This is a genomic window from Thermoplasma volcanium GSS1 (assembly GCF_000011185.1).
GTDB lineage: Archaea > Thermoplasmatota > Thermoplasmata > Thermoplasmatales > Thermoplasmataceae > Thermoplasma > Thermoplasma volcanium.
In genome coordinates, this window is sequence record NC_002689.2 from 747,049 (window position 1) to 804,719 (window position 57,671).

The 57,671-nt window shown below is 39.6% G+C and carries 61 protein-coding genes and 3 pseudogenes (2 of these 64 only partly in view); 31 read left to right on the top strand and 33 right to left on the bottom strand.

The window, feature by feature from the left end:
* From TVG_RS03945 to TVG_RS08980, 4 genes and pseudogenes are all read left to right on the top strand, one after another.
* On the top strand, positions 1-611 hold the end of the coding sequence (locus tag TVG_RS03945) for a thioredoxin domain-containing protein (protein ID WP_010916989.1). Its footprint begins 1,333 nt before the window's first position; 611 of the gene's 1,944 nt are visible here — the last part of the coding sequence; the start codon falls outside the window, past its left edge; its stop codon occupies positions 609-611.
* An 88-nt stretch (positions 612-699) separates the two neighbouring features.
* Positions 700-2,076, top strand: a complete 1,377-nt coding sequence (locus TVG_RS03950; RefSeq protein WP_010916990.1) for a cytochrome ubiquinol oxidase subunit I — start codon at positions 700-702, stop codon at positions 2,074-2,076.
* Positions 2,077-2,081: 5 nt separating this feature from the next.
* On the top strand, positions 2,082-3,074 hold the full coding sequence (locus tag TVG_RS03955; RefSeq protein ID WP_010916991.1) for a hypothetical protein: 993 nt from the start codon (positions 2,082-2,084) through the stop codon (positions 3,072-3,074).
* Between the two features lie 264 nt (positions 3,075-3,338).
* A pseudogene (locus TVG_RS08980) lies at positions 3,339-3,575 on the top strand (MFS transporter); the annotation flags it as partial.
* Between the two features lie 2 nt (positions 3,576-3,577).
* Here TVG_RS08980 and TVG_RS03965 read toward each other — a convergent pair.
* The 6 genes from TVG_RS03965 to TVG_RS03990 are packed head-to-tail and all read right to left on the bottom strand — an operon-like array spanning position 3,578 to position 9,814.
* A complete protein-coding gene (locus TVG_RS03965) occupies positions 3,578-4,336 on the bottom strand; it encodes a phosphoglycerol geranylgeranyltransferase (RefSeq protein WP_010916992.1) in 759 nt (252 codons plus the stop codon).
* Entirely contained in the window at positions 4,336-5,145 is an 810-nt protein-coding gene (locus tag TVG_RS03970) for a UbiA family prenyltransferase (protein ID WP_010916993.1), read from the bottom strand. The genes TVG_RS03965 and TVG_RS03970 overlap by 1 nt, the downstream gene beginning before the upstream one ends.
* 46 nt (positions 5,146-5,191) lie before the next feature.
* On the bottom strand, positions 5,192-6,220 hold the full coding sequence (locus TVG_RS03975; RefSeq protein ID WP_010916994.1) for a tRNA (guanine(26)-N(2))-dimethyltransferase: 1,029 nt from the start codon (positions 6,218-6,220) through the stop codon (positions 5,192-5,194).
* Positions 6,217-6,762, bottom strand: coding sequence for an NTPase (locus tag TVG_RS03980; protein WP_010916995.1), 546 nt, complete (start codon positions 6,760-6,762; stop codon positions 6,217-6,219). The genes TVG_RS03975 and TVG_RS03980 overlap by 4 nt, the downstream gene beginning before the upstream one ends.
* On the bottom strand, positions 6,759-7,121 hold the full coding sequence (locus TVG_RS03985; protein WP_010916996.1) for a dihydroneopterin aldolase family protein: 363 nt from the start codon (positions 7,119-7,121) through the stop codon (positions 6,759-6,761). Before TVG_RS03985 ends, TVG_RS03980 begins: the two co-directional genes overlap by 4 nt.
* Before the next feature lie 35 nt (positions 7,122-7,156).
* Positions 7,157-9,814: an ATP-dependent helicase gene (locus TVG_RS03990; protein ID WP_010916997.1), complete on the bottom strand. Its 2,658-nt coding sequence runs from the start codon at positions 9,812-9,814 to the stop codon at positions 7,157-7,159.
* A 166-nt stretch (positions 9,815-9,980) separates the two neighbouring features.
* On the opposite strand from TVG_RS03990, the gene cpsA reads away from it, so the two are divergent.
* A complete protein-coding gene (gene cpsA / locus TVG_RS03995; RefSeq protein WP_010916998.1) occupies positions 9,981-11,171 on the top strand; it encodes a carboxypeptidase CpsA in 1,191 nt (396 codons plus the stop codon).
* 58 nt (positions 11,172-11,229) lie between these two features.
* Here cpsA and TVG_RS04000 read toward each other — a convergent pair whose 3' ends face one another.
* Both TVG_RS04000 and TVG_RS04005 read right to left on the bottom strand, forming a co-directional pair.
* A complete protein-coding gene (locus tag TVG_RS04000) occupies positions 11,230-11,883 on the bottom strand; it encodes a zinc-ribbon domain-containing protein (protein WP_010916999.1) in 654 nt (217 codons plus the stop codon).
* Positions 11,884-11,951: 68 nt separating this feature from the next.
* On the bottom strand, positions 11,952-12,254 hold the full coding sequence (locus tag TVG_RS04005) for a transcription factor S (RefSeq protein ID WP_010917000.1): 303 nt from the start codon (positions 12,252-12,254) through the stop codon (positions 11,952-11,954).
* A gap of 182 nt (positions 12,255-12,436) precedes the next feature.
* Between TVG_RS04005 and TVG_RS04010 the strand changes: the two genes are divergently transcribed.
* Together TVG_RS04010 and TVG_RS04015 are read left to right on the top strand one after the other, a co-directional pair.
* Entirely contained in the window at positions 12,437-12,841 is a 405-nt protein-coding gene (locus tag TVG_RS04010) for a CoA-binding protein (protein ID WP_010917001.1), read from the top strand.
* A gap of 46 nt (positions 12,842-12,887) precedes the next feature.
* Complete coding sequence (locus tag TVG_RS04015; RefSeq protein WP_048053983.1) at positions 12,888-13,181, top strand: hypothetical protein; 294 nt, start codon at positions 12,888-12,890, stop codon at positions 13,179-13,181.
* A 32-nt stretch (positions 13,182-13,213) separates the two neighbouring features.
* Here TVG_RS04015 and TVG_RS04020 read toward each other — a convergent pair whose 3' ends face one another.
* From TVG_RS04020 to TVG_RS04035, 4 genes are read right to left on the bottom strand one after another with little or no spacing between them, the layout of a single operon-like run.
* Entirely contained in the window at positions 13,214-13,585 is a 372-nt protein-coding gene (locus TVG_RS04020; protein ID WP_010917002.1) for a succinate dehydrogenase hydrophobic membrane anchor subunit, read from the bottom strand.
* Complete coding sequence (locus TVG_RS04025) at positions 13,585-14,007, bottom strand: succinate dehydrogenase (protein WP_010917003.1); 423 nt, start codon at positions 14,005-14,007, stop codon at positions 13,585-13,587. The genes TVG_RS04020 and TVG_RS04025 overlap by 1 nt, the downstream gene beginning before the upstream one ends.
* Before the next feature lie 6 nt (positions 14,008-14,013).
* The gene (locus TVG_RS04030) at positions 14,014-14,736 is read right to left on the bottom strand and encodes a succinate dehydrogenase iron-sulfur subunit (protein WP_010917004.1); all 723 of its coding nucleotides are present in this window, start codon (positions 14,734-14,736) and stop codon (positions 14,014-14,016) included.
* A 9-nt stretch (positions 14,737-14,745) separates the two neighbouring features.
* Complete coding sequence (locus TVG_RS04035) at positions 14,746-16,449, bottom strand: succinate dehydrogenase/fumarate reductase flavoprotein subunit (protein WP_010917005.1); 1,704 nt, start codon at positions 16,447-16,449, stop codon at positions 14,746-14,748.
* Positions 16,450-16,567: 118 nt separating this feature from the next.
* Here TVG_RS04035 and TVG_RS04040 point away from each other — a divergent pair, with 118 nt between their 5' ends.
* Complete coding sequence (locus tag TVG_RS04040) at positions 16,568-17,410, top strand: DMT family transporter (protein WP_010917006.1); 843 nt, start codon at positions 16,568-16,570, stop codon at positions 17,408-17,410.
* A gap of 1 nt (position 17,411) precedes the next feature.
* On the opposite strand, the gene moaC is transcribed toward TVG_RS04040, so the two are convergent.
* Positions 17,412-17,864, bottom strand: a complete 453-nt coding sequence (gene moaC / locus TVG_RS04045) for a cyclic pyranopterin monophosphate synthase MoaC (RefSeq protein ID WP_010917007.1) — start codon at positions 17,862-17,864, stop codon at positions 17,412-17,414.
* A gap of 103 nt (positions 17,865-17,967) precedes the next feature.
* Positions 17,968-18,380, bottom strand: a pseudogene (tnpA, locus tag TVG_RS04050) (IS200/IS605 family transposase).
* A gap of 199 nt (positions 18,381-18,579) precedes the next feature.
* On the opposite strand from tnpA, the gene TVG_RS04055 reads away from it, so the two are divergent.
* The gene (locus TVG_RS04055) at positions 18,580-19,068 is read left to right on the top strand and encodes a MogA/MoaB family molybdenum cofactor biosynthesis protein (protein ID WP_010917009.1); all 489 of its coding nucleotides are present in this window, start codon (positions 18,580-18,582) and stop codon (positions 19,066-19,068) included.
* Between the two features lie 61 nt (positions 19,069-19,129).
* On the top strand, positions 19,130-19,501 hold the full coding sequence (locus tag TVG_RS04060) for a winged helix-turn-helix domain-containing protein (protein WP_048053985.1): 372 nt from the start codon (positions 19,130-19,132) through the stop codon (positions 19,499-19,501).
* Here TVG_RS04060 and TVG_RS04065 read toward each other — a convergent pair.
* Entirely contained in the window at positions 19,473-20,495 is a 1,023-nt protein-coding gene (locus TVG_RS04065) for a pyridoxal-phosphate dependent enzyme (protein WP_010917010.1), read from the bottom strand. The two genes, TVG_RS04060 and TVG_RS04065, sit on opposite strands and share 29 nt — an antisense overlap.
* A gap of 65 nt (positions 20,496-20,560) precedes the next feature.
* Positions 20,561-21,013, bottom strand: coding sequence for an archaellin/type IV pilin N-terminal domain-containing protein (locus tag TVG_RS08120; RefSeq protein WP_010917011.1), 453 nt, complete (start codon positions 21,011-21,013; stop codon positions 20,561-20,563).
* A gap of 109 nt (positions 21,014-21,122) precedes the next feature.
* Between TVG_RS08120 and TVG_RS04075 the strand changes: the two genes are divergently transcribed.
* Both TVG_RS04075 and TVG_RS04080 read left to right on the top strand, forming a co-directional pair.
* A complete protein-coding gene (locus TVG_RS04075; RefSeq protein ID WP_010917012.1) occupies positions 21,123-22,223 on the top strand; it encodes a hypothetical protein in 1,101 nt (366 codons plus the stop codon).
* A 61-nt stretch (positions 22,224-22,284) separates the two neighbouring features.
* Complete coding sequence (locus TVG_RS04080) at positions 22,285-22,464, top strand: DUF1059 domain-containing protein (RefSeq protein ID WP_010917013.1); 180 nt, start codon at positions 22,285-22,287, stop codon at positions 22,462-22,464.
* A 12-nt stretch (positions 22,465-22,476) separates the two neighbouring features.
* On the opposite strand, the gene TVG_RS04085 is transcribed toward TVG_RS04080, so the two are convergent.
* Entirely contained in the window at positions 22,477-23,229 is a 753-nt protein-coding gene (locus TVG_RS04085; RefSeq protein WP_241760321.1) for an alanyl-tRNA editing protein, read from the bottom strand.
* 48 nt (positions 23,230-23,277) lie between these two features.
* Here TVG_RS04085 and TVG_RS04090 point away from each other — a divergent pair, with 48 nt between their 5' ends.
* Together TVG_RS04090 and TVG_RS04095 are read left to right on the top strand one after the other, a co-directional pair.
* Positions 23,278-24,564, top strand: a complete 1,287-nt coding sequence (locus TVG_RS04090; protein ID WP_010917015.1) for a bifunctional folylpolyglutamate synthase/dihydrofolate synthase — start codon at positions 23,278-23,280, stop codon at positions 24,562-24,564.
* Positions 24,565-24,770: 206 nt separating this feature from the next.
* Positions 24,771-25,985 (top strand): ORC1-type DNA replication protein, encoded by a 1,215-nt coding sequence (locus TVG_RS04095; protein WP_010917016.1) that lies wholly within the window; start codon positions 24,771-24,773, stop codon positions 25,983-25,985.
* Positions 25,986-26,002: 17 nt separating this feature from the next.
* Here TVG_RS04095 and TVG_RS04100 read toward each other — a convergent pair whose 3' ends face one another.
* The 4 genes from TVG_RS04100 to TVG_RS04115 form a co-directional block, all read right to left on the bottom strand.
* Positions 26,003-27,310: a Glu/Leu/Phe/Val family dehydrogenase gene (locus TVG_RS04100; protein ID WP_010917017.1), complete on the bottom strand. Its 1,308-nt coding sequence runs from the start codon at positions 27,308-27,310 to the stop codon at positions 26,003-26,005.
* A 210-nt stretch (positions 27,311-27,520) separates the two neighbouring features.
* Entirely contained in the window at positions 27,521-28,771 is a 1,251-nt protein-coding gene (locus TVG_RS04105; RefSeq protein WP_010917018.1) for a Glu/Leu/Phe/Val family dehydrogenase, read from the bottom strand.
* Positions 28,772-28,854: 83 nt separating this feature from the next.
* On the bottom strand, positions 28,855-31,539 hold the full coding sequence (gene leuS, locus TVG_RS04110) for a leucine--tRNA ligase (protein ID WP_241760322.1): 2,685 nt from the start codon (positions 31,537-31,539) through the stop codon (positions 28,855-28,857).
* A 5-nt stretch (positions 31,540-31,544) separates the two neighbouring features.
* Positions 31,545-32,093 carry a pyruvoyl-dependent arginine decarboxylase gene (locus TVG_RS04115; protein ID WP_010917020.1) on the bottom strand — a complete coding sequence of 183 codons (549 nt, stop codon included), beginning with the start codon at positions 32,091-32,093 and terminating at the stop codon, positions 31,545-31,547.
* 234 nt (positions 32,094-32,327) lie between these two features.
* Between TVG_RS04115 and TVG_RS08790 the strand changes: the two genes are divergently transcribed.
* Positions 32,328-33,110, top strand: a complete 783-nt coding sequence (locus TVG_RS08790; protein ID WP_052268463.1) for an APC family permease — start codon at positions 32,328-32,330, stop codon at positions 33,108-33,110.
* 97 nt (positions 33,111-33,207) lie between these two features.
* A complete protein-coding gene (locus TVG_RS08795) occupies positions 33,208-33,774 on the top strand; it encodes an amino acid permease (RefSeq protein WP_052268464.1) in 567 nt (188 codons plus the stop codon).
* A 5-nt stretch (positions 33,775-33,779) separates the two neighbouring features.
* On the opposite strand, the gene TVG_RS04125 is transcribed toward TVG_RS08795, so the two are convergent.
* Both TVG_RS04125 and TVG_RS04130 read right to left on the bottom strand, forming a co-directional pair.
* The gene (locus TVG_RS04125) at positions 33,780-35,030 is read right to left on the bottom strand and encodes an RNA-guided endonuclease InsQ/TnpB family protein (protein ID WP_010917022.1); all 1,251 of its coding nucleotides are present in this window, start codon (positions 35,028-35,030) and stop codon (positions 33,780-33,782) included.
* Positions 35,020-35,432: pseudogene (locus TVG_RS04130) on the bottom strand (recombinase family protein). Before TVG_RS04130 ends, TVG_RS04125 begins: the two are co-directional and overlap by 11 nt.
* Before the next feature lie 219 nt (positions 35,433-35,651).
* Between TVG_RS04130 and TVG_RS04135 the strand changes: the two are divergent.
* Positions 35,652-35,855 (top strand): hypothetical protein, encoded by a 204-nt coding sequence (locus TVG_RS04135; protein WP_010917024.1) that lies wholly within the window; start codon positions 35,652-35,654, stop codon positions 35,853-35,855.
* 13 nt (positions 35,856-35,868) lie between these two features.
* Here the strand turns inward: TVG_RS04135 and TVG_RS04140 are convergent, their stop codons facing one another.
* Complete coding sequence (locus TVG_RS04140) at positions 35,869-36,774, bottom strand: GNAT family N-acetyltransferase (protein ID WP_010917025.1); 906 nt, start codon at positions 36,772-36,774, stop codon at positions 35,869-35,871.
* Positions 36,775-36,887: 113 nt separating this feature from the next.
* Here TVG_RS04140 and TVG_RS04145 point away from each other — a divergent pair, with 113 nt between their 5' ends.
* The gene (locus tag TVG_RS04145; RefSeq protein ID WP_010917026.1) at positions 36,888-38,234 is read left to right on the top strand and encodes an NAD(P)-dependent malic enzyme; all 1,347 of its coding nucleotides are present in this window, start codon (positions 36,888-36,890) and stop codon (positions 38,232-38,234) included.
* A complete protein-coding gene (locus TVG_RS04150) occupies positions 38,215-38,685 on the top strand; it encodes a GNAT family N-acetyltransferase (RefSeq protein WP_010917027.1) in 471 nt (156 codons plus the stop codon). Before TVG_RS04145 ends, TVG_RS04150 begins: the two co-directional genes overlap by 20 nt.
* Positions 38,686-39,089: 404 nt before the next feature.
* Here the strand turns inward: TVG_RS04150 and TVG_RS04155 are convergent, their stop codons facing one another.
* A complete protein-coding gene (locus TVG_RS04155; protein WP_338384163.1) occupies positions 39,090-39,971 on the bottom strand; it encodes an RNA-guided endonuclease InsQ/TnpB family protein in 882 nt (293 codons plus the stop codon).
* 276 nt (positions 39,972-40,247) lie between these two features.
* On the opposite strand from TVG_RS04155, the gene TVG_RS04160 reads away from it, so the two are divergent.
* From TVG_RS04160 to hsp14, 5 genes are all read left to right on the top strand, one after another.
* Positions 40,248-40,775, top strand: coding sequence for a cysteine hydrolase family protein (locus TVG_RS04160; protein WP_010917029.1), 528 nt, complete (start codon positions 40,248-40,250; stop codon positions 40,773-40,775).
* A gap of 76 nt (positions 40,776-40,851) precedes the next feature.
* Positions 40,852-42,549, top strand: coding sequence for a methylmalonyl-CoA mutase family protein (locus TVG_RS04165; RefSeq protein WP_010917030.1), 1,698 nt, complete (start codon positions 40,852-40,854; stop codon positions 42,547-42,549).
* Positions 42,512-42,958 carry a cobalamin B12-binding domain-containing protein gene (locus TVG_RS04170; RefSeq protein ID WP_010917031.1) on the top strand — a complete coding sequence of 149 codons (447 nt, stop codon included), beginning with the start codon at positions 42,512-42,514 and terminating at the stop codon, positions 42,956-42,958. The genes TVG_RS04165 and TVG_RS04170 overlap by 38 nt, the downstream gene beginning before the upstream one ends.
* Entirely contained in the window at positions 42,959-43,906 is a 948-nt protein-coding gene (meaB, locus tag TVG_RS04175; protein WP_010917032.1) for a methylmalonyl Co-A mutase-associated GTPase MeaB, read from the top strand.
* Between the two features lie 23 nt (positions 43,907-43,929).
* Positions 43,930-44,304, top strand: a complete 375-nt coding sequence (hsp14, locus tag TVG_RS04180; RefSeq protein WP_010917033.1) for an archaeal heat shock protein Hsp14 — start codon at positions 43,930-43,932, stop codon at positions 44,302-44,304.
* 2 nt (positions 44,305-44,306) lie between these two features.
* Here the strand turns inward: hsp14 and TVG_RS04185 are convergent, their stop codons facing one another.
* Genes TVG_RS04185 through TVG_RS04195 form a run of 3 tightly spaced genes read right to left on the bottom strand, consistent with a single transcriptional unit; the run spans position 44,307 to position 46,536 of the window.
* Positions 44,307-45,839, bottom strand: a complete 1,533-nt coding sequence (locus TVG_RS04185) for an ABC1 kinase family protein (protein WP_010917034.1) — start codon at positions 45,837-45,839, stop codon at positions 44,307-44,309.
* 14 nt (positions 45,840-45,853) lie between these two features.
* Complete coding sequence (locus TVG_RS04190; protein ID WP_010917035.1) at positions 45,854-46,186, bottom strand: thioredoxin family protein; 333 nt, start codon at positions 46,184-46,186, stop codon at positions 45,854-45,856.
* Between the two features lie 26 nt (positions 46,187-46,212).
* Positions 46,213-46,536 carry a hypothetical protein gene (locus TVG_RS04195; RefSeq protein WP_010917036.1) on the bottom strand — a complete coding sequence of 108 codons (324 nt, stop codon included), beginning with the start codon at positions 46,534-46,536 and terminating at the stop codon, positions 46,213-46,215.
* A 141-nt stretch (positions 46,537-46,677) separates the two neighbouring features.
* On the opposite strand from TVG_RS04195, the gene TVG_RS04200 reads away from it, so the two are divergent.
* On the top strand, positions 46,678-47,406 hold the full coding sequence (locus TVG_RS04200) for a hypothetical protein (RefSeq protein ID WP_010917037.1): 729 nt from the start codon (positions 46,678-46,680) through the stop codon (positions 47,404-47,406).
* Here TVG_RS04200 and TVG_RS04205 read toward each other — a convergent pair.
* Positions 47,397-47,876 carry a DUF2240 family protein gene (locus TVG_RS04205; protein WP_010917038.1) on the bottom strand — a complete coding sequence of 160 codons (480 nt, stop codon included), beginning with the start codon at positions 47,874-47,876 and terminating at the stop codon, positions 47,397-47,399. The genes TVG_RS04200 and TVG_RS04205 overlap by 10 nt on opposite strands.
* Positions 47,877-47,941: 65 nt before the next feature.
* Here TVG_RS04205 and TVG_RS04210 point away from each other — a divergent pair, with 65 nt between their 5' ends.
* A complete protein-coding gene (locus TVG_RS04210; protein WP_010917039.1) occupies positions 47,942-48,907 on the top strand; it encodes an endonuclease V in 966 nt (321 codons plus the stop codon).
* Here TVG_RS04210 and TVG_RS04215 read toward each other — a convergent pair.
* Both TVG_RS04215 and gck read right to left on the bottom strand, forming a co-directional pair.
* Complete coding sequence (locus TVG_RS04215; RefSeq protein ID WP_010917040.1) at positions 48,904-49,983, bottom strand: diphosphomevalonate/mevalonate 3,5-bisphosphate decarboxylase family protein; 1,080 nt, start codon at positions 49,981-49,983, stop codon at positions 48,904-48,906. The two genes, TVG_RS04210 and TVG_RS04215, sit on opposite strands and share 4 nt — an antisense overlap.
* Before the next feature lie 77 nt (positions 49,984-50,060).
* The gene (gene gck / locus TVG_RS04220; protein WP_010917041.1) at positions 50,061-51,323 is read right to left on the bottom strand and encodes a glycerate 2-kinase; all 1,263 of its coding nucleotides are present in this window, start codon (positions 51,321-51,323) and stop codon (positions 50,061-50,063) included.
* Positions 51,324-51,418: 95 nt separating this feature from the next.
* Here gck and TVG_RS04225 point away from each other — a divergent pair, with 95 nt between their 5' ends.
* The 3 genes from TVG_RS04225 to TVG_RS04235 are packed head-to-tail and all read left to right on the top strand — an operon-like array spanning position 51,419 to position 53,849.
* Positions 51,419-52,921 carry a thiamine pyrophosphate-binding protein gene (locus TVG_RS04225; protein WP_010917042.1) on the top strand — a complete coding sequence of 501 codons (1,503 nt, stop codon included), beginning with the start codon at positions 51,419-51,421 and terminating at the stop codon, positions 52,919-52,921.
* A complete protein-coding gene (locus tag TVG_RS04230; RefSeq protein ID WP_010917043.1) occupies positions 52,921-53,421 on the top strand; it encodes a TIGR00725 family protein in 501 nt (166 codons plus the stop codon). Before TVG_RS04225 ends, TVG_RS04230 begins: the two co-directional genes overlap by 1 nt.
* A 32-nt stretch (positions 53,422-53,453) precedes the next feature.
* The gene (locus TVG_RS04235) at positions 53,454-53,849 is read left to right on the top strand and encodes a phosphate-starvation-inducible PsiE family protein (RefSeq protein ID WP_010917044.1); all 396 of its coding nucleotides are present in this window, start codon (positions 53,454-53,456) and stop codon (positions 53,847-53,849) included.
* Between the two features lie 46 nt (positions 53,850-53,895).
* Here TVG_RS04235 and TVG_RS04240 read toward each other — a convergent pair whose 3' ends face one another.
* Entirely contained in the window at positions 53,896-55,464 is a 1,569-nt protein-coding gene (locus TVG_RS04240) for an APC family permease (protein ID WP_241760248.1), read from the bottom strand.
* 232 nt (positions 55,465-55,696) lie between these two features.
* Complete coding sequence (locus TVG_RS04245; protein ID WP_010917046.1) at positions 55,697-56,140, bottom strand: hypothetical protein; 444 nt, start codon at positions 56,138-56,140, stop codon at positions 55,697-55,699.
* 111 nt (positions 56,141-56,251) lie between these two features.
* On the opposite strand from TVG_RS04245, the gene TVG_RS04250 reads away from it, so the two are divergent.
* Together TVG_RS04250 and thiI are read left to right on the top strand one after the other, a co-directional pair.
* Positions 56,252-57,271 carry a hypothetical protein gene (locus TVG_RS04250; protein WP_010917047.1) on the top strand — a complete coding sequence of 340 codons (1,020 nt, stop codon included), beginning with the start codon at positions 56,252-56,254 and terminating at the stop codon, positions 57,269-57,271.
* On the top strand, positions 57,268-57,671 hold the 5' end (the start) of the coding sequence (thiI, locus tag TVG_RS04255; RefSeq protein WP_010917048.1) for a tRNA uracil 4-sulfurtransferase ThiI. Its footprint extends 1,027 nt past the window's final position; only the first 404 of its 1,431 coding nucleotides appear in the window; it begins with the start codon at positions 57,268-57,270; its stop codon lies beyond the right edge, outside the window. The genes TVG_RS04250 and thiI overlap by 4 nt, the downstream gene beginning before the upstream one ends.

Here is a 57,671-nt window from a genome sequence, read left to right on the forward strand (position 1 = left end):
CCGAATTCATTATTAAGAACATGATTGGAGATTATCTTCTTCATAGCTTTTTTGAAGGCTCAGCATCGGTTAAATCCAGCTTGTTTGATTACGCCTTTTTGATCAGGGGCCTAATCGATCTCTACACTATAACATTTGATCAAAAGTACCTTGAAGAGGCTAAAAAATTAGCTGATGAGGCTATAAAATTTCTTTTTGATGGGAAGTTTAAACTATCAGAAGAAATAGATGACCCACAAATAGCTGATTCGGAAGTAGAATCCCCATACGCCACAATTGTTGCAGATCTTGATGATCTATCACTTTTAACAGAAGATCTTCAGTACCATCAGATTGCAGATCAAGCCCTTACGTCTGTGTTCGATGCAGTATCTCGTTTTCCGTCTGCTTTCCCATCCATGGTTATCTCTGCTGAGAAGCACATATATGGAAAAGTAGTTTCTTGTAGAGCCAATAAAGTAAGGGAAGCTGAGAGCATAATTCCAAGTGAAATTGCGCTCTTCTCCCAATTAGAATCTGAAAAGTATAACATTTGCACGTATTTTGCATGCTTGAATCCAGTTGAATCTATTGATGTTTTGAAGAGATCAATTTATAAACTTGCCGATTAACTACTTTCACATCTATTTATTTACAGTGGATACTATTTTATAATAAGTTAATTTTAGTTTTAAATACTACCTATGAATTACTTTAACCATGAATATCGGAACTTTCGATAGGCTACTTTTCGCTTATTCTATTGGTTCTCACATTCTGATCGTACTTATGAGCATAGGGCTTTCAGTGATATTGCCTGTGCTAGAGTACATAGCTATAAAATATAAAGACGTATACTACGATCTGCTTACACGAAGAGTTGCTAAAGCACTGGTTATGTTCTTTGCGGTTGGTACTGCGTCAGGAGCTGTAATGGCTGTAGAACTTATCGATCTCTTTCCGAAGTTCATGACTATTATAGCTGTCGTGGGCGTCCTTCCTTTCTACTATGAAATATTTGCATTCTTTCTCGAGACTATAATGCTTGTGTCTTACTATTACTACTGGGACGTCTTTAAGAACAGGATGCATCACTGGCTCCTCACATTTGGGGTAGCAGGCGGTACGCTCGCCTCCGCAGTATTTATAACTATGATCAATGCATGGATGAATACACCAAACGGATTCAACATAAGCTACTATGAAAAAACTGGCAAGCTTATAGATGTGAATCCATTTATAACAGCTTTAACGCCATCTACAGGAAGAGAAGTGTTCCACGTCGTTATAGTGACTGCTTTTGCAGGGTTGATGGTCCTTGGGGCGTTCTTTGCCTATCAGTATCTAAGGGCGAAGACCGAGGAAGCAAAGACGCTTTACATGAAGGGGCTTAAAGTAACATTTCCGATGAACATGTTCTTGATTATAATGGCCGGACTGTCTGGGACCTTAGAGATGAGCGGGCTGCTCACATACCAGCCTGAAAAATATGCTGCTCTAGATCTTAACCCATACCCAATAGCAAGAGACGCTCCAGAACACCTATTCGGCACGATCGTTGAAAAAAACGGGCATTACTATGTATTAGGTGGAATCAAAATTCCATTTGTTCAGAGTCTCCTTGCGGGCAATGGAAATTTAAACACTCCTGTTCCAGGATTATCTCAGTTTCCGACGAGTACATGGCCTCCATTGGCAGTGCACGATACCTTCGATCTCATGGTAATTGGAGGCACGCTTCTCGGGCTCTTTCTGCTGTCTGTACTTATTGCCTGGATACTTAAGAAGAAACCCTACGAAAGCAAGGGTTTTATGGTAGCACAGATACTCTTCGCGATCCTGACTATACCGATTTACATTGGAGGCTGGGTGACAGATGAGGTTGGAAGGCAGCCATGGATTATATACAATGTGATGACAGTTTACCAGGCTGCCAACTACTCGCCGTCAATTATTGTTCCAGGGTACTTGATCATGGCGTTCTATACCATACTGATGCCATTCTCGTATTGGTATGCATTCAGGCTGATGAAACAGGGCGACGTCAAGAAGGAGATATCTAGTTATAAAATGCCTTCAACTGCTCACGGTAGGTGATAAAAATGTTTACACTTTTTGCTATTCAATTTTTTACAACCGCTGCAGCCGTAGCCTTCCTACTGACAGAGTTGATGGGAGGCTTTATGCTTCTGTTCGACTGGAAGAACAGCGGGCAGAAGATAATGACTTACGTGGCGCCAATTTGGGAAGTTACAGGTACATTCCTTGCAATGTTTGTTGTTGAAACCGATGCGACGTTTGCTGGCATACTCATCCCTGCAGCTTTTGCATTCGCCGCTTTATTGCTGATTTTCCTTATACTATTCATAGTTAGGAACGTGGCTATAATACTGGGCGAATTTGCTGGAAGCAGGAAAATTTTCACTGACAGGCAGCTTTATTACATTTACGTTATAGCTACTCTGCTCATATCTGTAGTGTTCTTAGCCTTTTCATCTGCCATAATAAGTGGAAACGGGGTGAAAATAGACATAGCTGGAAATCCAGTGGATTCGTTGCTTTCAGTAAGCAACGCTGAGATATCTTTTAACCTAGCCTCATGGTTGGCTGGGCCTGGCGATATTCTATTTGTAGTATCCGCAGCACTCATAGCATTCGGCCTTTCTCCAGTATTTTACGACGTGGATAGGTTTTCAACTTACGGCGTGATATCTTCAGTAATCGGTTTTATCCTAGGGATAGTGTCTTTCGTGCAGATGGGCGTCCACATATCTCCCATTATAATTATTCCAGCAATTATAATAATAGGTGTACCTATTCTTTACCGGATAGGCCTAGCCAAAAAGATTCTTACAAACAAGGCTTTGTTCATAGTATTGTTAATTGTCTCAATTTATTCATTGTACTTCACTGTTTATCCATCTGCTATGAACGGCAAGCTTCCGCTAAGTCAAATTATAACAACGGGACCAATGGTTATTGGTACGATACTTACTACGGTAGTTGGATTCACTCTGCTAGCTTTCATGCTTTCGCTTTACGTGTATGTAAATTACAGAAGCAGCAGAAATCAAATGACTACACTACCCAAGTGACTCGTATTTTTAATACTTTATTTTCTGATATTTATGAGAAATAATAAGTAAGCAATTCTATTTTTTTAATAATTGATTAAGTACATCATTTTATTTTACGAGGTTCAGTATAGATATATTATTGTGGTAAAGCCCCATAACTTTTTACAAGTATCCCGATATAGTGAGCGAGACAACGAGAAACCAAGCCGTTTAATACCTGATTTACAAGCCAATGAACCGCTCTAAGGGAATCCCTACCTTTAGGGCGAAGAGGAAGTCAGAATACCTTCCATCGTTGCACCTTCGAAGTACAAGGCTACTGCAAGCGGTTTTGCATACGTATTCGTCAAGCTTCCAACATTTCTATCAATATTCCTCTTCCCGTCTCTGTTCGAAGCCATAGGTAAAGGGTACGCAACTCTCTTCACAGCAATATTTCCGCTGATAGGTCTAATTGCAGCCATCACGATACTGCCAGAGATATACGGATATAATGAAGCAGTGCATATTCCGCAATGAATTTAAACCGAATTTTTTATTTCAATGCTTTTTATTTTTCCTATAATGTTCCTGAGTACAGAGTAAACGTTGTTGCTTTTTTCAGCGATGCTTCCAGTAACTATCATGTCGGCTCCTGCTAGGGCTATCCTCATTGCAGTTTCAGGGTCTCTTATTCCGCCACCAACTATGAGTGGTATATTTATCTTTGATTTAACATAAGATATCGTATCCTCACTGACAGGCCTCGGAGCTCCGCTTCCAGCTTCAAAGTATATAAGTTTGAAACCCATATATTGAGCTGCTAGACTATAAGACAAGGCCGTCTCGCGATCAAAACTATCAATGAGGTTTGCCTTCCCAACACGGCCAACGGTCATTCCTGGGGAGAAGACGAGGTAAGCCATAGGTATTTTTTCTATGCCCAAAAGCGAAAGGAATTTTGATGCTTTTACCTGATGGCCCACTATAAACTCTCTGTCGGAAGAATTTAAAAGGCTCATGAAGAATATTGCGTCTGCGTGTCTCGATATCATGTTCGATGATCCAGGAAAAAGGATGACCTTGAGGTTAGTATTCTCCTTTATAGCTGAAACTGTTTGATCCATAAGCCTTTCGTCTATGTCAGTAGAGCCGCCTACCATTATGAAGTCGGTCCCAGCCATCTCTGCTTCCTTAGCTATTTTTGCCGATTCATCAGGTGATTTAGCTGCGGGATCTATCAATGTCATGTGTATTTTTTCATTTTTTAGCTTTCTCATCATCTGCTTCAGTATAGTCATTAAAATGCACCCGCAAGGAATGAAGCCATACCAACTATCATTGCATACTTTGAGACTTTCTGGCCTATAGATGGGTTGCGGCTTGAAAAAATACCTGATAAAATGAATATAGCATCAGCGACTATAACAACGTAAAGGTAGTAAATTGAGAGTATTTTCAATAGATATGGTATAAATGATACTAAAATCAGTACACCTATGATAATATCAGATACTAGTAGCGCTTTTTTTACTCCATATTTTTTAGGAAAAGTTATTCTGTCCTTATCTCCGTTTACGTCCTCAACGTCTTTTATTATCTCACGGGACATATTTGACGTAAAGGCAAGAACGAAGAGAAAGATCATCTTTCCATAGGATGAAACTGAAATACCGCCGAACACGAAAATAAGCCCAATAAGCAGGCTTATAACCGTGTTCCCTGGTAGGCCAGTCTTCTTAAAGTATAACTCGTAAAATATGAGCAGCATGATAGCCAAAACCACTATGCCTGTTGCAATAAACGATATTAACAGAGAGAGAACAATTGCAACTGCGAACATTGCAGATGCAATAAATTTTGCGCTGGAAACTCTTATTTCACCAGTTACCAATGGCCTATTCGGGTGGTTGACCCTATCCACATCGATATCTACTATATCATTAATTATATTGCCTCCAGACGTCACAAGAAAAACTGAAAAAGCTGCCAATGTAACGGGCAGGAGATGGCTCGTAACAGCATATCCAATAGCTATAAAAGCGGATATGTACGTGGATATGAAACCCATGAAGCCGTTTACCGGCCTCACGATGGAAAATCTGCTCATCCTGAGGGAATAAGCTCTAGCAGATATATTATTCTTGCTAATCGAACTATCGCTTCGCATAGGCCTTCAATATTTCAGATACTTCAGCATAAGGGCAGTCAGTTTTTATGCCAGTTGGCGAAAATGATGTCCTATGCGCCTCGTATCCGTGTTTCATTATTTCATCCATTACTTTGGCTAGTGGCGGTAGGCTTAGCGATGTTTTCCTTGCAATATCTGTCAGGTCAACGAAGAGCAGCCTATTATCATGCTTTATCATCTCTATCTTTTTGCTCACCCTTGGATCTCTTATCTTTTCCAAGAGTTCTGCGTTATTAAGATTGGATAGCCATACAGGGCCTTCATTTACATCTTTGAACGAATTATCGATCGTAGTGTGCTTGTTTAAATATCCAATATTTTCAATCATTTTGTCTGCCCCATTAACGCCTTTTCCCACTTTTACGAAAACCCTATAATAATGATGGTTCCATATGGACAATTGCGGTTCTATGTATCTGTCAAATGCAGCAGCTCTTCTCGCGATATACCCTATAAGTGTTCGGATGCCCATTTCGTGCCTATATATGTCGTTGACTATATAGGCGCCATACCTTCTCCTTGTTTTATTTAGTGTGGATCCGGTAAGTGTAGATTGGTCAGTGGCAGTGATCCCAAGGTATCCTCCTTTTCTTACATTCATTATAGCGGCATCTAGATAAGGCACAGGAGATCCGTATGGATCAACATCAATGTAATCGAAGGCGATATGGGAAGAGACGCACTGGAAATTATCGTGGATAAGATCAGCTTCGGCGTTGTTTATAGCAATATTTTGTTTTATTATTTCGCAGGAACTGGGTGAAATTTCAGCTATCACAACCTTTGCTTTCGTCTCAAGGGATATACGTATTCCCCTAACACCTGAACCGCCGAACCCGTCTAAGACCTTTTCAACTCCAAATTCGTTGATTAGATCTATGGTTAAGTCTCTATTGAGCACTTGGTCAGCGTTGTAAAAACCTGGAGATCTTCTGCCGGGCCCAGAGTAAGCCTCCGGGACTTCTATTACGGCACTGCCTTCAGTTATTCTCATTCTTCGCCCTTCAAAACGTGCATAACTTTGAATGGGAGTATGTTCTTGTTTATTGGCGTTATATCAAATACTCTTACACCTTCCAGGCTCTTTATTTCCTGGAGCACTGGATTCCTTGATCTCTTGTGTAGTGTCACGATAAGCGGCTTTCCACATTTTAGTGTCTCTTCTATTTCTGAGTGTATTTTTTTAGTTGTATTCTCGAGCTTCCCTACTTCATCTATTATAATTACGTCTGCGCTTTCCCTGGCCTTTTGCAAACTGGGTATAAGAATCTCTTCAAGAAGTCTAGTGTCAACGCCTAGCTTGTCTATTTTTACCCTCGATACAAACTTCTCATCACAGAACTGTACTTTTTTCTTTGTAAGAATATCTTCTATGGTGTAGCCAGTGAGCTTGCCGTCGTCCGATACCTTAGATATTAGCACACCTTGAACGTTCAAACCGTCGTTTTGGAGCATGCCTATGATTTTTTGAAGCGCTTCGGCCTTTATCGAACCCACAGGTCCAGTAATTCCAATTTTTATTGCCATTTCGATCATTCCTCAATATACATCAGAGGATAATCCATCTCCGGAACATACCTCAGCCTTGCCTTCACCACAGAGCCTTCATAATCGACTTTTACCATTACGTCAAGCATTTCACCAGAAAGCGTTAAGTATTTGTAAACCCCAGGTTTTTTATTATTTACATTCGGATCTATCTTAACCTCAGCTTCGACAACAAATGGCTGAACCATTATGCTATCTCTAATGGCCTTCTCTAACGAAGATATATTGGACTGGTTCAGCGGGATGCCGACGTACTGGTGATATACTGTCCCCAACTTTATTCCTGCTTCAAATATGGCTCTTTCCCTTGAGGTACATTTAAAATAATGGGCGGCTGGATCCTTCATCTCACAGTAATAACATAAATATAGATAAATAATTCTTATCTGTGTTTTAGATATCCGAGTATCCTGGCAACCAATGAATCATCCACATTATGGTTTACCCGGTTGAAATTGAGTAAATACTCTATAAACTTATCTGGATCCTCCGTGAATGTTATGTATTTTCTTATCTCTTCTTCCAGATTTATGCTATTTGGATTATCGACTTCCTCCAAACGATAATCAACTTTACCCGTATTTACTGGTGTTCTTAATGATATGTATGCTATTAGAGTCTTAATTTTTGATCGGTCTAAAGATTGGCTTTTGCTGTATATGGTTTTGTAAAAATGAAGCTGTTTCGTGTGTTCTTTCTGCCGAGTCGTGGTTTTATCTGTTTTATAATCAACTATGTAATAGTAGTCCCCGGACTGAAAAACTGCGTCCAGCTTTCCATATAGGATAAACGATTTAGCCTCTGGCAGCAAATATTGTCCAGGTAAAGTCACCTCTTCCTCCGCCGATATTTGCACTGCACCGTACCTCTTCTGCATATCATCAATGACCTTCAGTATATTATCATATTGGGGTCGATAATTCGGTGGAATTTCTAACTCTGTTGATTCCTTTTTGAACAAAAGTTCGGCGAGTGTGTGTATCTCCGAACCTTGCTTCATTGCTGGCACTTTGTACTTCAATCCAAGGATGTGCTCCTTTAGGAATTGAAACGGATCTTGCAAGCTCTGCAAAAGAGAGAATGAAATAACGTTGTTTTTCTTCATATTATCGCGTATAAGGTTCCTTATCCAAGCATATCTATCTAGAGCGTTAATAGCCTGATCAAACCTGCCGTTGATGAAGGCTGAATAAGCTTCTATGTTTGGATCTACACTAGTAATGGAGTAATGTTCAGTCGAAGGTGCTGTTGGTTTTCCCGATTTAATCGCATATTTGTTGGCATATCTTTCCAAATGGTCAGTTATAATTATTAACGTATGTACCGGCCTAGTTATAGCTACAAAATCTACCCTTGTATCTTCGTCTTCAAGTTCTGTCGATATATCTCTTTTAGTTTTTTCCCTTATAAGTTCATAGGCACAAAGATCTACAACGCTAAAATTATCCCTAGTAGTCTTTGGAAGATAAATTACATGATCAAATTCGAGACCTTTTGCCTTATGCACTGTTAATACAGAGATCCTTTCAGTATTCGAAGATTCCGTCAGTTCTTGATCGCACACTTCTAAATAATTAAGAAGATCTTGCCTGTCATTTATTCCATACATATAGAGGTATTCCTGCAAGTTCATGTAAATCCTCTTAGCTGTCCCATAATAGTCAGAGCCTAAAGATACTGCTACAGGGAGTACTACGTTTTCGAATATTTGAAGGAGTTCCTTGATACCGCTTACACTAAATTTTTTCTTTATGGAATTTAACGTAGTGAAATTTAGAAGACTCGAGTTGCCGCTTTCAACGCTTTCCTTTATATTATAGGCTTCTGCAATTGACAATCCACTAAAAGGTGTAAAAAGACCTTTAATTAAAAAATCATCATCGTCAAAAAGTATCATACGGAGAAAATCTAATACATCATTTTTCGCCATTTCGCTATTTGACGAAGTTGCGCTCGATGAATATTTAATCCCATGTGAATCTAGGACTTTTGATATATTGATAACTTGTGCATTTGTCCTAGCTATTATCCCAACAGACCCTCTCGGAAATCTATCCAAAACGCTTAGGATATCAGAATAAGAGCCTTCAATTACTTCGACGTATCCATCATGATCCCTTACGCTTGTCAACTTCTCAAGATCCTCATCAAGGCCGCCCTTAGTACTTTTTTTAAAAAATTCCTTGGCATATTTTAATATTGCTTTTCCGTTCCTGTGATCTTCTGTTAAGTATTTGAGTTGGTGATTCGGGAAATTAGATATGAAATTTGAGAAACCACCACCTTGGAAACCAAATATCGATTGTTTTTTATCCCCTACTGCATAGATATTTTCTGCAACTGATCCGGCAATCTTAGCCTCAAGATCTGAGACATCCTGCAACTCGTCGATTAATACGTATTTGTAATGTGGTTTTTCAGAAAGATTGATGAATTTGATAAGCATATCGTTGTAATCTATAACCTTTCGGTTTTCTTTTTCCTGTTCATATAAATTTATTATATTTATGAAATGAGTCATAAATATTTCAGCTTGATCCAATGTTAATTTATCTATCTTTTTCTCTTTAATGACACGATCCATGTCCTCACGGACGGAATTCAAAATATTCTGTGGATCTTCGATACGGCCTATGTTATAGCTTTTCACGTATCTTATTGCATTTTCTATGCTCGGAACCATTCTATCAATTATGTACGATCTATCGTAGTTAAAGACATGGTTATTTGTAAGATAATCATAGATTAGCTTTCTCAAAAAATTGTGGTTTATAATATCTCTATAACCTAAATTTTTTACAAAGTGAAAAGCAAAGCTATGGAATGTATGGACATTAAGTTTGTGTAATTCTAGTTCTACACCTTCCCTTTGGGCAGTTTTTAGAATTGCTTCCCTCATATTATCAACGGCCTTGTTTGTAAACGTTAGGCAGAGTATATCATTTTGATCAACGCCAGATTTTACTAGACTGACGTATTTACTGGAGAGGCTAGTTGTTTTTCCTGTACCAGGACCTGCAGATACAAGTGTTGTCTCCATCTAGATAGATCAATCGTTACTTCTAAAAAAAGATTGCTGCATAAAATTCAATTGCCTGCTTTAACAAATATATGCGAATTAATTGAATACTGTTAGCATGTGCGTATCCTGATATTATATGCGAACGATATGAAAATTTTATATGAAACCCTTTGCTAACCGATGCATGGATCATGCGGCCTTTGAAAAAGAAATCGACGAATTTAACGAAAGGATGATAGAGATAAGGAGAGATCTACATGAACATCCCGAACTTTCGTATAAAGAGGTTAGAACTGCCAAGTTAGTTGCTGATACACTTAGGAGCTTTGGCATAGAGGTTCGTGAAAACGTTGGTGGGACTGGTGTTGTAGGGCTTCTAAGGGGTAAAAAGGGCAACGTGACGATAGGACTGAGAGCAGACATGGACGCTTTGCCAGTACAAGAACAGACCGGATTGCCGTTTGCGTCAAAGAACAGTGGGGTTATGCATGCGTGCGGTCACGATTCCCACGTCGCTATGTTGATAGGTGCTGCATATGTCCTTTCCAAGCATGGGGATGAACTAGACGGCAACGTAAAGTTCTTGTTCCAGCCTGCCGAGGAAGATGGCGGCAGGGGTGGAGCTTTGCCGATGATAGAAGATGGAGCATTAGAAAACCCGCACGTAGACCATGTGTTTGGCTTACACGTGCTCGGCGATTTCCCGGCTGGATACTTTGCCATAAGGGGAGGTCCGATAATGGCTGCGCCTGACTCATTCAAGATAGAGGTTCACGGAAGAGGCGGCCATGGATCAGCCCCATGGGATACAGTAGATCCCATATTCGTATCTTCCCAGATAATACAGGCTTTGTACGGAATGCGATCGAGGAATGTGGATCAAAGGGATCCTTTGGTAATATCTGTTTGTTCTGTACACTCTGGAACAAAGGATAACATTATACCGGATAACGCCTTATTAGAAGGCACCCTGAGGACATTAGACGAAGACGTTCGGGCTGATATGAAGAAGAAGATATCGAACACCGCTGAGGCTGTAGCAGGTGCATTTGGAGCCAAGGCTGATGTTTCATTTATAGAGAATGCATATCCTGTGACCTATAACGACCCAGCAATAACCGAAGAAGTTAAAAGTATACTCTCGAGCATAAAGGGGATGAAAACGATGGAAACAAAACCTCTTCTCGGGGGAGAAGATGTATCAAGATTTCTGCAAAGAGCACCTGGCACATATTATTTCCTCGGGACTAGAAATGAAAAGAAGGGCATAATATATCCAAACCACAGCTCTAAATTTACTGTGGACGAGGATTATTTGAAGTATGGTGCACTATCGCATGTACTTGTGGCAATGCATTTTGCGGGTAAAAAATAATCCCGCTATTATAATATTTTATTACTGTACATGCACTCTTTGGAGTATCGAATAGATCCTAAGGCTGCTTAAAGCCGCAATACGGGCAGTATACTGAATCAATAGGTATATCTTTTCCGCAGTTAGGGCATCTTTTCGTTTTAGGAAGCGCTTTGGTTTCTTCTCCCTTTTCGAGTCTTTCCGGATTTATTTCACTAAAAGTAGTTTCTATGAAATTCTTATTTTGGTTTTCAGCACCTTCCTTTTTGCCTGCGTTTATATACATACCTATATTCGCCGTAGGCGCCTTTGCCCTTGCTAGCTCTATTTCCCTTCTCTTTTCCTCTTCGGACTTAATTTTTTCTTCTTGCTCATGTCTACGTTTAGCATCAGTCGTCCATCTCATCATTTCAGACTGCCATTTACCTGGGTCTTTCAAAACAAAAGTTGCTCTATCATCACCTTTTTCGGTGGTAAACTCGACTGAAAGGGTCTTTTTAGTCCCTAACTTGATCTTAGGTACTGCGATCGATATATTTACCACCAAGTACAGCGGAAGATCTAGAAGAATTTTAGAGGGATGAGCATGAATGAGTCCCCTATGACCCTTTTCTTCGTATATTAGCCTCTTATCTGTGAGGTAAAGTGTACCCTTAAAGTACTGCTCTCCCCCTCTTGTCATGCTTGATTTCTCTTGCAGAAGTTCGTGTTCGTCTGGATCGTATACTGGCATCGCTTATGTTAGTAAAGAATACATATAAACATTTCTTATTTTAATTTAAAGACTAATTTTGTCGAAGATCAGTATTCCCTCCAACGATATCCACATTCTTCACAGGTATAGAATTTTGTTTCTGGCTCATCAGCCGATCTTGTTTGCTTGAGTACATATCTTGCTCCTTTATGGTGGCAGCGTGGACAAATTGCATCTGAATCTAGTGGCTCAGCTGATACTTCTTCTCGGATCATTATAGTTTCCTTATCGTTGCTTTTATTCACTATCTTGAGATCTTCCTTTTTCTTTGAAACTTCATACCCACATGAAGGGCATACATATCTGCCGTTTACAGGAGTCATCAGACTTCCACATTTGGGGCAAAACATAGATAGAGATGATTGCAAATTCCTATTTAAATGATATTTTAATAATCCCTATGAAATTAATTTCATGATTATTTTCTGGTCTACGTTTTTTTCGCAGATCCTTTCAAGACAAAATAATCAAAAATTTACTGTCTAGATCCTAGTGACAAAGGATTTCAATATTGATTTTTGAATATGCATTTATGGATCAAATAGTGGATATATTAACACATTACAAGAACGTTGCAGTTGTAGGCATTTCATCAAATCCTGAAAAGGACAGCTACAGAGTAGCCAAATACTTAATGGAACACGGGTTTAGAGTGATTCCTGTAAATCCTAATCTCTCTTCATGGGAAGGCTTAAAGGCTTATCCTTCAGTATCTGCTATAGAGGATAAAGTCGAGATCGTAGATGTGTTCAGGAAACCAGAGGCGGTACTTGAAGTAGTAGACGATGCTTTGAAGGTTTCGCCTAAAGTCATCTGGATGCAAGAGGGCGTAGTAAATGAAGAGGCAAGGCAATTAGCCGAAAAACACGGCATTAATGTGGTCATGGACAAATGCATGATGAAGGAACACATCAAACTGGCCAATAGTCAGAGATAAAATGCGATCCCTTATTATTAATGAAGTAATTTCATATTGATTATCCATGGTCTATGTCGTATACACATACGAGAAAGCAAATGAAAAGGATGCTGAGGAATTCCTCAAGAACGATACTGTTTCAAGGTTGACTGTTGTAAAGAAAGATGGTGCTGCATACGGGCTATCAGGAAACATATTAATGCTGGAAGGAAACGAAGACATTGTTAAGAAACTCAAAGAACTGAAGCCTGATAGTTTGAAGGAAGTAAACGCAGAAGAAGCGGAAAAAATACATCATGCGATAAAAAATGAAAATGAAAATGCTGAAAGTGGCATGGGCTTCATTTTTGGAGATTAATATTATAAAAAAATATTAAAATTTAAAATAGTTTATGTTGGAAAAGTCATCCTTGATACAAGAACAGCAAGTATTGTTCCATAAATTATTGTTATAACGTATATCACCATTAGTGCTATCCCTATGTATTTCTTTGATTTATCGCTTATGCTCGTATCGTCAATTACGTGGGAAAGACCATTTATGCCATGGTAAGTAACGATGTATACGAATATTAAAAAGAATGCTAGCCACCACGGATTATGGAGCTGATTTACAACTGACCCAAAGAGGGCAACAGGATTTCCAAAGTTTATATGTGCAACATAGAGATGCACACCGAGGAAGAACACGAGGAAGAGGCCAGTAGCTGCCTGTACAAATCTGTTCAGTGCCCCGTATCTTACCTTAGAACTTTTTTCCATCAGAACTTCACCCCCGCGAACTGAAGAGCATAATAGTCGAAGAGTCCAAGAAGTATCATTGAAATAACTTCGAAGATTATGAACAGAGCTTTATTCTTGTTCAGGCCGATACCAAACTCGTTCAACGCAAGCCTCACACCGTTGGCTCCATGGTAAAATATGACTAACGCGAGTAGGAAATCGAGTACAAGAAAACTGTCATATGGACCCACGGTAATCGAAGTTACTATCTTGTTGTAGTCTATGCCGTTAGGGCCAGGGTGAAGGAGATTCGATAGAACAATGTAGTGCAGATATAGATAAAACAGTATAACTATACCGGAAATTCTGTGCATAGTGAAAGCAAAGTAGTCCCAACCCTTTCTGTAAAACTTGGCCCATGACCATATACCTTCTCTAATTTCCTTATTTGCTTCAACCAATTTAATCTACCTCCCAAATATACTTGCAAGTTCAATCTTTAGAGCGGTCTTTCTAAGCTTCTGAATAGCGAAGGATGGATTTACACCCTTAGGACAGACCTCAGTGCACTCACCTGCAAAATGGCAGCGTGCAGTCCCGTTCTCTCCATCGACTACTTCTACCCTGTATTTTGCGCCTTTGTCCCTGTTATCAGCTATGTATCTCCAAGCGGCAGCTAGTGGTGCAGGCCCAAGATAAGACGGATCAGAACCTTCGATAGGACATGCAGCCATGCACAAACCGCATTTAATGCACATAGCGTAATTTGCATATTCATGGAATTGTTCAGGAGTCTGGGACAATTCCTTATCGTACTTTCCATCGTCGTCTCTAATCACGTACGGTTTTACTTCCTTGTATTTGTCAAAGAATGGGTCAATGTCAACAACAAGATCTCTTATTACCTTATAGTGTTTCAATGGCTCTATCCTTATCTTATCGCTCTTCAAATCCTCTATTATTGTGGAGCACGCCATACGTGGCTTTCCCTGTATCTCCATCCCGCAGCTTCCGCAAATCTCCATCCTGCAGGAGTATCTAAAGGATAGGGTCTGATCTAGATTTTCCTTGATGTAGAGTAGACCCTCCAGAACGGTAGAAACTTTGTCTTTTGGAACATTGTACTTTTGGAAATAAGTCTTTCCCGAGCCATCCTTTCTTTTAATTTCAAACTCAAATTCATCCGACATCGAATCACCTCAATACGTCCTGACAGTTGGCTGCCATTTTGTTATCACGACTGGCTTATATGTTATCCTCGGTCCGTCCTTCGTATAGGTAGCTATTGTGTGCTTTAAGTAGTTTTCGTCGTCTCTGTTCGGATAATCCTTACGGTAATGGGCTCCTCTGCTCTCCTTTCTAAGTAGTGCGCCAGTTGTTATTACTTCAGCTATATCGAGCATAAAACCAACTTCGAGCGCCCATTCCAATTCCATGTTGAAGGTGCTTGATTTGTCCTGTATTGATATGTTATTATACCTTTCCTTTAGCTGTTTTATATTCTTCAAGGACGTATTTAAGCCGTTTTCATCTCTGAAAATACCTACATTTTTGTCCATATTGATACGGAGATCTTCCCTTATCTTCGCTACGTTTTCTCCTCCATTTCTCTTCAATAGATCATCCCATATCCTTTTCTCTTCATTCTCAACATTTGAAACTACGAGATCGGGGATATCGTGTTCCATTGCATATTTTGCCGCAGAAACTCCTGCCACGTTCCCTAAGGCAAGGCATTCGTTAGTAGAGTTTGATCCTAATCTGTTCGCTCCGTGTATGCTAACGCATGCATTTTCTCCAGCAGCAAATATACCGCTGTAATCTGTGGTGGTCCTGACATTTGAATCTATACCGCCCATTGTGTAGTGAGTTGCAGGATGGACTGGTATTAGTTCAGTATGTGCATCTATCCCATTGAATTTCTTCGCTATTTCAGTTATCATAGGAAGGCGCTCATCAAGCACATCAGCCATGTGCCTTAGGTCAAGCCAGACATACTCCATGTCTCCATATTCTCCTTTAACACCTCTTCCGGCTTCAATTTCCCACATTATCGCCCTTGAGACAACGTCCCTTGAGGCTTTTTCTAGCTTATTTGGGGCGTAAGCTTGCATGAACCTCTTATTTTCACCATTTAGGAGATAACCGCCATCTGCCCTTGCCCCTTCGGTAATCAATATGCCTGACGGGACAAGGCCTGTGGGATGGAATTGAATAAATTCCATATCTTTTAGAGGTATTCCGGCCCTGTAGGCGATGGCGTCGCCGTCACCGGAAACAGAATGTGCGTAAGTACTAAATTGATAAAGCCTTCCAGCGCCTCCTGCGGCGAAAATAAAGGCTTTACTCTGAAATACTACGAAATCTCCTGTTCTCAAGTTTATGGTAGTTAAGGAATTCATGCGGCCATTGTCAAGGAACATTGAGGTTGCAAAATATTCATTATAGAAATGAATATTTTCGTACCTGAGGGCCCTGCTGAAAAGTGTTTGCATAACGTGAAAGCCGGTCTTATCTGCTGCAAATGTAGCCCGAGGAAAACTCAGGGCACCAAAATCCCTTTGGGAAATAGTACCGTCAGGATTTCTGCTCCAGGGGCATCCCCAATGATCAGTGGTATATATTTGTTCTGGTACGAGCCTGACGAACTCCTCTACTGCATCTTGGTCAGCTAGATAATCTGAGCCTTTTATGGTATCATAGGCGTGCAGATCAAAACTATCCTTTGGATTTAGTACTGCGCTTGTGCCTCCTTCTGCAGACACTGAATGTGATCGGAGTGGATACAACTTTGAAACAACTCCAACGGAGATATTTTTGTTGTACTCTGCGGCAGCAACGGCAGCTCTAAGGCCAGCCATTCCACCACCAAGAACGATGACATCCTCTTTTATCTTCTCCACTTTAAATACACCAAAAATAGTATCGGTGAAACGGATAAATTTTTTTGCTTATCATTGAACGTGAAAGAAAGCAGACAATAAGATAACATTAATTAAAGCAGCTTGTATTCCGCAAAGAATGAAGGAGATAAAATACCTGATCCCTTATGTAATATTCACATCTTTTTCGTATTATTTTGCGAAGAACGGTGTAGAACAGGTATCTCCTTCGTTATTCATGGGAATTAGGTACCTTTTGTCTGGGCTTATCTTGCTTCCGTTTGCTAAAAAGCTTCGAATAACTAAGAACATTATTTTGCTGGCCATTATGACTTCTACGAGTACGGCTTTTTGGGCTTACGGGCTTCTCTATGTTTCACCAGCTGAATCTGCTGTTCTAAGTTACTCTATGCCTATCTTCTCTCTTCCGATAGCTTTCCTCATGGTGTCGGAGAGGCCATCGAAAGTGGAAATAATTGGTATTGTAATAGGATTTACCGGAGTCATTATCTATGGAATACCTCTTATGAAGGGCTTCACCATTTTCGGAGCAGTTCTTACTATATCCAACGCAGTCTTTTGGGCATCTTTCACAGTGTTTTACAGAAAATTGAAGGAAGAAGATCCGTTTTCAACCAACGCTATGCAGTTCTTAATAGGATCACTATTTCTATTTGCCCTGGTTCCACTTGACCCAAGCCACAACTTTTCTCTTTCCTTTGCAGTAGACGTGATTTGGATGGCTACTCTCGGCGGAGCGCTCCAATTTATACTATGGAACTTTATGGTCAAAATAAGCGCAGTCAACAGAATAACAGTTCTTGCCTTCGCAGTCCCAATCTTTACCACTATTCTGGGCGTAATTTTGAGTCACGAAATTCCATCGGGTCTTGCAATTGCAGGCGTAATAATAATGTTCACGGGAATATTTGTTTCCAGGTTAAAGGGAGGTATTTCTATAGTAAGGGAAACTTCTGGATAAATTACTCTTGGCTCTTCGTCTTTTTAATTACGTGAACCCCTTCTATCCTTGTTTCTGGATAATTGCCTGTCTCATCCTTCTCAAGGTATTTTACCATATCCCAAATGTTGAGAAGAGCACCATTTACGCAATTTATTGCCTCCATCTCGATCCCGGTCTTATAACTAGTTGTCGTAGAACAAGTTACTTCTACGTAATTCTCACCCAAGGAAAAGTCAACATCTACACCTTCAATAGGAATATTATGACAGTATGGTATCTGAAGGAACGTATTTTTGGCGTACATAGTTCCAACGGCCCTGCTTATTTCTATGACATTCCCTTTTTTTACCTGATTATTTTTAATTGCAGTTATTGTTTCTTTACGCAGGTATATTCTTCCCACCGCCGTAGCTTTTCTTGCAACTACGTCTTTTCTAGATATGTTGATCATATTCCCATCAAAGTCAATCACAGATTTAAGGTTTCTTGAACAAGGACAGATTAAAAATATTTATTTGAAAAATCTGACTCCATTCCTGCCCTGAAGGACTAGGCTGACCACACTTTTGTCAAAATCATTTTCCTTTATGCTCCTCTATGTATTTTTTTACAGCATCAAGGGTTACTGAACCCACAGAGGAAATGAATTTTGAATGTATCCACAAAGTAGATAGCTTCCTTCTTAGCTCATGAAATTCCACTCGAAGAGTGTATGAAACGTATCCTTTGATCCTGTTCACAACGTAATATACGCCCATCTTTGGATTAACATCGAGAATAAGATACACATTGTCTTGCATAATTTCCATTTCTAGCAAATTTTATCCATATGCACTCTGCTTCCCAAGAATGAGCTATTTCAAACTTTAATCAATAGGATGGACTAGAATGTTTCTCCTGTATTTAGGACAAAATATCACGTGTCTTGCCAGCTATACACCATGTGTTCTCCATGATGATCCTGTTTCTCTCTTTTTCTTATCTCCATATATAAAAGATAATATATCAAACCAATACGTAGGCCCTTTGCAATTCATCTCCTCACTCAAGATCAGAGCTTTCTTGCTATATTCTCTTGTAATGCATATTTAAACTGTTAACAATGGTTTTCTAAGCTGAAGTCACGAAGATACAATTTTCGAATGTATAAAGAAAACATATAAGCATCAATCGAGCATTAACATACTATGACTCAGGATACGCACCATTCTGATGTGCATAGGAAACTTCGTATAAAAGTGGTTACAGTTTCAAGCACTAGAAACATAAACAATGATGAATCAGGGAAGATATTGGAGGAAAAGCTTGGATTTCATAACATATCAAGAGAAGTAGTACGTGACGATCCTGTCAGAATACTTTCCGCAATATTTTCAAAATGGGATGATTTTGATGCATTTGTCCTTAATGGTGGTACAGGAATAAGTAAATATGATGTAACAACAAACACTCTTAGGAGGATAGCTGATAAGGAGATTCCAGGATTTGGTGAACTATTTAGGAGAATGGGAGAGTCTGATGCCGGGGTTTTCTCCTACCTATCTGGTGCTGGCATGTTCATTGTCTACGGAAAACCTATATTTTCGCTTCCTGGGGCCCCATCTGCACAGCCCATTGGTGCCTCACTTATACTCGATATTCTGGACCATGTCTTTCATGAGATAACGAAAGAATGATAACACATTCATACCTTGTCGAATAAAATATATTTATGTATGAAATATACAGGTGAGTGCCATGGCAGAGTCGAAAGTTTTAGTAAAGGGAACACCTTTCAATAAACCCGTTATTAAAGGTAAGCTTGAGAATAATTACGATATGAGCCAAGATGAAGTATCTCTTTTACTTTTCTTAAAGACACATGGTGGAAAGATCCCGTTATATAGAATCAAAAATGAAACAGGTCTTAAAGATCCGGAATCAGTCCTTAAAAACCTTATGGACTACGGATTCGCCTTGGAAGATAAGGAGAGGCTAGGAGAAAAAATTGTACTTACAAGTGAGGGTGAGTTTGTAGCTCAGGCTATTAGAGTTAGAGATGAAGAGTTAAGATTAAAGGAAATGAAACAAAAAAAGAACGTCAATCGTTCTTCAGCCCCGCCCCAGTAAGTACAAGTAGGCTATTTTCTAATTTTTTCTTTTTATAAGCTGCAAATACTGTGGATGAGCTGTATTCGGCGTAAATGCCTTTCAACGCCAATTCTTTTCTGGCTTCGATTATTTCGTTGTCGCTTACTCTTATGCATTTTCCATTCTCTCTTAGTATAGACAGCATCTTTTCCAATAAGATTGGCTTTTTCGATACTAGAGCATCTGCTATGGATGTCGCATTAGAATTTTCATCAAATTGTTCTCCGTTTAGTTTGGCACAAACCGGAGATACAGCTTCGGCTTGAACTGCCACGATATTGGGTATTTTCTCTATTTCTCCAGACCTGAATAGGTGTTCGAATCCTGAGTAAAGCCCAATAAGCAAGGTGCCAGCGGAAACTGGTATGAAAATATGATCTGGCATTTTTTCGGTCTGCATAAAAATTTCATATGCGAGGGAACGTATTCCATCCCTAAATTCCGGTCTTAGCACATGGCTTGCATAGTAATATCCAGAATTTTCGGCGGCTATCTGTACGTCTTCACGATTGCCATCTATTTTAACAGCTTCGGCTCCGTAGACAAGAATCTGTTTAAACTTTTGGCCGGATACAGTCTTAGGCACGTAAACCTTTACTTTAAGACCGGCTGCCGCTCCATAAGCTGCAATAGATGCACCAGCATTCCCTGATGAATCTTCAGATATAGTTGAAATATTCTGCGATGGCGTAATATCCCTTATGTGTGAGATCAGAACTTTGCTCCCCCTGTCTTTATATGAAAATGTAGGCTGGTAGTAATCAATCTTGAACTTGACTTCGCCGTAATTGACGATAGGAGTCTCAACTTCTCCGAGAGAAACCCATTTCTTTATGTATGGGAAATTTTTTTCATAGTCGTCTTGAAACTTAAAGTCAGGATATATTTCATATAGATTCCCGCATACAGGGCACCGCAATTCTTCGTTTTTTCTTACATTACCGCACCTTATGCATCTAACTATACAAGGCATCTATGGTAATAGATAAATTTACATAAAAATATAGCTAATTGTCATTTAAGTTCAAAAAAGACTGTTTAAATGCTAACTGTATTGATCGAAGAGGATGTTTTTAAGTCTACGAAGATTATTGAATGTAGAGGCAGCGTACTATTTATCACGAATATGAGACCCTGCGTAAAATAGCCGGCGCTTGGATATTGGGATATCGTGATGCTTCCATTGTTAAGAGTAGTTTTCCCAAAAGGCGATAACATTTTTAGATTAATGTATTCGTAACTGGAACCAACATGAAGTGAAATTTCTACCTGGGAAGCGGTCAGATTTGCTGGGAAAAATTGTATGTAGATGTCGTATGAAAAGGAAGATCCATTGCTTACGTTCATTACATCTGTAACTGCCTGAGGAGTATAGTATTGAGCTTCTGTAAAATACGGTGTAACTTCCGTGTAAAATGTTGCAGCCAGGGCCACAGTTATTGCTATCAGAAGTATAGTAGCAATAATAGGTGACACTGCCTTGTCTTCCATAGCATCATACTATTTTTAAAGCCTGTATAAACATTTTCACGTTGTTTCAATTTTTCGGTTAAGGATCAACAAGTAAATATCTAATATTATACTTAGGTTTATGTTATAGATGGATCGCAGGGATATACCTGGATTGGTATTTGGACTGTTTTCGATCGTCCTGTCAATAGGGGTTCTTATTTATTACTTACCGGATATAATCTACAAGGCAAGCATTATAGCTGAGATGCCATCGGCGTATTATGCGCTTTTATCTTTTAAGGTAAATTCTTTAGAAATCTATACATTTACGATAATTTCGATAATAGTGCTTCTGATATCAATAATATCTTTGCGAAAATTCAATGCTGATAAGACAACATCTTTCTCCAAAATCGGTGGAAACAAGTTTTTCTGGTATCTTTCAATATATGTATTCTTTGATCTTCTCCTATCTTTTATAATTTCAAGCATATACCCATCCTACGGTATAACCTCAATCAATTCCTATCCTCAGTTCCAACAGGTTTACTATTATTCAGTTTCTGTAATATTTGACACTATACTTTTTCAGGCTATACCAATAACTGTTATGCTCGGTATATATGCGATAGTAGCAAAAAAACCCCGCATAATGCTGAATTCATCAGGACTTAATTGGAATATAATTGGCGCCATAGCTATTATATCTGCAACCTATTCTTCTATAATTTACATATTGTTAGGTCAAAACATCTTCTATACCATATCCATCTATGTTTCTTCCATAATTATGACTATAATATACGTTAAGTTTGGTTTTCTAAGAGCGTTTCTTGGAAATTTCATAATTAGCATGGTAAGTTACCTAAGTGTGCTCGTCCATACTTATCCTCTGTACTCTCTTCTGTTCACATTGTATCTATTCGCCTGGGCCTCTGTAGGCATATATTATATGTTCGTAGAAAATGAAGCAAGACATACTGTTCAGAAATCTCAGAAGCAGAAAGAAGAAGTTAAGAGAGAGCCTGTTCAAATTCCGATGCTTGGCCCATCTGACCTATTTATAAGGAGCGTTTGTCCCGAGTGTGGCGGGGTTGTATTTCACGTTAAAGAGGATATGTCTCTAGAATGTGATCACTGCCATCATGTCTTAGCACCGGAGGATGTAGGGCCATTTAACGTTAAGGTAGATATATATGGGCGCCTGCACGATCATTTTTACGAGCCTACTGATATAGGTACACAATAAGTTAAAGAAAGTTTTTTAGATAGTGAAAAAAGGTTCATATTCCTTAGCTACATACGGTATTATGTCTTATGTTTTCAGATGCCGTGATTACGGTTTTGATTGCAGCTATACCCTTGAGGAGGAACGAAAGGAGGACATACCGCCTATGGTTAAGATGCATCTCAGGTATGCCCATGGGATTTATGATTTTACAGATGAAGTTAGGGACAAAGTTCTTTCAGTTATTAAGGAAAAGAAATAGGTATATCTATATTTAAAAGTTTATATTTATCCGGTTAGATACTTTACCCCTGGCTTTTGTGGTCTTATATTTTATTTCTCCAACTTCTCCTGTATTCTTTACGTTTACGCCGAATTCTGGTTGATCAGGAAGGCCAGGAACCCTCATTATCCTGATCTTTTCATCATCAAAAGTCTCATGAATACTCATTTTCTTGAGATCATCCCTGTTTAGGAACTCATCCATTGATATATAGGAAAACGATATTTCCAGATTCTGTTTTACCATCTCATTTGCCTTGGACATTACCTCTGTTATTTCCTCTTCTGTGATATCTGGTTTCTCTATGTCAATCCAAGCCCTATCATCGTATGTCTCGTTGACCCTGCATGAAACGCCCCAGAGTTTATATGAGAGGCCGGATATTAGCCTTAACGCCGTTCTAAACCGCATGTGTACATACCTCTTTTCCCAGTCTATCACCTGTTTAACGCTTTTTCCTACAAGTCCTTGAGGATAAGTATCCATGGAAATCAAGTGTATGTATTCACCATCGTATATCGTATCAACGATTTGATACTCCTTTCCCTCAATTATTACTTTTCCTGTATCGTTTGGTTCTCCAAAGAGTGTAGGATAGAAGATAGATTTATCAACTTTCATATCTGTAAATTCAACAAACAGTGCAGTTCCTATTCCTTCAATCTTGTACGCGTCATTGAGATACAATGCTTCTGTCTTCATACTATTCGTTATCGCACGTTCTTTAAATATTATCCGTTCCATTTGATTGTAAATGGCATAAGGTAATATATCGATTAAATATCCCTTTACGTGCTTTCTAACCTTGATTATTTATACAATCTCAAGAGAGCTGGAATAAAATACGACTTAACTGTGATGAGGGAATTTGCCGATATGCTTGGCCATCCTGAGAGAGACTTTAGGTCTATTCATATAACAGGATCAAACGGTAAAGGATCAACATCTGCCTTTATATATAGTATATTGAGGCAGAAGTTCAGTGTTGGAGTATATACATCACCACATCTAGAAAGATTCAATGAAAGGATCATTGTTGACAATGAAGAAGTTCCAGATGAATACATAGACGGTTTTATAGAAAAATATAGGCCAAAGTTTGATGAACTTTCCAAGGTAAATAGGAACCCTACATTCTTTGAAGTAACTACAATGATGGCTTTTCAGTATTTCAAGGATCGTAAGGTGGATTATGCGTCCGTTGAAGTTGGTCTTGGCGGGAGGCTTGATGCTACAAACATTATCATGCCAGAAGTTTCAGTTATAGCGCAAGTCGGCTATGAACATGCAGATAAGTTAGGCTGTTCTCTTACGTCTATAGCTTATGAAAAAGCTGGGATCATAAAGGAAGGGAGACCTATAGTGCTCCAGGATGATAAGCCTGAAGTTGTAAATGAAGTAAGAAGGATAGCGCAAGTTAAGCATTCCCCTTTAATTACCCTTGATAGGAACAAGATAAAAAATTTACATGTTGATGAAAACGGGACGGATTTCGATTTTGACGGTACAAACGATACTTATCACATACATACTTCGCTGATTGGTGATTACCAGGCTTTGAACGCAGCAACTGCAATACTTGCAGTTGAAAACTCTAAAGTCCAAGTATACAAAAAAGATATAGAGACCGGTATAAGCAGGACTATATGGCCTGGCAGGCTTGAAATAATAGATAGATCACCGCTCGTAATAATTGATGCTGCACACAACCCGCCGGCGGCAAATAAAATGGTGAGAACCGTCAAGAAGGTATTTAACCGTGAACCGACTATTGTAGCAGGAATTCTCTCGGATAAAGACGCTTATTCGTTTTTTAGTGTTTTGAGGCAGTTATCCGGAAAGATAATATTCACTACCCCCGAAGAGAAAGAAAGGGCAGTAGATCCTAACATACTCATGGCTCAATATGGCAATCTATTCAGATCAGCTAGAGTAATACCAGATCCTATTTCCGCGTTCGAACATGCTAAGAAAGTCGATGACTTTGTATTTGTTACAGGATCAATATATCTCATCGGAGTTATACGAGGACTATATGATAAGGCGAATGAAAAGAAGGGAACAAAAATTGTTGTATAATCAACGTTTATTCTCTTCGGTATTCTTATTTTGCTGTTTAAAATGAAGTTGAGAGTAGAGTATTTGGTTCTTGTATCGCAATAATCGACGTATATAATATTAAAGCAATCCAAGGATCATTTATATTTAGATTGCGTTATTTTATAAATATATACGTATTTCGGATTAAAAAGATTTTAGTACTGAGTGTCGTTAATCATATCTCTATGGATAACCCGTTCTCTAAATTCACGAATTCACGTACAATACAAGCGGATTTGTCGTTGCTTGAAGAGAACTATATTCCAGATTCGTTTCCGCACCGTGAAAAACAGATCAACGACATGGTTACTATCCTAAGCAGTATAATGCGCAATTCGCGGCCATCCAATATAATAGTGTATGGCAAAACGGGAACTGGAAAGACATCAACCACGAAATACGTTACAAGGATGCTGCAGGAGGCAACATCCAATGTAGAAGTTATCTATGTTAACTGTGAAATATACGATTCTCCATATTCAATCCTAGTGTATGTAGCCAATTTTGCGGGTGGAGAAAAGATACCTGAACTTGGTTGGCCAGTAGACAGGATCTACCGTGAAGCTGTAGATCGTATAAATGGTACTGGTAAATTCTTCGTTATAGTGTTGGACGAGATGGATCGCCTGATCAAGAAGAGTGGTGGAGATTCATTATACGTACTCTTAAAGTTAATGACCGATGTGGAAAACGTTAAAGTATCGATGATTGGAATAACAAATGATACAACTCTCCTCGAAAATCTTGATTCCAGAATCAAGAGTCGTCTGAACCAAGAAAGCATTGTTTTTCCGCCATATAATGCTACAGAGATAAGGGATATAATAGCGTCAAGACTAGAAAAGGTGTTTGGGCCAGGTGTAGTGGATGATACCGCCATTAACCTTTGTGCCGCAATTGGGGCGCAGGAACACGGAGATGCCAGAAAGGCAATCGATCTCATGCGAATAGCAATAGAGATCGCTATCAGGGAAAACAGGCTCAAGGTTACCGAGAAGGAAGTATACGAAGCAAGGGACAAATACGAAATGAATGTAATGCATGAAGCCATAAATACGCTCCCGATCCACTCTAAAATAGTTCTTTTAAGTGCTATAGTCACACAGGAAATTGAGCCAAATTCCGTTATAACAGGGGAAATATATGAAAATTATCGCAGGATCTGCGAAGATCTCGGCTTCACGCCACTCACACCAAGAAGAATTAGCGATCTTTTAACTGAACTTTCTGACTATGGCCTTATCGTAGTTGACGAAAGAAATATGGGAAAGTATGGCAGAACTCGTGGATTTTCCGTTGTGAAAGAGATCGAAACGATCAAAAAATACCTTATGGAAGATGAAAACCTATCTATGTTTAAAACCTCAAAAATGACAAAACAGGCAAGATTTGATTCTTAAAAAGAATTAAAGGGGGCTTAATACCAGCCCCTTACTTTCATCGCATCAGCGACTTTCTTTACTGCAATCACGTACGCTGCAGTCCTAGGATCTACATGGTATTTGTCCATAGTATCAAGGACTTGCCTTGCAGCTTTAGTTATTTTCTGATCTAATTTGTCGTAAACCTCCTCTGTAGTCCAGTATTCTCCGTAGTTGTTCTGTACCCACTCGAAGTATGAAACTATGACACCTCCTGAGTTAGAGAGAACATCTGGTAGTACTAGTTTTCCTTTCTTGTATAGAATCTCATCTGCCTCTGGCGTTGTAGGTCCGTTTGCAAGTTCGAGTATTATCTTTGCTTTTATCTTGTCAGCATTCTTTTCAGTTATCTGTTCTTCAATGGCTGCAGGTATTAGTACATCCACATCAGATTCAAGTAGTTCTTCATTTGTAATAGGTTTCGATCCAGGGAAGCCAACAACACTCCCTATTTTCTTGCTCCAAGCCAACAGATCATCGAACTTGAATCCATTTTCACTGTAAATACCTCCCTTTATATCTGAGACCGCAACCACCTTTGCACCGAACATTTCCTGTACGAACTTTACAGCGAACTGACCTACATTTCCGAAACCCTGAACGGCTACGCGTGCCTTGGAGAGATCGAGGCCGATCTTCTTAGCGCCTTCCCTAAGGACGAACATCCCGCCCTTACCAGTGGAATCAAACCTACCTAACGAACCACCGACTTCTAAAGGCTTACCAGTTATTACATTAGCAGCAGAATGTCGTACGATGTTTTCATACTCATCCATCATCCATGCCATAATTTGTGGATTTGTGTTGACGTCTGGAGCCGGTACATCTACTTCAGGGCCTATGAAATCTGCTATTGCCCTGATGTAACCTCTGCTTAACCTCTCAAGTTCTCCCTGGCTGAGCGTTGATGGGTCGCATATTATGCCCCCCTTCGCGCCGCCATACGGTATGTCAGCTATGGCGCACTTCCAGGTCATCCACATGGAAAGCGCCTTAACCGTAGATAGAGTCTCCTGGGGATGGTACCTAATCCCTCCCTTAGCCGGACCCCTAGCGATGTTGTGCCTTACTCTAAACCCAGTGAAAACCCTAACCTTCCCATCATCCATTTTCACTGGTATGCTCACCTGCAAAATTTTCTGAGGTGAACTTAATATCTCTAGAGCCTGCTCGTCTAGGTTCAAAACTTTTGCGGCTTTGTTTAACTGCTTTAGGGCTATCTCAAAAGGATCTTCTTCAATTTCCTCCTTTACTGGAGCCACTTGTTCCTTGGCGATCTCAAGTGGATCTGCTTTTCCAGACATACAGTCACCATGTCCATAAGGACAAAACCATAATTACGATTATATAATTTAAGTTTATCTGAAAGTATTTATCACTCAATGTGAATTATTGGTATTGTATGTGTTATCATTATGCAAGTAGGAAAATATTATTTAATATGGAAAAAAACATAAAAAAGAAGGATACGGAAAAAATTCTTATAAGAAACCTTTAGGTTTTAAGCTAAATCTCTAATACATCCCTCTTGCCTTCATGGCGTCTGCGACCTTTTTTACCGAGATTACGTATGCAGCTGTTCTTGGATTTATTTTATACTTATCCATGGCATCAAAGACCTCGTGTGCAGCTTTGGTCATCTTCTTGTCTAGTTTTTCGTAAACCTCTTCTGCAGTCCAATATTCTCCGTAGTTGTTCTGTACCCACTCGAAGTATGAAACCGTTACGCCCCCTGAATTTGAAAGAAAGTCTGGAAGGTCAAGTCTTCCTTTCTTGTATAGAATCTCATCTGCCTCTGGCGTTGTAGGTCCGTTTGCAAGTTCGAGTATTATCTTTGCTTTTATCTTGTCAGCATTCTTTTCAGTTATCTGTTCTTCAATGGCTGCAGGTATTAGTACATCCACATCAGATTCAAGTAGTTCTTCATTTGTAATAGGTTTCGATCCAGGGAAGCCAACAACACTGCCTGTTTTCCTCTTGTGATCGAGGAGTGCTTCGTAGTTTATTCCATCTGATTTAAATATGCCTCCTTTAGTGTCTGAGACCGCAACCACCTTTGCACCGAACATTTCCTGTACGAACTTTACAGCGAACTGACCTGCATTTCCGAAACCCTGAACGGCTACAGTAGCTTTTGAAAGATCGAGACCTACTCTCTTTGCTCCTTCCCTCAAAACGTACATGCCCCCCTTCGCTGTCGCATCGCCTCTTCCTTCGGAACCTCCAATCTCTAAGGGCTTACCGGTTATTACGTTCGGTGCAGAATGTCGTACGATGTTTTCATACTCATCCATCATCCATGCCATAATTTGTGGATTTGTGTATACATCCGGCGCCGGTACATCTACTTCAGGGCCTATGAAATCTGCTATTGCCCTGATGTAACCTCTGCTTAACCTCTCAAGTTCTCCCTGGCTCATTGACTTAGGGTCGCATATTATGCCCCCCTTCGCGCCGCCATACGGTATGTCAGCTATGGCGCACTTCCAGGTCATCCATGAAGCTAAGGCTTTTACAGTGGAAAGAGTTTCGTCAGGATGGTATCTTATCCCACCTTTTCCAGGGCCTCTTGCTGTATTATACCTTACTCTGAAGCCGGTAAACACTTTTATTTTTCCGTTATCCATTCTCACTGGAATGCTAACCTGCAAGATCTTCTCCGGTTGTCTTAGTATTTCAAGAGCTTGTTCATCTAGGTTCAACACCCTTGCAGCCTTATCCAGTTGCTGCAGTGCCATCTCAAATGGATCTATACTTTCTGGCATATCATTCACCTTATTTTTAAATATCTATTGCAAGAATGATATGCATTAATAATATATGAAATTAAGTTTCATGATATTAAGGTTCATGTTATGTGTATGACCGGCTTGCCAGGAACGGCGATTTTTCCATTTATTATATCTCCGGTATTTATGGATACATCGGCTTTTACTTGGCGACTGATATAGGATGAATTGCGCCTCAAGATGTCTATTTCGTTAAATGGATAGACCACTATGTCTTTTCTCCTCTTGGCAAGATACTGGAGATACCTCTTCGATCTTTCTGAAACAGAGTTGCTTAGGAATTCTCTTGAAGCCTTAATAACATCTTCGTTCGCTACTGTTATTTCTACGCTTTTTGGTTCAATTCCAGTTACTGATATTATATTGTTTATGTCTTGTATTATGTGTTCCACGTAGTCCATAACCTGGTAGAATTCTGAAGTAGAGAGTCCATAAACTTTAGCAAGTCTTTCGTATTTCTCTGCAAAATTATCATCGAAGGGATTGATTGAAACATAGGTATTAGATACATATCTGTGCCAATATTCCTCTGCATGGTGCGAAATTACAGGCATCAGAGCCCTCAACCAGTCCGCGATAATTGAAGCTAAAGATCTATTTTGGCTGGCACCGCGGTTAACAGCATACTTCAGGTCGTTTAAAGTTCCGTAAAATATGTTTATGTAAGCATCCCTTATTTGGAATCCATCCATTTGATCCATAAATTGTTTTAATCTCTCGGCAAACCTTGAAACAAACCAAGTCTCTTCGAAATTTAGTTCACTGGTATCAGGTTTAAAAGAATCCATTATGGTCTTGAATTCATTGAACCTTCTTACTATGTTTGAAAGGTCGTTTTCATTCCAGTCCATCGTTGACGACACATCTGCCTGAACAGCAACGTACAGTCTGTATATGTCCGCTGAGTATTTTTTTGTTATTTCTAGAAGTGAAACAACGTTTCCCTTGCTCTTTGAGATCTTTGCTCCATTGGATACAACTAAGCCGGATATTATTAATCCACTTGGCCATTTTTCTGGTGGGAATATTGCTGCATGGTTCATTACATAAAATGAGAGGTGATTCGATATATGCGGAACGGCAGTTAACCTTATATCGACGGGATACCAGTATGAAAATTCGTTTCGTGCTGTTCTTTCTTCATCATTTTGCACTTCTCCGCCATCAAATATCCTTTCAATTGCGTTTTCGTCAAGTTTTCCATTTTCGTATAGTTTTCTCATTTGTATAGATGTTGTGTATACGGCTGGATAAATAGTAGAATCTGAAAGTGATTCTATTACCCATCTATCATCGAACGGCAGCTTGGTGCCCAAGCCCCTTCTTCTGGCACATGGTCTCTCTTTAAGCCAATCTATGGCATCATTCATCACGTTTCTATACATTTCAGGATAGATCATCATCCTATTGAGCATATCGTGGGACAATTTTTTAAGCCAATCCGCCGAGTAGTCTATAAACCACTGGTCGGGTAGTACAGCGACTATTACTTTTGAACCACCTCTAGTCACTGCTTTTCTGGATGTTTCGTAGAAGATGATTGCCTTGCCCGATCCTATAAGGTCTTTTTTTATCTTTTCCCTTGCATCCCTTACGGTTAACCCTGTGTATTCTCCAGAGTTGACTAACTTGCCGTAATAAAATTCACTTTTGTAAAGTTCCTTGGTAGCCTCATCTAAGCCTTCCTTTGAATTAAGATCAAACTTTATTTCAACCTCCGGCATTTTAAGTGGTGCCTCTATTACAACCGGAGTCTGCCCGCTTTTCTTTCTTCTGTAGTAAACAAAATCATATACTGAATGTGATGGCACAGAATATACAACTCCAGTACCGTTATCGGTGTCTACAAAGTCAGCTTTGTATACTGGCACTTCTTTTCCAAATGGAGTGGTGAACTTCTTTCTTTGTATACTCTCTGCTGATATTGGGCCGATCACAGATACGTCATTTCTTTGGTACTTAAGTTTATCGACGGCTTCTTTAGACACAACTGCGATTTTATCACCAATTTTTATCTTAACGTATTCTCCAGTAGGATTAATCCATATATTTGTAACCCCGAAAAGTGTTTCAGGTCTTAGGGATGCCGCAATAAGTGAATATGAATTCGATTCAAAGAATACTGCGGTGTATTCCTCAACAGAAACTTTGTCTGTATCCCCATCCTTTATGTCATCTTCTCCCACTGCATTGTCGTCATCTATGCTATATAGGATAGGATATTTATCTTGTTTTATCAATCCTTTTTCATTAAGTTTGTGGAATTGCCATTTTACAACATTTTGGTAAAATTCATCTGCTGATGTGAACTTCCTCGTCCAATCTATTGAATAGCCAAGGTGTTTAAAATCATTTATTATCGCGTTTGAGAAATAATCCGCTATATTTCGGGGATCTTTGAATTTTTCAAGCCAGCCATCTATGTCTTTTTCCCCATACTCTGACAAGTACGATCTGTATAGCGCGATTGTGCTCGCATCTCCCGCCCTTATTCTTTCCGAGAAGGCCAGGATCGGTGTACCACTTTGGTGAAATCCCATTGGAAACAGAACATTATAGTTTCTGGATCTCTTGTATCTAGCTATTATATCTCCAAGCGTATATGTGCGGCCGTGTCCTACGTGTAGTGATCCGTTGGTATATGGCCAAGGTACGGTGATCATAAATTTCTTGCGCTCATCGATTTTAGGTTCGAACACATGATCTCTTTCCCAGGCATTTTGCCATTTCTCATCTATGTTCATATATATCACTCTACTATTAGTACTGCCGCAGCAACGACTGTAGTCCATTCATCATGGCTTAGAACTACAGCTGTCGCTGATATATTACCTGTAGTTAGGATTTTATCCTCAAGAACATACTCCTCTTTTTCCTTATCATAAATTAACTGTGAAGTAGATCCGAAGGTAGAGGAAAGCATTTCAGCAGCGAGCTTCTCTGCAAAAGATCCGGCCACCTTTTCAGTTTCACCGAAGCTATGATGTTCGCTTAGGTAACCCCACTTGCTTTTATCTCTTGGTATCGCATACCCAATAGCTGCTGATATCATTCTATTAAGTTCGTTTGATGTATTCCTTGCTAAAACTGTGAACAATATCTGGCCAGGGGATAGTTTTTTCAGCCCTTCCTCTTTACTAACCATTTTAGCATGTGGAGGAAAAATTGAGCTTATACTGGATAGATTGAATTGGGCAATTCCAGCATCCCTCAGGGCAGCTTCGAATGACTCCAATTGTGTTTCTCCGCGGCCTACTCCTCTGGTAAAGAATATTTCACTTGGCACAAATCCAGACATGCAGAACTGATCTTTATACTTCTTATATTACTTTTGCTGGGTCTTTGAATTATCGGTTTGATTTTACGCGTGTATTTTGCATTGCAGTTTTTTATTACATTAAATTCACGTATGGTGTAAAATTTCACAAATATATATTCGTATCTACTTCAAAAACATTATAAATGTTAATATTCCTATTTAACACTAAATAAATAGACAAAAAAATAAATATTCTAGATGCATGTTTTATATATGGAGTCTTCGTTTTCAAAAGGCTACAAGAAAGACCTTTCCCTTTTCAACTTGGTAATGCTGAATTCAATGGGGATGATAGGCTCTGGATGGCTCTTTGCTGCCCTTTATACATCATCCTATGCTGGATCATTTGGGTCAATAGTGTCTTGGATTTTAGGCGGTGTAATCGTCGCTTTAGTGGCCCTAACGTTCATGGAGGTTTCGTCTGCCTTTCCGCTTGCAGGAGGATCGACACCCATGGGTGAATTCGCCTTTGGGAAACTAGGAGGCTTTATCGCTGGGTGGGGAGCATGGATATCAGACATAATGACGCCGCCAATTGAAGCAGTTGCTATGGTTACTTATCTCTCGTTTTTCGTTAAGGGGCTTATAACGCCATCTGGGATACTTCTTCCGCTTGGTTATCTTGTCGTAATAATCGTATTGATCGTAATATTCTTAATTAATCTGCAAGCAGTAAAGGTATTTGGAAACGTAACGAGTGGAATAATGATTTGGAAATGGGCTGTACCAGCATTAGCTGTCATCACATTGATAAGCCTGGCTTTTCATCCTTCCAATTTTGCTATAGCCGGAAGGTTTTATCAAGGATATTCTGGTATATTCTATGCACTTGTCCTTGGTGGAGTAGTGTTTTCATTTGAGGGTTTCCGCGGGGCCATAAATATGGCTGCTGAATCCCAGCATAGAGACTACATTTGGAAATCGGTAATTATTGCTGTGGGGGGTTGTGCTTGCCCTTTATTTAGCAATACAGGTAGCTTTCATCGGTGCGCTTGATTGGAACAAAGCTGGTGTTTCTCTTGGGGATTGGGGATCTTTAAGCACATCTGTCCTGTTAAGCGGGCCGTTTGCTGAAGAAGCTAAATTTGTTTGATTGGGATGGCTGGTATTTATACTGCTCATAGATGCAGTGGTATCACCAGGGGGTGCAGGGCTCAGCTATGCTGCCTATCCAGCTAGGATTTTTCAATCTATGGCGGAATTTGGATATGCCCCAAAATGGTTCAAGGAGCTTAGTAAAAAGAAGGTGCCTGCTCGTGCACTAATTCTGGGATTTTTTGTTGGCCTCGTATTTCTTTATGAATTTCCAGGTTGGGATCTGCTTCTAGGTATACTCACCTCTACTCTCGTAATAGGCTACGTAATGGGCCCCGCCTCCATAAACATATTAAGAAAGCATGCACCTAACGTTGAAAGGATGTTTATGCTGCGTGGTTCTAGTTTTATTGCCCCGATTGCATTCATCTTTTCTTCACTAATAATATATTGGTCTGGATGGCCTCTGTCCGGAGAAGTCGTAGTTGCTGTCATAGCAGGCTTGTTCATGTTTTCCTATTTCACACATGTAAACGACTTTGATTGGGTAGAGATAAGAAGCGGTATGTGGCTCGTAGCGCTCTTATTTGTCATTGCTGTACTATCAGGTTACGATTTCTGTTAACAATGTTAACAGCCACCTTTGGAAGTTATCATCTGTCTTATGCTTAAACTTCGTGGATATAACCCTATACCCTCTATCCCGTTAGCAAAAGCTTCGGGGATTGCTTTCTTTATTATGTTGTACGACGACTGTAGATCAGCATGAATCAACTTTCCAGTTGCAGATTGGAATATGCCCCTATGAATCCGCTTGCCCATGTATGTGCCATGATGCTCTATGCTCTCATTGTCCAGGAATGAACATTTGCTTGTGTAATCCTCGTTCTGCATTATGACAGTGATCCCAATCTCTTCGGCTTTGTATTTTATCTGGGATATGAGCATGTTGAATGGCAGCTGGACAAAGTTCTGGTTATTCTTCTTTCCCATGTTGGATGAATCCTTCCATCTGTTGTTATGGCCTATAACTATTGTATCGATGTTCATGATCTTTGCATACTCCACAATGGATTTCGAAACCTTATGCATGATGTCCTTGACTTTCCTGTTTCTCTTCATGAAGAGTTTTCTTATCTTCACTGTCTGTTTTCTCTCATTTCCCTGGAGATCGTTTATGCTCCTATACCTTGCAAGCTCCTTGTTGAAGTACTGGTTGATCGATTTGAGCAATCCTGCCTTTACAGCAATCCCTCTTTCATGGATGTTGTTACCTATAGTTACAAGATTCCTCACACCGATGTCGATGCCCATGACCCTTTTCGGTTTTGTTATGGGTATGTCCGCTGTCTCCTTCTCGTACACTATTTCTATCATGTATCCTGTGCCCTGAGGCACTATCCTTACTTCTTTCAGCTTAATTTCATTTTCATTCAGCCTTGTTTTTACCTCCATGTTCATTATCTTAGGGAATTTCAGTATACCATCCCTGATCCTGCACTGCTGATTCGTAAAGACAAGCAGGAACTCACCATCTGTTTCCTTATATCCCGGCAATCTAGGCCTTCCCTTGAATTTATCAGGATGCTTCTTCCATGCTTTCATGGACTTGAAGAATGAATACCATGCCATTACAGTCTTTTTTACTGTCCACTGTGCTGTCTGTGCCGGCAACCTCTGGTAGTTGTTGTGATCCTCTATCTCGGATGGTTCCTGGAATAACTTCACAAGATCCCTATAGCCAGTGAGTTTCTCCCCCTTCAGGAACTGCTGCCTGAGAATGTAGTTGACCTGGTTGTAGAGATTCTTGGAGAGATGGCACATATATGAGATGGTATCATTTTCCTTCAGGTATATCTGTTCTGTTCTCCTAACCTTCATACCCGACCTCGATGTAGTGATTCTTTCGTTTGGAATACATCTTCATGGAGTAAGAGTGCAGCATTGAAACTGTTTCTTCAAAGACTTCCTCAGAATCAAGTTTTGTACTGCCTACTTCCGAGCATGTAAAAGTGCACTTATTGTATATCCGTTCATAAAACACCACTGCTTCATCTGGTCTATCTGGTTCTGAAGATCGTTCTTCTGCTTTGCCGTTGATACACGTTCATACAGCACAGTTTTTCTCTTAACATCCTTGTTAAGGATTTTATAAACGTCTTCCTCATTGTAATTGTATCGTTTGTTCGGCATCACAGTGTACCTGATCCTGCCATCCTTTGAATAGACATGAAGAGTTTTTCTGGATATCTGCAATAAATTCAAAACTTCTTCAGCTTTCATGGTCAATGTATTATACATAATAGGTATACATCATTATCGTTTTAATTAACCATACACTGATCCATCGGTATATGGGGGAATAAACATCGTGCCGTTTCCATATGATTTCATAGTGACTGCCCTAGTGTCACTGGGTTTTTACTTTTTGTCGCAGTCTTCGGGAATTAAGTCAAAATCCCTTGATACGTATTTGTCTGATTTGGAGAGAAGGTGATGTATATGGAGATGAAAACAAAAAAAGCGGTATTGATGAGTTCACTTGCACTATCTATAATTGCATTTCTACTTGCTCTTATCCTTATGCAGCCTAATTCAGCTGGTTATCCAGAAGTACCTGCAGTGCCAACTTACGTATTGTTTGGACTTTCGGCAGCGTCTTTCGCTGTTTTCATATATGAATATTTTACGGCGACTAGGACATAAAATTATAAAACTGTTATTTATTTTCACTTAGAGTTTCTATGTAAATAACATATTTGCGCTGCCCTGAATATTCGAATCCCATCTTTTTGTACAGATCTATTGCAGGGTTACCTTCTGACACGATAAGGGAGACGTCTTCTATTTTCAGGTTCCTCAAGGCCTTAGCCGCCTCGTTCAGTAAAGCCGTTGCTATTCCTTTATTTCTTTGTTCTTTCGAGACGAATAGATCAGATATGAAGTACTCACCTGTACCCAGGTATTTCACAGTTATTAGACCTCCTTGTATCTTCTCACTGCCATAAATGAAGCTTGCTTCTGGTACTATTGTGCTTTCTGTCCCGTTGATTTCCTCTTCGATATAAGTAATCCTACCAGATTCATTGCTTGGCAACAGAGTGAGATCCACGGTGTCTTTGAACGCTTCATATTCTGCTTCAACAAATTCCTTTATCTTTTTTTTATTAAAAGATTCGACCTTTATTGTTTTTACAGATCTATTAGCTAGATCATTTGTTTTGGCGGTAAGTTTTATCCTTGTCACCTTCGAGTATCCAAGCTTTGCCAATATATCATCACACTCATCGTTAGCATTGAATATTTCATCAAGGAAAACTCGTAAGCCACCAGAATTTACGTGGATCCATTCTAAAAGATTCTTGAGGCGGATATCGTTGCAATAGTCCTTTTTCATAAAACCTATATTTCCAATGCTCCTATCGCCGTACATTGAATTGATCATAAAGGCGTATCCCATAACTTCATCCCCATGTATAAGGACGCGATTTTTTATTTCGTTGTTTGTTAATTTTTCTATAAGGATGTTGAATCTCTTTTCGTTGCTAGGGTCTGGATAGTACCGGCTTACGAAATCTATATATGGCCTGAGGATAAGATCCCATCTTAGGTTAGCGTTATCCATATCTATTCCACTTCCTTATGTCTTGTAACGATAAAATGATGATCCATAATCGCCATTGCTATACGGCGTTAGACGTAGAAACAATTTAATAATTGACGGTTATTTTGACGACGATGATAATGGAGAACGAAGAGAGAACAGAAAAATACAACGAAGACGCTCTCCGGTACTCGGAATACTATAAAGGCAAAATTCAAACTATGTCCAAAGTCCCTGTAAGAAGTCTTGACGATTTTTCGATCTGGTATACTCCGGGTGTCGCAGCTGTCTCAAGAAAGATTGCAACCGATCATGATCTCTCTTTTGAGCTGACAGGTAGATGGAACACGATTGCTATTCTTACTGACGGTACCCGGGTTTTAGGTTTAGGGAATATAGGGCCAGAAGCTGCAATGCCTGTGATGGAAGGAAAGGCCCTGATATTCAATTATCTTGGCGGGGTAAATGCTATACCTGTTCCGATAAGAGTATCTTCGAGGGAAGAATTCGTTAGTGTGGCGAAGTCTTTGGAACCATCCTTCGGTGGTATAAACCTTGAGGATATTGAATCTCCAAAGTGCTTTTTCCTGCTTGAGACGTTACAAAAGGAAATGAATATACCAGTATGGCACGACGATCAGCTAGGAACTGCTTCGATCACTCTTGCTGGAATAATAAATTCAATTAGAATTGTCGGTAAAAAAATAGAGGAAGTTAAGGTTGTGTTCAATGGTGCTGGTGCGGCAAATATAGCTGCAGCTTACTTATTCAAAGCTGCAGGATTCAAGAAGGAAAATATCATACTAGTTGATTCTAAAGGCGTGCTGCAACCGGAACGTCAGGATATGGATTCGCTGATGCTTAACAATCCATGGAAGTATCAGCTTGCAATAGAAACAAACGGTGAAAGAGTAAAGGGAGATCTTAAGGAAGCACTGAAGGGAGCAGATATACTGATTTCAGCAGCAAAATCTGGGCCGGATACCGTTGATGCAAAGCTAGTCAAGGAAATGAATAACGATCCAATAGTATTTGTCTTAGCAAATCCAATACCAGAAATGTGGCCCGAAGAAGCAAAGGAAAATGGAGCTAAGATAGTTGCTACCGGTAGGAGTGATTTTCCGAACCAGATAAATAATAGCCTTGTTTTTCCAGGTGTTTTCAGAGGGGTTCTCGATGCAAGAGCCAAAGGTGTAAACTTTGACGTCATGGTTGCTGCATCTTACGAAATCGCCAATTTCGTTGAGGAACCTACAGCAGAAAAGATAGTACCAACAATGGAGGAATGGGAATTGTATCCTAGACTTGCCAGTGCAGTCGCAACTAAGACCGTAGAACTTGGACTTGCCAGAAAAATAGACAGCAAGGAAGGATTTTATAAGAGAGCGCGTGATATTATAGAAAATAATAGGAACATCTATAGAAAGATGATGGATCTTGGTTTGATAAGGATGATGCCAAATGGTGAACGTAAATATTAGAAGGATGAAAAAGGAAGACATGGAATCTGTCATGGATCAGTTGCTTCGCCTGAAAAGACTTAACTCTGAATTCGATTGCATATTCAATGTCTCAGAACAATCGAAGGCAGATATCGAAAAGTACATAAACAAGATAATGAACAGTGATGATCACGTTCTGCTCGTAGCAGAACTTGACAACAAAATTACCGGCATTCTCTTTGCCGATATACTATTTAGGATATACTATGAACCAAAGTATGAGGCCAGAATCAGGGAATTTTACGTCATGCCTGAATACAGACGAAATGGAATAGGAAAGAAGCTTATTGATGCACTTAAACGCGAGCTGGATCCTAAGGGAATTACTTTCATAACTGCTGAGTTTCCAGCATTGAACCTTATTGCACAGAATTTTTATAAGAAAATAGGCTACAGGGAAATCGTCACAATATATGGACAGATACATTAAGTGTTTTATTTTCGAACTTCGTAAATTTACATTATTTTTTAAAACTATATACATTCTGGATTATTCAAATAAAATATTTCAAAGGAAATCGATAAAGAAGGACAAATTTTCTGGGAGTGATGAATTTTAAATTAAGCATCTAAGTGTATATGGGAGTTTATCTTAGAAAAGATAAAGCACACCTTAATCAACATTTTTTGCAAGCACTAATTACTGGGCTCTGAAAATTTTATCTCGCGTAATGTCATTGATGAGCCTGATATATAAGATCTTATATATATTTTTAGAAGTTAATGCAGTGTACGGTCAAATAAATCTTATAAGAAGCGGAGGAATTTAAAATAGATCTATTTGCTGACATACTCGCACGGCTAAAGCTCGTGGGGTTCTAAGGTCGCTATCGCTCATAACGTTGCCTCTCTGTGGGTATCAGTGCTCCCCTTGCATGCATCCCTGTCTGCATGCAATCGATCAATGCCTTTCTCAAATACTGGACGCAATGCTATGTTGAACGAAGCATTGGCATCGGCATTATCAACGTGTCCGCAACCCGGACACTTGAATTCCTTTCCTGAACGGTTGCCTTTGAGTCCACACCTTGAACACTCCTTTGAGGTGTTGTATGGATCGACATAGACAACGGGTATTCCAAGTAGTCTGGCCTTGTATTCTATCATCTTTTCAATCTGATAGAACGACCAGCTATTCAGGGGGTACCTGAAATTCCTGCTCGACTTTGCATTCCTTATTCCATTTAGATATTCGAGCTTTATTCCCATCCCATTCTGTTTTGCTTCCTGTACTATCTTCTTCGATACCTTGTGATTCACATCCTTCTCGATCCTATTCTCACGATCCTTTGCCTTCTTCACCATCCTGTACTTGCCCTTCTTCTGAAGGTGTTTCCTGATATTCTTGTACTTCCTGTGGATGTGTTCTGCACTCTTCCTAAGCTTCAAAACATTTCCAGTTTCTGGATTCCCAACAACGGCAATGTGCCCTGTTGTATTCCTGTCCACTACGAGATATGCCTTCGGTTCTATCATTGGATTTTCACGTATCGTTACTGATACGTATGCGAATTCTCTGCCGAGTTCGACCTGGTTGATCTTCTCAAAATCATTCCTGAAATAGTAGCTTAAGGTGAGTTTCAAGGACGGTATGGTTATGGTCCTATCTTCATGGTTAAAATGTATACCCTGAGCAGGTATAGTTAATTTTACATTGTGAACATTCTTTGCCTTTCGGTCTCTGGAATATTTTCTTAATATCTGGTTTGATATTATTGATTTAAGGCCAAATTGACTGACATCTTTATATCATATTTTTTAATATCATTATAAAGTTCCTTTGATACGGAATTTATTGATGTAATATTCTTATCTATCATAATACTTATCGTGAAATTACCTGTGTTGGTAAACTTACGCATTTAACGTCTATAATTTATCGTACGGTAGAAAATCATGTACTATTGCGTTGAGAGCACGCACAGAACCATATATTCTTATGGTTTCTCACTTTCAATAAAGGTTATATAAATATTTTTCAATATATGAACGATGACGAAGGGACTTGTTGTTATAGATATGCTTAACGATTTTGTGCATGGTACATTGAAAACTCAAGAAAGTTTGAGCACAGTTATCCCGGCCAGAAATGTGCTTGAAGCATTTAGAAAGAAAGGCCTGCCTATATTTTTTACCAATGATGCGCATTATAAGGAAGACCCAGAGATGAAGATCTGGGGATCACACGCAATGAAGGGTTCATGGGGAGCTCAGATAATAGAAGAACTGAAACCCTTAGAGAGCGAATTCGTGATAGAGAAGCACGCATATAGTGCATTTTATGGAACAAACCTCGACCAGATACTTAGAGCAAGAGGCGTAACCGAATTATTCCTAATTGGACTTGATGCAGACATTTGTGTAAGACACACTGCTGCTGATGCCTTATACAGAAATTATGCTATAACAGTTGTTGAGGATGCTGTTGCGGCCAGAATCGATAAGAATTGGAAAGATTATTTTATACGTGTATATGGTGCCAATATTGTTAAGTCAGATGAAATTAATAAGGTAATTTGAATGTCGCAAAACGATATTTTATCTCTATGCCATATATCAGCATAAGCTTAATCTATAATGTATTATTAGGTAAAATATGGATAGCTATTGGAGAAAAAAGCTTAATGAGATCTCCAAGCCAGAAAAGAACCATGAATATGAGCGCTGGAAGTCAAATACTTTGGATCCTTGGAATAAAAAAACTGGATATAAAGAAAGAGTATATCAGAATTCTTCAGAGATAAAGTTAAAAGAGGTTTACACCAAAGAGGATGTTCCAGATCTTGAATCCAGATTGGGCATGCCCGGGGAATACCCTTTCACAAGGGGAATATACCCGAACATGTACAGAGGAAAACTATGGACTATGAGAATGTTTTCAGGTTTTGGAACTCCTGAAGATACCAACAGGAGGCTTCACTACCTGATCGAAAATGGTGAAACTGGTCTCAGCATAGCATTTGATATGCCAACTCTGTATGGATACGATGCTGACAGTGAAAGATCAGAGGGAGAAATAGGCAAGTGCGGAGTAAACGTATCAACGCTGAAGGACATGGAGGTTATATTCAAAGGAATAGATTTAAGCAAGGTATCCACATCAATGACAATAAATGCACCAGCGGCAATTCTTACCGCTATGTACCTTGCAATAGCAAAAAAGCAAGGCGTTCCCTTTGATCAAGTATCTGGAACAGTACAAGCCGACATCCTTAAGGAATACATAGCACAGAAAGAATGGATGTATCCTCCTGAGGCGCACATAAGAATTATTAGGGACATGATGGTCTACTGTACTAAGAACGTACCAAAGTGGAATTACATTAGCATATCCGGATATCATATTAGGGAGGCCGGATCAAGTGCAGTTCAGGAACTTGCCTTTACCCTTGCTGATGGTTTCTATTATGTAGATTTGGGCATAAAGGCAGGTTTAGACGTCGATTCGTTTGCACCCAGGCTCTCGTTCTTCTTCAACTCATCTATAAATTTCTTTGAGGAAATTGCAAAATTGAGAGCCGCTAGAAGAATATGGGCCACCGTCATGAAGGAAAAGTATGGAGCTAAAAATCCAAGGTCAATGATGCTCCGTTTCCACACGCAGACCTCGGGTTATACCCTAACCTGGCAGCAGCCTCTTAACAACATTATCCGTACAACTATTGAGGCAATGGCGGCAGTTCTAGGTGGAACACAGAGCTTGCATACTAATTCCTACGATGAGGCATGGGCCTTGCCTTCCGATCAAGCCGTCAAGGTTGCGTTAAGAACACAGCAGATCATAGCCGAGGAAAGCGGTATTCCGGACGTCATTGATCCGCTTGGTGGATCTTACTATGTTGAATGGCTTACCGATAGGATGGAAGAGGAAGCTTACAAGTATTTCGACAGAATAGAAAGCATGGGTGGAATATTAGAGGCCATAAAGCGTGGCTACATACAAAAGGAGATTGCAGATACTTCTTACAAGCGGCAAAAGAAGCTTGAAACCGGCCAGGAAGTTATGGTCGGTGTCAACAAGTATATAGAGGAAGGAGAAGAGCCTATCAACTACCTGAAGATTGATAAGAAGGCCGAAGAAATGCAAAGAAATCGATTAAAAGAGGTAAAGAAAACGAGAGATGAATCAAAAGTCAGAGAAGCACTTGATGAACTTCGTAAGGCAATGCTTAACGAGAACGAGAACCTAATGCCGTATTATATTAAGGCAGTTGAGGCTTATGCTACAATACAAGAGATATCTGATGTAGGGAGGGATGTATTTGGAAGCTGGAAAGAACCTATCATCGTCTAGGCCGATAAAAGTCCTATTGGCGAAGCCGGCTATTGATGGGCATGACAGAGGCATATTTGTGCTAGCTAGAGCGCTCAGAGACGCAGGGATGGATGTCATATACGCGGGTCTTCTTCCGACTCCTGAACAGGTCGTAGACATAGCTATAAGCGAGGATGTTGATGTAATAGGCCTTAGCTTGCTTAACGGAGCACATATGACTGCCTTTAAGAAGGTAGTAGATCTTTTGCACGAGAAGGGAATAGACGACATAGCTGTCGTAGGCGGCGGCATAATACCGGACGACGACAAGCCCCTGCTTGAAAAGATAGGAATAACAGGAAATTACGGCCCCGGAACTCCATTGTCAGTTATAATAGACCACATAAGGAAGAGGGGTGAAGAAGCAAGAAGGAAGAAGGAGATGTAGATGGACAAATCCACTCTTGTAGAATACATAAGAAAAGGTGAGCCAAGGGCCATAGCAAGGGCCATATCATTAGTCGAAGAAGACAATGATTATTCCTACGAACTTATAAGGGAAATATACCCATACACTGGAAAAGCCCATATAATAGGAATAACCGGCCCTCCTGGAGTCGGTAAAAGCACAATGATAGGTATTCTGTCGAAGATGCTCTCAGAACATGGGAAAAAAGTATCAATACTAGCGGTTGACGCAAGCAGCCCATTTAGTGGAGGTACTCTTCTTGGTAATAGGATCAGAATGCAGGAAATACTATCGAAATATGGAATATATATGAGAAGCGTTGCAAACAGAGGTTTCACTGGTGGGTTGTCACGATCTACGTGGAACATAGTAAAGGTGTTAGACGCCTCAGGAAGTGATTACATAATAATTGAAACTGTTGGAGCGGGTCAATCAGATATTGATATAGTTTACCTTGCAGATACTGTAATTGTTACTTTAGCACCAGGATTAGGGGACAGCATACAAGCGATAAAGTCAGGAATGATGGAAATTGGCGATATATTCGTTATAAATAAGATGGATAGGGAAGGGTCATTCTTTGCGTTGAAAGATATAATGGATAACGTATATGAACATAATGGCTGGAATCCAAGGGTTGTGGGTACAAACTCTCTTAAAGGAGAAGGATATGACAAGCTTCTGGAAGCTATCGATGAACATAGGAAATACTCTGAGGCAAGCGGCAATAAGAAGGAGATAAGGTACAAGGAAGAGATTCGGCTTGCGATTTCTAGAGAGATTGAAAAAAAGGTTAACGGTGCTTTCGGTGAATTAATATCAGCTGAGGACATTGCTAGGGATATGAGGATGAAGATCGATCCGAGTACAGTGGCTAGAAGGCTATTTCACTCATCAAATGTAGCAGAAAAAGAAGTTAATTTTTAAATATATGCACGTATTTATTAAGTATGTATACACCCATAAAGTTCTTTACGAATGAGATGATAAAAAACGTATCGAATACTGTGAAAGAGGTCTCATCCTTTATATATCCACCAGTCACGTTATATCAAGATAGCTCTGATCTGGTATTGGAAGCAGAAATGGCCGGGTTTGACAAGAAAAACATAAAGGTCTCGGTAAATAAGAATGTACTCACTATAAGTGCGGAGAGAAAGAGAGAATACTCTACCGTATATATCGATCAGCGCGTTGACAAAGTGTATAAAGTAGTTAAGCTGCCCGTAGAGATTGAGCAGCAGGACATATCTGCTAAGTATAGTGAAGGCATACTTACAGTTAGAATGAAAACCAAGAACATAAAGAACGTAGAAATAGAATAAAATCATTTTTTAATAATAATATATATGAAAAGTATTGCATCTATTGCTATAAGTATGCTTGATGTGATTGGGTGAATTTTTTCCATTTGAAAAAAAGATAGGAGCAAGAAACCCAGAAATATTGAAGCAGGTATTTTGTAATCCTTGCGCTTAATAGGCTCCTCTTCATATTCCAACTTCCTTTTCAGCAATGGAACAAGCTGTACTGCTTTCTCGAGAGAAATCAACGTATCATCCAAGAAATTTGTCAGTCTCTTTTTGTAGAGTGTCTGTATGAGGCCCTCATCGTATAGTAGTTTCTGTAGTACCCTTATAAATTTGAAATCTGGGTCGAGTTGCTGACAGACACCTTCCAGTAGTGATGACATCCTCATGTAGAGAACCAATGCTCTAGGCAGGCGAAACGGAAACTGGAATATAACGTCATTCGCAACGTCTAAAAGTTCACGTATTTCTAAGTCTTCTGGCGTTCTGCCATAGAAATTTGCTATGGCCATGTCGATTCCACGCTTCACTATTCCCCGATTGGCCGCAGGAGAAAGTGCACCCAATGATAAAAGTGCGTCTATTATTTCGTCGGAGTCTTTGTTGAGAAGCCCGTCGTATAGTAAAAGAAGCTTGAACCTTAAATCATCGTTAATGAAACCTACCATGCCAAAATCGTAGAGAATTATAGAACCGTCGTCTGCTACCGAGATATTTCCAGGATGTGGGTCTGCATGAAAGATTGTATCCTTTAGCAGCATGCGCATGAAAACGGTGTCCACTCTGAGGGCGAGTTCCTTTGTATCGATATTCTTTTCCTTTAAAATCTGTACATTATCTATTTTTGTCCCTGAAATGTATTCCATCACAAGAACTTCCTTCGAGCTAAGCCCTTCAATTACTTGTGGTATTATGACTCTATCGTCCTCGTGTAAATTTGATCTTATTAGGTTCATGTTGGAAACTTCCTTCCGATAGTCGATCTCATCGAATATTCTCTTGTTAAAGTCCATTATTACATTTTCAATGCTTAGATACAGGAAATTTTCTATTCTCCCTTTTGCGTGCTTTAGGAGCCTTCTTATGGCTATAAGATCGGACTTCAAACGATCTTCAATATTGAAACGGTTAACCTTTACAACAACCAGCCTTCCCTTGTAGGTTGCCCTATATACCTGGCCCAAAGAAGCCCCGGAGATTGCATTTTCATCAAATTCATCAAAAACTTGATCAATTTTTCCTAAATTTCTCTCTATAATCTGTTTTACCAGGGGAAACGGATCTGGATCTACTTGATCCTGCAATTTTCTAAAAGCTGCAAGATATTCCTTGGGCATGAGATCGGGCCTGGCAGATAGTACTTGCCCTAGTTTTATAAAAGTCGGACCTAGATCCATAAAGGCTTTGACCGCTAATTCACCATTCCTCTGAATTTCATAGTCCCACTCATCGTTTTCTTTGGCTCTTTTCCGATCCTTTAGATACCTTCGGAATACAGGGTACAGTTTTAGAAGGATATGTATTTCTCGTTTTAGCGTAGCTGATGGCATTAATTGACCTCTCCTTATTCGGGGGAATCGCATAGAATTTTTGAGGCTTCTTCTATTATAACGTCTGATTTTTGAAAGCCCTTTATTTCTCCAGTCTTTTCGCCGTTAACAAAAAGAATTATCCTTGGTATGCTATTTATATTCAATTCATCTATAATCTTTGGATTCTTATCAACATTTATCCTAAAAAAATAGCAAGCGTTGAGCTTCTCACAGGCCTCCTCTAAGTAAGGCATCATTATTTTGCACGGATGGCACCATTCAGCCCATAATTCAAGTATAAACGACTTTGAAGTGCCGATCAACTCCTTGTACTCCTCGTAATTTATCTCTTTGACGCACGCCATATAGGTGAAAAGTGTTATTAAGGATATTATCTTTTTTGGTTTGTGTTGCGAATCTCTATCTCTCTACTTCTCTTTTCGAAATCGGTTTCATCTTCTCCAATAATATCGTTGATATACGCCTTGCATTTTCGCATTGTTCCGCTTGTGACTAAAGTGCGAGATCCTATTATTTCTGAATTTATGTAGTTTATAACTTTATCCTTATTGAATTGGCTTGCTAGCACTATTATGAAGTTCTCTTTCCTAAATTTAGTCTTGCATCTGAATTTACGAAACAATGCGTCAGAGAGCAATTCCGGTGTTTCGGAATAGACGACTATATACCGTTTCCTCAGCAACGATCCCTTCAATTTATTAGATAATACATAATCACTAGATTAATGTATACTTCCTTTCCCCTTTTGCCTTAACAAATATTTTAAACACGTGTGTGTTCATAAACCAGGTGAATTGGATACATATCGATTCAACAGTGGCGTGGTGAAATAAGTATGGATGATGTCGAAACGTTAATAAAGAACGCCGATCGAAACTTTGAGAAAGAGAAGTACATCGATGCCCTAAGGGATTATCTTGCTGCAATTGAAAAAGTGCAAGATGATGACCTTAAAGCTGAAATTGCCTATAAAGTTTCACAGATATACCATTACCTTCAGAAGGACAGTGATGAAAACTCGATGAAGTTTGCGGAAATTGCGCTAAAGATACATGAGGAAAAAGGCGAAATGGATCTGCAGGTCCTCGACCTCATAAATATCGGAACAATACTCATAGATTCTGGTAAAAAGGAAGATGGGATGCGAAAGCTGGACGAGGCAATAGAGAAAGCAAAAGAAACTAACGATGACGAGCTCATCATGATTTCGCTTACATCAAAAGCTGGAATTATTTCTGATAGCGATCCGGATGAAGCTTTTAAGATATACCAGGATGTCGCCGAAAAAAGCGAAAAGATAGAGGACTGGGAAGATTACTTCGATGCGCTCAGCGGTTTAATTAATATTACAAGAAAGAAAGATGAAGGGAAAGCTTTCCAAATGGCCATGGATGCGATTGACAAGCTTGAAAAGATATCTGCAACAATAAAATCTAAGAAAGAGAGAAAGGAGTTCATAGAATCATTTTCTTACCTTTACGATACAGCATCGGATATTGCTATGGCACTGGATAACGTTGAAGACGCCATAGAGATAGCAAAACGCCTTCAGAATCAAGCGTAGAGCTTTCTCTCTTCTATCTCCCTTAAGAAATCGGATATATCTATCCCGTGTTCATTCATTATTGCAAGCAATGCTGTTTGAAAAGTTATTAGCTTTAGATTCTCCATGAACTCATGAGCTTCGGCTATGGCTTCTTTTTTAGTCAATTTCCCGGATGCCGTCGCAGCGTCTAGTATTCTATCTATTAGAGGCTTATCCTTTGATGCGGAAAATAGATCTTTTTCGCTTACTGTGAAGTCAAGCGGAACTACGATCCCAGATGTACTAAAGTTTGGTGCAAACCTTTCTCCTTTTTTGACGAGGAGGTTTTCCTTAACAGCTTCATCTACAAACCTTTTAACTGTGTCCGGAGCCAGTAATTTTCTCCTAAAGGATATCACGTTTATGAAGTCCTGGAGGCCAAATGATTCAACCTTTTTAGTATCAGCTGCTACCATGGCGATAAGCTTTCTGGCGGCATCTCTATCCATATTCCTTTATGTTGGCGTTACTAAAAAGGATTGCTAAATAGCAAACTTTACCAGCAAATACGCATATGCTGAGCGTGGATTATGAGAACTTTGATCTTATATCATACCTTTATAACTTGGTTCGCCAGATACCAGACGGGATGGTAAGTACTTACGGCGATCTCGCTGAAGCTCTTGGTGATCCTGTTGCAGCAAGATCGGTTGGTTTCATGCTTTCAATAAACAAAGAACCAGATTATATCCCCTGTTATAAAGTCGTTCCACATGACGGTAGCGTTGGGAATTACACCCATCCGCTTGGATCAGCTGAAAAGATGAGGAGGCTCATCCGTGACGGAATAACGATCACAAATGGACATATTTCCAATTTCGAAAAAGTGAGATTCCGAGAATTTAAGACAGATTATCCGTTAAGAAAGCTAAGGGAACTTCAATTTAAAATTGGCCGATTGTACGATGATAGAAACGACTACTCTCTCGATACAATAGCAGCGTTCGATGTTTCATACAAAGAAACCCGCGGCTATGCATCCAAGGTAGTTTATAATAAAGGTAAGATAGGGGCATACGTATACAGTTCGGATTCCATGTTCCCTTATATCCCAGGATACTTAGCTTTTAAGGAATTTAAGTTTATTAGGGCCCTCTATGACAATGAAACTATGATACTCATAGATGGTAACGGCATATTGCATCCAAGGTTCGCCGGTCTTGCTACGCATGCTGGTGTCAGTCTCAAAACGGCTTCAATTGGAATTGCAAAACACCTAATCAACTGTACAGTAAAGGGATCGGATCTGTTAATTTCCGGAGTGGTTGCTGGAAAGATGATCGGGCATCACACGATCGTCAGTCCAGGGAACAGGATCAATGTTGAGGAGGCTGGAAGACTTATTGAGCAAAGGGAGGGAAAGGAGATGAGGAGCCTTTTAAGACTTGCGCACAACCTTACTAGACTTCACATTGAAACGAATGGAAATATAGCAAGATACGATTTTTCAACTCGGAATACTGCAATACAATCGAGTTAGTGTTTTGCAAAGTATCGTTCAGCTGATTCTACAAAAGAGCTAGGTATATCCGGTGCTCCATTTGGTACGGAGGCGTCGATGCATTCCCCATTGTAACGTTCTTTGAATTCTTTAATCAAATCTTCCCTATCTGCCATCACGAGAACCGATGGGCCGGTATCTATGGAAAAGCCAATTAAACGGCCGATTCTACGCATATCTTCGACGATACCCATTGCCCTCAGCGTATCCTGGTTCCATAGGAGTTTTCCGGTTGAGATGAGCACTGAGTGCATAAGGTAGGTATTAGTCGTTGCGTTTTCAATTATCTGTGCTGAATATCCACCTCTACTGATTATCGAGTAGACAGCGTCAAACTGAAGCCTAGACCATTGCTGATAGAATGGAGATTTGATTACGGTGTTGTGAGCCTCTGCTGTAGACACGCTATCTCGTATAGGTACTGCGCATAAAAAAATATCATCAATTTCTTTTCTAAGGTTTAAAGAAAACGATCCTTCGTGTGAAACTGCAGGCGCTGTAAGCCATAAAGAGAGTGGGCCTGCAACGGATTTAGACCCTGAACCAGATGCTAGTCTAGCAACAATAGAGATAAAGTTTGAATCTTTTAGCGCCTCCTTTTCGAAAAGGGCTGATACTAGAGATCTTGAAGCTGCAGCCGCTACTGCTGCTGATTCGCCTAGTCCTTTCGCACCAGCGTATTTTCTTTTAATTCTCAAATAGAAATGGAATGAACCTTTGATATCGTAGAGATTCTTAAACACGTTTATGGCCGTCATAGCCTTCTTAGTTATGTTTGGTGAATTCTCTCCTTCTACGACTGCTGTGTCGTTTCCATTATCTTTGGATATCATGAAGGCAGAATACGCTTCTGATACATCGGTGTTAAGTGATATAGATGGAAAATTTGCTATCTTTAAGCTTTCATCATAGTAACCAAGAAATTTTATTAACCCGGTTATAGGATATCCAGAACCGTAATGGATCTCTCCGTATCTCATTTCTTTACGGTACTTTCCTGGGGCTCTATAAAGTCCTTTCTCTTTCAAAAGCGATACTATACCAGGAAGATCCATGTATAATTATATAACATAATTCCATATTATCTTTAACATATCCAATTTTTTAGAAAAATGTTCTAATTCATCTTTGTTTAACGGAGTGAGACGTAGCCTACCATTATATCTGATACATTATTTCCTGTTCTGCCAGTCATTATAGCACCATGGTATGCAGATAGTAGCGTAAAGGCATCATTCCTATCTAGAGTTTCCTCTAATTCTTGAGAGGATATTTTTAATTTCATATCCGAGGAGACTATCCCTCCAGCAGCAGGACTAACGCCATCTATGCCGTCTGTTCCTATACTCAGGAACAAGAAATCTGAGAAATTGGCAAGTTTCATAAAGCGCAAAGCCAGCTCTAAGTTTCTCCCTCCGATACCATTGCCTTTGACATTCACTGTGGTTTCTCCTCCAGCAACAAACCAAAAAGACTTACCTTTTATTTTGGATATTTCATAAATAGATCGTACAAATGCCTCAGACACCTCGGTAACATCTCCCTGTATGTTTGACCCGAAGGAAACGATTGGTTCGTTTATTCTCTTATAAATTTCAAAAACGAAATCTCTATTCGATAGAATGATGCGATTCATAACATTCCTGAAGTAAAGGTCCTCGATACTTGAATTTTCTACGTACTTTGTTATATCTATAGGTATAATATCCCTGTATTTTGCATATACTGCCGATGGATCTAGCTTATTCTCAGCAAGCGGGCCGGAAGCTATTATTGAAATATCGTCACCAGGAACATCTGATATTATGAGGGCTATTATCGTCGCAGGATATAGAATTCGTGCAAGCTTCCCTCCCTTTACTGATGATAAAGCTGATCTTATAGTGTTAAGTTCGTATATATTTGCAGAATGATCCATCATAGCTCTCGATATGGACGCCATCTGGTCTATGGTAATTCCCTCTTGGGGTATTTCAAACAGTGACGAACCACCCCCGGAGATAAGTACAAGAACTAGGTCGTTAGCTGATGGCCTAGCCTTGGATAGCAACTTTTTTGAAGAGGTTACCGAGAGCGTGGAGGTTAAAGGATGAGTCCCTCTTAGTATGTCTAATTCAGGAAGATACTGAACTTCCTGATCAGAAGGTATTATTATGCCAGCATACTTTAACTTCCTTTTTACGTGTTCTCTGACTCCAAGGTACATCTCATACGCTGCCTTTCCAAATCCTATTACGTAAACTCCTGCATATTTATTCAGATCTATTTCATTTACGGCTTTTTCCGTCACTTTGTTAGGTTCGAAGTCCTTGAAAACCTCATTCAGCGTCCTGAATATGAAAGCCCTTCTTTCATCATAGGCTACATCGCTTATATTCTTCACTGAGAACGGCATAAACCAACAGTGATCGGAGAGTTAAAACAGTTTGTATGATAGATAAATACATACTATCACATAAAAATTATCTATAAAACGAAATATAGCTAAGCATGAAGGCTTCCGAGATTTTTGCAAAAACACTTGAAGAACACGAGTTGTATCCTGTCTACGGAAATCCTGGCACAACAGAGATTCCTATGTTATCCTTCGTTAAAGATTACAGGCTTACTCTACACGATTCGATTTCCGTTGCTATGGCTGATGCTGTATCGCAATATTCAGGCAGGCCTGCTGTTGTTAACCTTCACTCATTGCCTGGCATATCCAATTCTATGGCATTTATATATTCTGCCTTTAAGAATAATTCACCGATCATAATCACGGCGGGTCAGCAGGATCGCCGCCATCTGATATACGATCCGCTTCTCTCTGGCGATCAGGTTGATATGGTTTCGCCTTATGTGAAATACGCTTACGAGGTAAGAATGCCATCTGAAATTCCGGAGGCCATGAAGAGAGCCTATGAGATTGCTATGACACCACCATATGGGCCTGTTTTCTTATCTTTTCCCATGGACCTTATGGATGAAGATGCTGAGTATCATAGTTCGGAATTTTACAGCACGCCAGGCATTGCAATCGATGAAGATATTGTAAAGTCTATAATGGACAGAGTAAACTCTGCCCGCAAAGTAGCTATAGTGTACGGTTATGAGGTAGACTTGTATGGTGCCATGGACCTAGCAAGGGAGTTTTCAACAAAATTGAACGTACCAGTTTTTTCGGAACCTTGGTCTCAGGGCTCATGCTGCTACAGAGACCAGAACTTTGTTAGGGATTTGCCGCCAGCAATGGCAGCTATAGATGCGATATTATCTACTTTTGATCTGGTTCTTTTCATAGGCTCCGATATATTTGTTTATCCGTATACTCCGGCGGAAGCCCTGAGAAACGTAGAAGCATACTTTATAAGCACAAGGCCCACACATTTTGCAGGACATTCAATTATTTCAGATCCGCGTTCTTTCCTTTCCGTAGCGCTGAAATATGCCAAAAAGAAGGAAAATTATAAAATTGCGATGGGCGGAGGGAATGAGGTAGCTGAAGAGGAAATAAAGATGATTCATGACTATTTCAAGGGCTATACTGCGATAGATGAAGCTGTTACAGCTTCCGGTGCTGTAAGAAAGTATTTTGCGGATGGCCCTAAGTCTTATTATACGTCTCGTGGAGGGCCACTAGGCTGGGGTGATGCTGCTACCGTAGGCATTTCTGCCCTTCAGGAAAGAACTCTTGGCATTATAGGCGATGGAGCCTTCATGTACACGGTTCAAAGTCTATGGACTGCGAGCAGGTATGGTATGCCATCTAAGTTTGTGGTTCTTAGAAACAATGCATACAATATACTCAGGAGCTACTCGAAGGCTTTCGGATACGGAATTGAAGACGCTGACTTTCTTAAGCTGGAATACGATCCTGTTAAAGTTTCTGAAGGCCTTGGTGTAGAGGCAAGAGTATACGCATCTATCGATGACATAAAGTGGCTTAAGGAGGAGAAAAAAGCAAAGGTACTTGTAATCGATACGGATCAAAGGATTCCAGAGATGTTCTGATGCCGGAGTTAAATATAGCTGTAATAGGTGGTTCAAGGGTTTCTCAGGAGGTTTGCACTCTCTCCTACAACGTCGGACGTATACTTGCAAAATATAACGTTGTAGTTTTTTGCGGTGGACTTACAGGCGTTATGGAGTGCGTTTCAAAAGGAGTCAGCGAAGGAAATGGGATAGTAGTAGGAATTCTTCCTGGGTATGATCCATCTGAAGCCAACGATTATGTAACGATAAAAGTACCAACCGGGATGGGATATATGCGGAACTTCCTGATAATAAGGGCTTCACAGGCAGTCATCTCAATAGATGGCTCGGCTGGTACACTCTCCGAAGCTTCTTTTGCAATAAGTGAGGGAAAGGATGTAGTTTCATTATTTGAATTAAATATACCGAGAAAGAAGGAAAAGGAGGGGCATGTATACGTTGAGCCGGATCCAGAGAAAGCAGTCCAGATGGCTATAGAACTTGCAAAGAACTGGAAATGGCATGAAGAAAACGAATGATAATTTTTAAATACAATACACATATCCAAATCGTGAACGATCCAACTCAGTATGTAGTCAAATATTTTGGTTATATCATCGAGGCCATACTTATTCTAGCAATCGTCTTCGATCTTTGTTTTTCGATCTATCAGCTTATCATACTTAGGTCATCAGGGTTGGAAGAATTAGTTTATAGTGCTGTAGGAAACGCCTTCTTTGCTCTCGTTCTGCTTGAACTCTTTGAAGGCGTTCATGATTTCATCGTAAAAAGCCCGCAGGGCCTTAGACATGTAGTCGAAGCCGGTCTTTCCTACATCATAAGGGAGATAATAATTGATATTTCAACTGGCATCAAAGATATATACTCCCTTTCTGCACTGGCCATAGTAATTATTGCCCTTTCTGTATCTCTCTATTTCTTAGTTCTTACAAAGAATACTCAATGATCGGTTCTTTAATACGCATTAAATAATATATCCGTACAGTAAACATTCAGAAAATAGCCTTTCTCTCTATGTGATACCGCGTAATTGCATTTGCCAACAGTATAACAACCAATACTAAGACCGAGATTTGCAGAAACAAGAGATTGTAAGGCGATCTTACTGCTATATTGCCAATTATTAAGACAGAGGGAGACGCTGAAGACTTCATGACGAGTGTTGAAAGAAGTGAAAGCGTACCAAAAAAGGCTCCAAGGACTTCTAGCCCAAAAAGCTTCAAGCGCAGAATGTCATAGAGAAGAAAACTAGCTATTAGTGCTATTACCCCAAAGACTACAACTATTCTATCAATCATGTATATGCTGATTGCAGATATCATGAACATAAGGAATGTGATTAAGGAAATAACGGAAAGCCTATCAAATTTTGAATTCTCCTTTAATACCATTGCAGACAGGGCAACAAAGGATAGGCTAACTAACACCATGAAATCCGTGATATTTACTAAGAACGCAGTCCCCCCAAAGCTCATGAACAATATCAGTATGAATGTAAACACCCAGGATAGAGATGCAAGGGGCCTAGGGAATATGCCATCCTCAGAAAGTGATCGAAGGTGCCTTGAGGCAGCCATGAAGGCCGGGACAAAGGTTGTTACAGTAGCTAAGAGAAAAGAGAAGGCCATCATGAGCGCCCACATCTTGTTTTGGAACTCTGACGCTAGGTATATGGCTGGAATAACGGCCTGTTCGACCGATGAGGTATTTGCATGTAAAGAAAAGACTGCCAACCCATAAAGTATTTGAATTATTCCAGCTGCAGCTATTGTAGCATACATAGATGCTGGCAAATATTTTGTTTTTGGATACTTCTTGTGTTTGATCTGTGACAAGATAGGGATGCTACCTTCTTCTTTTGAATCCCTCTCCATAACTTGAATCTCCTGGTATCCAAAGAAAAGTATGAAGAGATAACCCGTGTTCATAATTATTGCACTTGCTAAATTGCCGTGAAAGGATGACAAGCCGCTCAGGTTCCATGAAAATTTGAACCCTAGATCAAGAGTGTCCGTGAATATTATCGATACCATTATGATAAGAAACCCTATTTGGGTATAACCTATACCCCTAATGAATCTCTTTCCGTAAAATGCGTTAATTATAAACCATACGACCATGAATATTATTATGGCAGCACTCAGCAGGTCTATATCAAGTTGTGAGAACCCTATTGACTGGACTAGTGGATCTATAACTGTGAATGTAAAATCAACGAAATAAATCACAGAGAAGGAAGCAAGCGACGTGTTTGCTATCCACATTGAAAATCTGGATATAAAATATCGAAGGCTAGATCTACCATGGGCCGATCTTATGAAGGACGGCCCTCCAAAAGTTTCTAGATTGTTTTTTATTGAATAATATCCCATCTTGTCGTAAAGATAGGCCAGAAGATAGGACATTACGATAGCTAGGCACAAAGATATAATGGTCACATAAAAATATTCGTATATATTTTCAGGTATTAGTACGAACAACGGTGACCCGATTGTTGTGCCGAGGCCTATTGCAAAAAGAGTAAAGAAGCCGTAAACAGGATTCCTCGTCTCCTTTAGCATCGGCTTCTTGAACCTTATCCTAAAGGCTGTAGGAAACTCAGAGATCGATATTGCAGAAATTCCGGCCCCAACTATGACAAGCAGAAGAACTATTAAGCTTGGAAAATTAAAATCTCTCTGAAAATTAAAAGTCAGAAAATAAAATATATATGAATATAAAAAAAATATCCCAGAAAACAGTGATAGCGATTTTATTATGACTAGGTATCTTCTGTAATCTTTAAACGTTGTCTCACCATAGATTGTTTATCTTCTCGGCTGCAAGCCTTATAGTATGGAGAGCTAGAAACAGAATGGTAAAGGCTATTGCGAGCGTGGCTATTATTTCGATATATCCGGCCGTATTGAACTTCACAACATTCAGCGCAAACGACCTTAGATAATTATAAGACAATTGCGTATTGACGAAAGAAAAAAGGCTTGGAACCATCATTATTACAGAAAGGAGTATCATAAAGGCAGACAGAAAAAATTCACCTATAGCTGCATATATTAAGTCATTATGGTTCTCTTGCTGTCCGACTATTTGCCTGAATTCCATAAGATTCTGATCCTTACTTGTCTGGAACGTCCTTCTTATTCTGTTTATGGATGTCTTATCATTTCCTGCGATAAGCATCATAGCCTTTATTTGAAGGATAGTATCGTCGATAGCCTTTTCCAGAGTGTCTGCCAATGCATCACCGCTCAGTAATTGAGATATTGCTTTATAATACTTTTGAATAAACCACTTAGTATGGGAATCAATCAAGAAACTATTTCAAACTTGCTGGATTCTTTGATCTTTATGGAAGCTTATAGAAAAGAAAAGAGTGATTACGATAACTTCAGCTCAATAATAGAAGCGCGCAAAAAGGCAGCTGATAACTTTGCCCTTGAAATAAAGAATACCGTAACGAACTTTGATTCATCGCCCATGGGCATAGACATAGCAGATACGAAATCTAAGATAATAGACTTCGTAAACCTTGCTGTTTCTCAGCTAAAGGAGAAGATAGAGGAAAGGGCAAAAGCTGATCAGCAGCTGATCAAACAAAAGATGGAAGGTGATTTTAACAAGGCTATAGGGAGCCTTAACCTTTTTATGGCACAAGACCCTCTGACGATACTTGATTATACCCTCTATTTAAGCAATGAAGGTGGGTCGTACCAGGCTAGGGTTTTGTTTAAGTGCGACGACGGCATATCCTACGAATTTATCCTCAACTGTGGCATAATACCAGAACTAAAGGAAAGCCTTGAAGTATCCAGTATAGTAAAGGGGGTAAGACTGCCAGTTAGGAAAGGCAGATCCCTTATGAGTTCTGAGATCTCAGTAGACTACGAAAAGTTGGATCGCTATTATCTCAAATACGCAGAATATAGCCCGAAATATCTAAACGTTACATTTACTGATGAAGATACAATGTCAGAAGTTTCCATATTTTATCCAATAGACAACCCAGATATGATCAAGATCGATTACAAGGATGATTCTGGAAAAATAAGCGTTGATGGAGATCCTGTCCTATCAAAGAATACCGATTATAAAGCTATAAAAGACATAACAAAAGGCATAATTTCCGTACTTCAGAATGTCTTGAGCAAGAAGAAGAGTGTCAGCAGCATATTGATGGATAACCAAAACATAATTGAAAAAGGTGATATTACTGCATTTGTAAAATACATATTCCAGAAATATTCTTACTTAATTAAGGATCTTATATCGAAAGGATCGATGTCCATTGATCAGCTTAAGGCAAGGCTCGATCCAGTTAATCCCTCAATAATGCAGGACCTAGTTGCTATAGTTGGTGTATCAAAATGAAGACATATCTGGTAAGGTATTCTGAAATTGGGCTTAAAGGGGATAGGGAAAGGGCCAGGATGGAAAGGATTCTAGCCGATAATATAATTAATTATTATAAAAAAATAGGCTATGAGGCAAGGTGCCAACTACTAGCCGGAAGGCTGTTGGTAGAAGCTGAGAATGATATTCCGTTGTCAAAAGTTTTTGGCATAAAGTCTTACTCAGAATGCATTAGAATAAAATTTGAGAACCAAGAAGATATAGTAAAGAAGGTTCATGCCCTCTACGAAGAGAAGGTCAAAGGCAAGACATTCGGTGTCAGATGCCGTAGGACAGGCACACATAGCTTCACATCTATTGATATGGAAAAAGCTATTGGCGATGCCCTTTATAGCATATCCAATGGAGTCGATCTTAA

Coding starts and splice junctions, on each gene's coding strand:
- TVG_RS03950 (WP_010916990.1), top strand. CDS start 700: ATGAATATCGGAACTTTCGATAGGCTACTTTTCGCTTATTCTATTGGT.
- TVG_RS03955 (WP_010916991.1), top strand. CDS start 2,082: ATGTTTACACTTTTTGCTATTCAATTTTTTACAACCGCTGCAGCCGTA.
- TVG_RS03965 (WP_010916992.1), bottom strand. CDS start 4,336: ATGACTATACTGAAGCAGATGATGAGAAAGCTAAAAAATGAAAAAATA.
- TVG_RS03970 (WP_010916993.1), bottom strand. CDS start 5,145: ATGAGCAGATTTTCCATCGTGAGGCCGGTAAACGGCTTCATGGGTTTC.
- TVG_RS03975 (WP_010916994.1), bottom strand. CDS start 6,220: ATGAGAATAACTGAAGGCAGTGCCGTAATAGAAGTCCCGGAGGCTTAC.
- TVG_RS03980 (WP_010916995.1), bottom strand. CDS start 6,762: ATGATCGAAATGGCAATAAAAATTGGAATTACTGGACCTGTGGGTTCG.
- TVG_RS03985 (WP_010916996.1), bottom strand. CDS start 7,121: ATGAAGGATCCAGCCGCCCATTATTTTAAATGTACCTCAAGGGAAAGA.
- TVG_RS03990 (WP_010916997.1), bottom strand. CDS start 9,814: ATGGAGACAACACTTGTATCTGCAGGTCCTGGTACAGGAAAAACAACT.
- cpsA (WP_010916998.1), top strand. CDS start 9,981: ATGGATCATGCGGCCTTTGAAAAAGAAATCGACGAATTTAACGAAAGG.
- TVG_RS04000 (WP_010916999.1), bottom strand. CDS start 11,883: ATGCCAGTATACGATCCAGACGAACACGAACTTCTGCAAGAGAAATCA.
- TVG_RS04005 (WP_010917000.1), bottom strand. CDS start 12,254: ATGTTTTGCCCCAAATGTGGAAGTCTGATGACTCCTGTAAACGGCAGA.
- TVG_RS04010 (WP_010917001.1), top strand. CDS start 12,437: ATGGATCAAATAGTGGATATATTAACACATTACAAGAACGTTGCAGTT.
- TVG_RS04015 (WP_048053983.1), top strand. CDS start 12,888: ATGGTCTATGTCGTATACACATACGAGAAAGCAAATGAAAAGGATGCT.
- TVG_RS04020 (WP_010917002.1), bottom strand. CDS start 13,585: ATGGAAAAAAGTTCTAAGGTAAGATACGGGGCACTGAACAGATTTGTA.
- TVG_RS04030 (WP_010917004.1), bottom strand. CDS start 14,736: ATGTCGGATGAATTTGAGTTTGAAATTAAAAGAAAGGATGGCTCGGGA.
- TVG_RS04040 (WP_010917006.1), top strand. CDS start 16,568: ATGAAGGAGATAAAATACCTGATCCCTTATGTAATATTCACATCTTTT.
- TVG_RS04055 (WP_010917009.1), top strand. CDS start 18,580: ATGACTCAGGATACGCACCATTCTGATGTGCATAGGAAACTTCGTATA.
- TVG_RS04060 (WP_048053985.1), top strand. CDS start 19,130: ATGGCAGAGTCGAAAGTTTTAGTAAAGGGAACACCTTTCAATAAACCC.
- TVG_RS04065 (WP_010917010.1), bottom strand. CDS start 20,495: ATGCCTTGTATAGTTAGATGCATAAGGTGCGGTAATGTAAGAAAAAAC.
- TVG_RS08120 (WP_010917011.1), bottom strand. CDS start 21,013: ATGGAAGACAAGGCAGTGTCACCTATTATTGCTACTATACTTCTGATA.
- TVG_RS04075 (WP_010917012.1), top strand. CDS start 21,123: ATGGATCGCAGGGATATACCTGGATTGGTATTTGGACTGTTTTCGATC.
- TVG_RS04080 (WP_010917013.1), top strand. CDS start 22,285: ATGTCTTATGTTTTCAGATGCCGTGATTACGGTTTTGATTGCAGCTAT.
- TVG_RS04085 (WP_241760321.1), bottom strand. CDS start 23,229: ATGGAACGGATAATATTTAAAGAACGTGCGATAACGAATAGTATGAAG.
- TVG_RS04095 (WP_010917016.1), top strand. CDS start 24,771: ATGGATAACCCGTTCTCTAAATTCACGAATTCACGTACAATACAAGCG.
- TVG_RS04100 (WP_010917017.1), bottom strand. CDS start 27,310: ATGTCTGGAAAAGCAGATCCACTTGAGATCGCCAAGGAACAAGTGGCT.
- TVG_RS04105 (WP_010917018.1), bottom strand. CDS start 28,771: ATGCCAGAAAGTATAGATCCATTTGAGATGGCACTGCAGCAACTGGAT.
- leuS (WP_241760322.1), bottom strand. CDS start 31,539: ATGAACATAGATGAGAAATGGCAAAATGCCTGGGAAAGAGATCATGTG.
- TVG_RS04115 (WP_010917020.1), bottom strand. CDS start 32,093: ATGTCTGGATTTGTGCCAAGTGAAATATTCTTTACCAGAGGAGTAGGC.
- TVG_RS08790 (WP_052268463.1), top strand. CDS start 32,328: ATGGAGTCTTCGTTTTCAAAAGGCTACAAGAAAGACCTTTCCCTTTTC.
- TVG_RS04125 (WP_010917022.1), bottom strand. CDS start 35,030: ATGAAGGTTAGGAGAACAGAACAGATATACCTGAAGGAAAATGATACC.
- TVG_RS04135 (WP_010917024.1), top strand. CDS start 35,652: ATGGAGATGAAAACAAAAAAAGCGGTATTGATGAGTTCACTTGCACTA.
- TVG_RS04140 (WP_010917025.1), bottom strand. CDS start 36,774: ATGGATAACGCTAACCTAAGATGGGATCTTATCCTCAGGCCATATATA.
- TVG_RS04145 (WP_010917026.1), top strand. CDS start 36,888: ATGATAATGGAGAACGAAGAGAGAACAGAAAAATACAACGAAGACGCT.
- TVG_RS04150 (WP_010917027.1), top strand. CDS start 38,215: ATGGTGAACGTAAATATTAGAAGGATGAAAAAGGAAGACATGGAATCT.
- TVG_RS04160 (WP_010917029.1), top strand. CDS start 40,248: ATGACGAAGGGACTTGTTGTTATAGATATGCTTAACGATTTTGTGCAT.
- TVG_RS04165 (WP_010917030.1), top strand. CDS start 40,852: ATGGATAGCTATTGGAGAAAAAAGCTTAATGAGATCTCCAAGCCAGAA.
- TVG_RS04170 (WP_010917031.1), top strand. CDS start 42,512: ATGTATTTGGAAGCTGGAAAGAACCTATCATCGTCTAGGCCGATAAAA.
- meaB (WP_010917032.1), top strand. CDS start 42,959: ATGGACAAATCCACTCTTGTAGAATACATAAGAAAAGGTGAGCCAAGG.
- hsp14 (WP_010917033.1), top strand. CDS start 43,930: ATGTATACACCCATAAAGTTCTTTACGAATGAGATGATAAAAAACGTA.
- TVG_RS04185 (WP_010917034.1), bottom strand. CDS start 45,839: ATGCCATCAGCTACGCTAAAACGAGAAATACATATCCTTCTAAAACTG.
- TVG_RS04190 (WP_010917035.1), bottom strand. CDS start 46,186: ATGGCGTGCGTCAAAGAGATAAATTACGAGGAGTACAAGGAGTTGATC.
- TVG_RS04200 (WP_010917037.1), top strand. CDS start 46,678: ATGGATGATGTCGAAACGTTAATAAAGAACGCCGATCGAAACTTTGAG.
- TVG_RS04205 (WP_010917038.1), bottom strand. CDS start 47,876: ATGGATAGAGATGCCGCCAGAAAGCTTATCGCCATGGTAGCAGCTGAT.
- TVG_RS04210 (WP_010917039.1), top strand. CDS start 47,942: ATGCTGAGCGTGGATTATGAGAACTTTGATCTTATATCATACCTTTAT.
- TVG_RS04215 (WP_010917040.1), bottom strand. CDS start 49,983: ATGGATCTTCCTGGTATAGTATCGCTTTTGAAAGAGAAAGGACTTTAT.
- gck (WP_010917041.1), bottom strand. CDS start 51,323: ATGCCGTTCTCAGTGAAGAATATAAGCGATGTAGCCTATGATGAAAGA.
- TVG_RS04225 (WP_010917042.1), top strand. CDS start 51,419: ATGAAGGCTTCCGAGATTTTTGCAAAAACACTTGAAGAACACGAGTTG.
- TVG_RS04230 (WP_010917043.1), top strand. CDS start 52,921: ATGCCGGAGTTAAATATAGCTGTAATAGGTGGTTCAAGGGTTTCTCAG.
- TVG_RS04240 (WP_241760248.1), bottom strand. CDS start 55,464: ATGCTAAAGGAGACGAGGAATCCTGTTTACGGCTTCTTTACTCTTTTT.
- TVG_RS04250 (WP_010917047.1), top strand. CDS start 56,252: ATGGAAGCTTATAGAAAAGAAAAGAGTGATTACGATAACTTCAGCTCA.